Here is a 55,079-nt window from a genome sequence, read left to right on the forward strand (position 1 = left end):
CGCGCCGGACCTGATCCTGGTCCAGGAGGCCGAGGACCAGGACATCTGCTCCGTCTCCGGGGGCGCGCTGGTCTGCGGGGACACCGACGACGCCGACGGCGCCCCGGACACCCTGCAGGACCTGGCGCTGGCCGTCGCCGCCGCCGGGGGCCCGGCTTACGCCGCCGCGTACGACCGGACCGGCGCGGACGCCCGGGGCATCACCGCCGGGTTCCTGTACCGCACCGACCGGCTGTCGCTGGCCGAGGCGACCGCCGCCGACCCGCTGCTCGGCTCCGCGCCGCAGGTGCCGTACCGGTCGGCGGGGCTGGCGTCCAACGCGGACGTGCAGAACCCGAAGGCGCTCAACGCGGTGCTGCCGGCCGACACCGACACCTCGACCGGCAAGGACGGCAACAACGTCTACACCCGGGCCCCGCAGCTCGCCAAGTTCCGGGTCAGGGTCGCGCCGGGGGCAGCCGAGTCGTACGTGCTCTGGGCGTTGAGCAACCACTTCTCGTCCGGGCCGGACAGCCGGATCGGGCAGCGCGCCGAGCAGGCCGGGTACGGTGCGGCGCTGGTCACCGCGATCCAGAACTCCGACCGCGACGCCCGGGTGGTCTACGGCGGGGACCTGAACGTCTTCCCCCGCCCCGACGACCCGATCGCCACCGGCGCGGACCCGACGCCGTCGGACCAGCTCGCCAAGCTCTACGAGGCGGGCCTGCACAACCTCTGGGACGACCTGGTCGCCGAGGTGCCGTCGTCGGCGTACTCGTACAGCTTCGAGGGGCAGGCGCAGACCCTGGACCACCTCTTCGTCAACGACGCGCTCCGCGACGACCTGTTGCAGGTGCGGGCGGCGCACATCAACGCCGACTGGCCGGCGGAGTTCACCGGGGACGGGTCGCGCGGCTCCAGCGACCACGACCCGCAGGTGGCCCGGTTCCGCTCCCAGGCGTCGCTGAGCGTGGCCGACGCGACGGTGGCCGAGGGCGACAGCGGCACCCGCCCGCTGACGTTCACCGCCACCGTGTCCCGGCCGCTCTCCCAGCCCGTGCTGATCTGCGCCGCCAGTTACGGCAGCACCGCGCAGGCCGGGTCGGACTACGACCCGTACGTCGGCTGCCGGGTCCTCGCGGCCGGGCGGACCTCGCTGACGTTCGCGGTGACCGTGCGCGGTGACCGCCGGCGGGAGGCCGACGAGAAGGTGAACCTGATAGTGGCCGGGGTGCCGGGGCTGCGCCTGGCCGACCCGCTCGCCGTGGGGACCATCTCGAACGACGACTGACCGGCTCCGGCCGACGACGGCCCGCCGCCCGGGTGCCCACCCGGACGGCGGGCCGTCTCACCTCAGGGTCAGTACCGCGTGCGGAGGAGTTGCGCCGCCTCGACCGCCCAGTAGGTCAGGATGACCTGGGCGCCGGCCCGGCGGATCGAGGTGAGCGTCTCCAGCATCACCCGCTCGCGGTCGATCCAGCCGTTCGCGGCGGCGGCCTCGACCATCGCGTACTCGCCGGAGACCTGGTAGGCGGCGACCGGGACGTCCACGGCCGCCCGGACCGCCGACACCACGTCGAGGTAGGGCAGGGCCGGCTTGACCATCACCAGATCCGCGCCCTCGGCGACGTCCAGCGCCACCTCGCGCAGGGACTCCCGCAGGTTCGCCGGGTCCTGCTGGTAGGCGCGCCGGTCGCCGTCGAGGCACGACTCCACGGCGTCGCGGAACGGGCCGAAGAAGGCGGAGGCGTACTTCGCCGCGTACGCCAGCACCGCGACGTCGGTGTGACCGGCGGCGTCCAGGGCCTTGCGGACCACGCCGACCTGGCCGTCCATCATCCCGGACGGCCCGACCATGTCGACCCCGGCGGCGGCCTGGGCCACCGCCATCTCGGCGTACGCCGCCAGCGTGGCGTCGTTGTCCACGTCGCCGTTCGGCGCCAGCAGCCCGCAGTGCCCGTGCGAGGTGAACTCGTCCAGGCAGAGGTCGCTCATCACCACGGTGGCGTCGCCGACCTCGGCGACCACGTCGGCGATGGCGACGTTGAGGATGCCGGCCGGGTCGATCCCGCCGGAGCCGCGCTCGTCGCGCGTCGTCGGGATCCCGAAGAGCATGATCCCGCCGACCCCGGCGGCGACCGCCTCGGCCGCCGCCTTGCGCAGCGAGTCCCGGGAGTGCTGGAGCACCCCCGGCAGCGAGGCGATCGCCCTCGGCTCGGTCAGCCCCTCCTTGACGAACATCGGCAGGACCAGCTCGGCCGGGTCGACGCGGGTCTCGGAGACCAGCCGCCGCACGGCTGCGGTGCGACGCAGCCGGCGGGGCCGGATCTCGGGGTACGGCATCAGGGTCTCCCTAACGACTCAGCGGAACCTCAGGGCGGTCGGCCCCTGCACCTTCGAGCCGCGGCGCTGCTTCGCCGGCATGGCGGCGAGCTTCTCGCGCAGCTCGACGGCGTAGGCGGCCAGCGCCTCCACCAGGTCGGGCACCGAGGCGTGCGCGGGCTGCACGTCGACCCGCAGGCCGAACTCCGTCGCGGTCTCCGCCGTCTTGGGCCCGATGACGGCGACGACGGTACGCGCGTGCGGCTTCCCGGCGATGCCCACCAGGTTGCGCACCGTGGACGACGAGGTGAAGAGCACCGCGTCGAACCCGCCCGACTTGATGGCGTCCCGGATCTCGGCGGGCGGCGGGGCGGCCCGGACCGTCCGGTACGCGGTCACGTCGTCGACCTCCCAGCCGCGCTCGGTGAGCCCGGCGGCGAGGGTCTCGGTGGCGATGTCGGCGCGCGGCAGCAGCACCCGGCCCACCGGGTCGAGGATCTCGTCGTGCGGGGAGAACTCGGCCAGCAGCCCCTCGGAGGACTGCTCCCCCGCCGGGACCAGCTCCGGCTGGATGCCGAACGCCCGGACCGCCTCCGCGGTGGCCTCGCCGATACAGGCGATCTTGACGCCGCCGAAGTGCCGGGCGTCCAGGCCGTGCTCGCCGAACTTCTCCCAGACCGCGCGGACGGCGTTGACCGAGGTGAAGATCACCCAGGCGTACCGGCCGTCGACCAGGCCCTTGACCGCCCGCTCCATCTGGGCGGGGGTACGCGGCGGCTCGACCGCGATGGTCGGCACCTCGCACGGGATCGCCCCGTACGCGCGCAGCCGGGCGCTCATCACGCCGGCCTGCTCCTTGGTCCGGGGGACGAGCACCTTCCAGCCGTACAGCGGCCGGTTCTCCCACCAGCTCAGCTTGTCCCGCTGGCCCACGCCCTCGCCGACGGTGAGCACCACCCGGCCGGTGAAGCCGAGCGCCGCCGCGACGAACGAGTCCACGGTCGACGTGGTCGTGTACTGGGTCTCCCCGGTGCCGTCGCCGGTCACCCCGACGCCGGTGGCGCCGTCCACCCCGGCGGCCAGCAGGCCGTCGCGGATCGCGGCCAGGTCCCCGGCGTCCACGGCGAGCGCGAGCGAGCCCCGGCCGACGGCGGCGGCCAGCGCCTCGAAGTCCAGCACGCTGACGTCCTCGACGTCGGCGGCGGTACGCACGCCGGGCAGCGGCACCCCGGCGTAGGTGGCCACGCCCTCGGCCTGGCCGACGCCCGGGACCACCTCGAAGTGCGCCGCGGTCCGGGCGACCGCCTGCACCTCCTTGATCACGGAGTCGTGGCCGAAGGGGTCGCCGGCGACCAGGTGCACCGCGTTCTGGCCGGCCCTGGCGGCGGAGATCAGCACCTTCGCCACGTCCCCCGGCACGCCCTCGGCCGGGGTGAACTGGGCGTCGGGCCTGGCCTGGGCGCGGACGGCGTCGAGGAGCGACTCGGGGACTCCCCGGTCGTACACCACCTGGTCGGCGTCGACCAGGGCGTCGTGCGCCCGGCGGGTCAGCAGGCCCGGGTCGCCGGGGCCGGCCCCGACGAACGCGATGCGGCCTACGGGCTTACGGGTGCGGGTCATTCGGTGCTCCCAAGTTCCTGGGTCCCCGGGCCGGTGTGTCCTTCTCGGCCGAGGATCGAGTCGGCGCCGAGTTCGAGGAGTTCGGCGGCGAGTGCCTTGCCGATCTCCGCCGCGTCGGCGGGCGTTCCGGTGCGGGACAGCCGGAGGTCTCGCGCGCCGTCCGGGCTGATCACCGCCCCGCGCAGGTAGATCTCGTCGCCATTCACGCCGGCGGCGTCCGAATCGGTCGGTTCGCCTTCGGCGATGACTGCGTAGGCGGCCACGGGTGCGCTGCACCCGGCCTCCAGCGTGGCCAGCAACGCCCGTTCCGCGGTGACCGCGGCCCGGGTCGGTGCGTGGTCGAGCAGCGCGAGCAGCTCGACCAGGTCCTGGTCGTCGACCCGGCACTCCACGGCCAGCGCGCCCTGGGCGGGCGCGGGCAGCATGAGCATCGGGTCGAGCGTCTCGGTGATCACGTCGGCGCGGCCGATCCGGGCCAGCCCGGCCCGCGCCAGCACGACCGCGTCGAGGTCGGCGGCCGGGCCGAGCACCCGCGCCAGGCGAGTGTCGATGTTGCCGCGGATCGGGGTGACCTCCAGTTGCAGGCCGAGCGCATGCAGCTGGGCGATGCGCCGCAGCGCCCCGGTGCCGATCCTGGCGCCGGGTGGCAGCTCGGCGAGGGTGCGCCCGCCCGTGGCGACCAGCGCGTCGCGCGGGTCCTGCCGGGCGGGCACCGCCGCGATGTGCAGCCCGGGGGCCGCCTCGGTGGGCAGGTCCTTGTAGGAGTGCACCGCGAAGTCGATCGCGTCGGCGGCGAGGGCGTCGCGCAGCGCGGAGACGAAGACGCCGACGCCGAGCCGGTGCACGGGCGCGGTCGAGCGGTCGCCGGCGGTGACCACCTCGACGAGTTCGACCTGGCGGCCGGTCGCGGCGGTGAGCGCCGCCGCGACCTGGCCGGACTGTGCCATCGCCAGCGCGCTGCCCCGGGTGCCGAGGCGCAGTGGGGCGGTCATCTCTGGCCTCCGGTGTACGGGGGTGTGTCGGTGTCGACCACGTCGGGGACGGTGCCGACCGGGGAGGTCTGCGGGACCTGGAGGTCGAACAGCTCGCGCAGCAGTGCGGCGTACTGGTCGCCGCCGGGCTCGGCGGCGAGCTGACGCACCCGCACGGTGGGCTGGTGCAGCAGCCGCTGCACCACGCGGTGCACCGTCCGGGCCACCTCGGCGCGCTGGTCGTCGCTGAGGTCGGGGCGGCGCTGGGCCAGCCGGCGCAGCTCGGCGGTGACCACGTCCTCGGCCCGGCCACGCAGCGCGGCCACGGTCGGTGCCACGTCGGCGCCGCGCAGCCAGGTGAGGAAGGACTCGACCTCGTCGGCCACGATCCGCCGGACGGCGGCCGCGTCGGCGGCGGCGGGGCCGTCGGAGAGGATGCTCGCCATCCGGTCGATGTCGATCACCTCGACGCCGGGCAGCCCCGCCACGCCGGCCTCGACGTCCCGGGGGACGGCGAGATCGAGCAGCACGAGCGGCCCCCGCTCGGGGACGCGGCCGGCCAGCGCCCGGGTGACCACCTCGCGGGTGAGGACCGGTTCGGTCGCCGCCGTGGCGGCCACTACGATGTCCACTGTGGAGAGCACGTCGGTCAGCTCGGCCATCGGCGCCGCGCCGGCCCCGTACGACTCGGCCAGCCGGACGGCCCGGTCGGCCCCCCGGTTGGTCACGGTCAGCGGCCCGGCGCCGAGCCGGGACAGCGTCGCCACGCTCAGCGCGCCCATCGCGCCGGCGCCGACCACCAGGGCCGGGCGGCCGGCGAGGTCGCCGTCGAACTGCGCGGCGGCCAGGCCGAGGGCGGCGGTGACCACGCTCTGCCCGGCCCGGTCGATCCCGGTCTCGGCGTGCGCCCGCTTGCCCACCCGCAGCGCCTGCTGCATCAGCTCGTGCAGCAGCCGGCCGGCGGAGTCGGCCCCGCTGGCCCAGTGGTACGCGTCACGGAGCTGGCCGAGAATCTGCGCCTCGCCGACCACCATCGAGTCCAGCCCGGCGGCGACCTTGAAGACGTGGTCGACGGCGGCGGCGTCGTAGTGGACGTAGAGGTGGTTGGCCAGGCTCCCGGGGGAGGCGCCGGCCTGCTCGGCGAGGACGGCGCAGATGTCGCCGAGCCCGCCGTGGAAGCCGGACACGGCGGCGTAGACCTCCACCCGGTTGCAGGTGGAGACCAGCACCGCCTCGTCCACGTACGGCTGGGCGACCAGGCGGTCCAGCATGCGGGTGAGGTCGGCTGGGGCAACTGCCAGCTGCTCCAGGATGGCGACGGGGGCGGTGCGGTAGGACGCGCCGACGACAAGCAGTTTCACGTGCCGATCGCCTCCTGGGGCTCGGGGGACGCGAGCCCGCCGGGCAGCGCGGTGAGCGCGGAGCCGCCGGTGGCGGGCAGCGCGGTCAGGGACGCCTTGCGGTGCTCGTGGAAGGACAGGATCTGAAGCTCGATGGCGAGGTCGACCTTGCGCACGTCGACCCCCTCCGGCACCGAGAGTACGCACGGTGCGAAGTTGAGGATGCTCGTCACGCCGACGGAGACCAGTTGGTCGACGACCGCCTGGGCGGCGCTGGCCGGGGTGGCGATGACGCCGATCGCGATGGGCTGCTCGGCGACGATCCGGGGCAACTCGTCGATGTGCCGCACGACCAGACCGTGGATCTCCTCGCCGACCCGCGACGGGTCCGCGTCGAGCAGCGCGGCGATCCAGAAGCCGCGGCTGGCGAAGCCGGCGTAGCCGGCCAGGGCGTGACCGAGGTTACCCACCCCGACCAGGGCGACGGCCCGCCGATGGGTGAGCCCGAGCACGATCTCGATCTGCTCGACCAGCAGGGCGACGTCGTAGCCGACCCCCCGGGTGCCGTACGAGCCGAGGTGGGACAGGTCCTTGCGGAGCTTGGCGGAGTTGACCCCGGCGGCGGCGGAGAGCGCCTCGCTGGAGACGGTCTCGTGGCCGGCCTCGGCGAGGGTGTGCAGGGCGCGCAGGTATTCCGGGAGCCGCGCGACGGTTGCCTCGGGCAGGTCGGGAAGCGCCGGTACGGCACCGGCACGGCCGGGCGTGCCAGGGTGACGGTGCTGCTGACTCATGAGACTCCGTGCCGTGCGATCCGGGGCCAGCACCAGGGGCCGGCCGCATCGGGACTCCCGCCGACGACCGAGAATGCCGGCTGCGCTAGCAGGACGCGTCGGAACTACAGAGTAGGCGCTTGTGAAGACACGCACAAATCGCGATCTTGACGATACGCGATCCGCCGCCACCTGTCCCTCCCCTCCCCCATGATCGTTGGGGCGACGCCGCGCCGCCCCATCGATTATTGCGCAATCCCGACTTCCCTCACCAATCGCGCGCTGGGCTCGCCGTCCCCGTACGCCCGCTCCGGGCTGGTCGGCGCCGCGCCCCACGGCCGAGCGCCGCGTCGCGGGGCCGGACCGCCCTCGACGCCGCCGCCGGACAGTGGCCACCGTCACCGTGACGGCCGCCACCGACGCGCCCGCTCGCACCTACGGACCGCCCGGTGAACCCGACGGTGCGGCGCGGCCGACCACCCCCGGCACCCGAGCCGCCCCGGACCCGAACCGCCCCGCACCCGACCGACCGACGGAACCGGCGGCACCGGACGGCCGGGGCGTCACAGGGTGGCCGCGAGGGTGACCGCCTCGGTGAGCGAGTCCGCCACCGGGTGACCGGACGCCCGCAACCGGGCCTCGTCGGTGAAGCCGCCGCTGTAGAGCACGGCCCGGCCGCCGACCGACTCGGCGGCCTCCGCGTCGTCGATCGAGTCCCCGATCAGCACCACCTCGTGGCCCGGCACCCCCAGCTCGGCCAGGTGGGCGGCGAGCGACTCGGCCTTGCGGCCCCCGCCGACCGTGGCGCGCAGCCCGTCCACCCGGGCGAACCGGTCGGCCAGCCCGTAGGTGTGCACGGCGGGCACCAGCTCGTCGTGGAACCACATCGACAGCAGCGACTGGCTGCCCGGCCAGGCCGCCATCGCCGCCGCCGCGTCGTCGGCCAGCGCGCAGGTGGTGAGGCCGCTGCGGTACGCGTCGTGGAAGATCCGGTCCAGCTCGCCGAACGCCTCGTCGTCGACGACCCGGCCGAGCACCTCGGCGTAGTAGTCGGCGATCGGGCGGCGGAACCGCACCCGGTGCTCGTCCACGCTGACCGTCGGCCCGCCCAGGCTGGTGAAGACGGCGTTGGTGGCCGTGATCACCAGGTCGAGGTCGTTGAGCAGGGTGCCGTTCCAGTCCCACACCAGATGGGCTCGCGTAGGGGTCATCCCCGCACGATAGGGCGCAGCGCCGGCCCGCGCGAAGCACGGACTCCCGCCCTCCCGCCGGCGCGCCTCAGAGCTGCGGGGTGGTCAGGTCCCGCACCAGCCGCTCCTCCTCCACCCGCCAGTAGCCGTGCTCCTTGCCGTCGAGCAGCACCACCGGCAGCCGGTCGCCGTACTCGCGTTCCAGCTCGACGTCGCCGGTCACGTCCCGCTCGATCCAACGGTCCCCGGTGACCGCCACCACCCGGTCGAGCGCCGCCTTGGCGTCCTCGCAGAGGTGGCAGCCGGGGCGGACGATCAGGGCGAGCCGGGCGTCACTGGACATCGGGGACCTCCGTGCGGGTGTCGGTCGACGCCGCCGGGACGGCACCGACCTGAGCTGGGTCTTGCGTACCTTGCCGATCGCCAGGTAAGTACAGCAGCGCGGCGACGAACTCGACGGCGGTGGCGCACTCGGACCGGGCCAGGTTACGGGCGCAGCGGGCGAGCAGCCCCGCCCTCGGTCACCGCGCGCCCCGGCCGCACGCCCGCCCAGTCTCCCCCGGAGCGGGGGTGCGACACGCCCGGTACCGCCGACTCCGCCACCCGCGGATGCGCGGCGGGCCCCGCCGCCCGGTGCGGGCGGAGGTGGGACCGGCCGCAGCGACCGGCCCCGCCCCGGACTCCCCTCGGTCACGCAGGGTGACAGCCGAGGGTGCGCGCGGGGCTCGGCACGGTGCCGCCGCGTCAGTCCGGACCGGGTCCGGGTCGTCCCCGCCGACGCCGCGCGGGGCCCTCGCCGCGCTCGGCCGCCACCCCGGCGGAGCCGGTCGGCGTGGTCCGCCGGGGAACTGTCGCAGGCGTCCCGCATGATGGCAGTGCCCGGCCCGGCCGCCCGCCGCCGGGCCACGCCCGAGCCGTCGCCCCGGCGACCGCTCGGGGCCGGCCGAGGCGGCCGGGGCGCGGGGTGCCGGCCCCCGCCGGGCGGCCCCCTCGAACGCCCGGCAGAAGGGGCGGTGACCTGCTCTTCCATCCGGAACAGCCCGCCGGTCGAAAGTCAACCGGCCGCGACGGACAACCGGTCCGGCGGGGGTGTGGGGAGCGGACAATACTTCCGCTCTGTGTAACTGACTTGCCACGCGCGGGTGACGTTGGCCCTATTATCACTCGGGTCGACTCACCCCATTTGCCGTGAGTTTGACACCCCTCGGCCCGAGGAGGCCCCCGTGCCTGTTAGCGCATTGGACCAGCACCTCAAGGGGATCTGCCGCCCGTCGGCATGTCCCGGAAGAGCCCTGCCCCCGCCGTGGGACCCCGTCCGTCCGGCGGCGTCCCGGCGGTCGGCGTGGGACCGGACCGGGGAGGCACGGTGACCACATTCGGCTACGCAGAGCAACCGGTTGGGCTGGCGGCGGCCCAGGCCGCCCTCAACGAACGGCTGGGTGCTGCCCGGGGCTCGGCGGCCGGCCTGTGGGGTCTTCCCCAACGCGTCGACTCGGCGTCCAGACGCCTGCGCAACCGCTCGCACCACAACGAGGCGCCGCCCCGCCCGGCCCCGCCCGGCGGCAACGGCGGCCGGCTGGCCTCGCCGGCCCGGCCGACCATGCCGGCCCAGGGCCGGCGCAGCGGCGACACGCCGCCGACGGGTGATCCGTCGACGTCCGAGACGGCGGTGCTGCCGGCGGTCTCCGGGGCAGCGCCGGACGGGCCGACCGGGGGCCCGCCGACCGGCTACCCGAGCCGGCCCGACCCCTCCGACCCAGCCACCGAGGTCTGGGCGCTGATCGAGCGCGCCCAGGCCGGCGAGGCGGAGGCCTTCGGCCTGATCTACGACCGGTACGTGGACACCGTCTTCCGCTTCGTCTACTTCCGGGTCGGCAACCGGCAACTCGCCGAGGACCTCACCTCCGACACGTTCCTGCGCGCCCTCAAGCGGATCGGCAGCTTCACCTGGCAGGGCCGTGACCTCGGGGCGTGGCTGGTCACGATCGCCCGGAACCTGGTCGCCGACCACTTCAAGTCCGGCCGCTACCGGCTGGAGGTCACCACCGGCGACGTGCTGGACGCCGACCGGGAGGACCGTGGGCCGGAGGGCAGCCCGGAGGCCGCCGTCGTCGAGCACATCACCAACGTCGCCCTGCTCACCGCCGTCAAGCAGCTCAACCCCGAGCAGCAGGAGTGCATCGTGCTGCGGTTCCTCCAGGGGTTCTCGGTCGCCGAGACGGCCCGCGCGATGGGCAAGAACGAGGGCGCGATCAAGGCGTTGCAGTACCGGGCGGTCCGGGCCCTGGCCCGGCTGCTGCCCGAAGGCTTCCAACCCTGAGCCCACCGCCCCGAGCGGGTACGGCCCGACACGACACCGGCGGGGCAGGGCCCCGCACGACGCCCCGGTGGGGACGAATCCCTCCCACCGGCGGCGGTGATCGACGCTCACCACAGTGACAGGTGTCATCCTTTGCGGTTTCGCTCCCGCCGGCCCCGTAACCCGTGCCCGGCGCGGAGCGTTTCACCGAGTGCGACCGGTGGTTGCCCCGGCGTCCTCGGGCCCCACGGCCCGGACAGCGCGGCCGGCGACGACCAACCCGTCACGTCGGCTCGTGCTGCCATCGGTCGCGGGTGACGACAGCGGCCGGCCGGCCGCGACCAGCGATAGGAGGTGCCTGCGGTGAACGGCGACCCCTTCTCCCGCCGGCGCGCCAAGCGCTTCGCGCAGCTCCTCGACGAGGCCAACGGCGGCCCCCGTCACCACGTCCGGTCCCGGGCCGACGACCAGCTCGCCGCGCTCGTCGCGGTCAGCCGGCAGCTCGGTGCCGATCCCCCGCCCGTTCACATCGACACCGGCTTCCGCACCGACCTGCGGGCGGTCCTCGTCGCCACGGCCGAGCGGGAGGGCATCGGCGACACCTCCAGCGCATCGACCGACTCCGCGCCGCTCGGCCACCGAGGCCCCGTCGCCACCGGCCCGCGCGGCCCGTTCCTGCCGGCGGCGACCGCCCGCCGGGCCCGCGCCCGGGGTGCCATCCTGGTCGGGATCGCCGCCGGCGCCATCGCCGTCTCCGGCATCTCCACCGCCAGCGAGAACGCGGTGCCGGGCGACGCCCTGTACGGCATGAAGCGCCACACGGAACGCGCCCAGCTCGCCCTGACCAACTCGGACATCAGCCGGGGTCAGCTCTTCCTCAACTTCGCCCGCATCCGGGTCGACGAGGCCGCCACCCTGCGTGGGGACCGGCTCGGCTTCGCCGCCGTCCTCGACGACATGGACTCCGACACCCGCCGCGGGGTGCGCCTGCTCACCACCGCCGCCACCCAGCACGCCGACCCGGCCGGCCTGGACGCCGTGAACACCTTCGTCGTCGAGCAGCGCCGGGCGGTCGACGCCCTGCTCGACGGGGCCACCCGGGCGGAGCGGGACCGGGTCCGCCGGTCGACCGCCCTGCTCGACGCGATCCGCAAGCGCTCCGACGCCCTGCGCGCGGCCGGTGCCTGCGGCCCACCCGCCTCCACCGGCACCGACACGCTCGGCCCGATCCCCAGGGCCTGTCCCGGCAACCGCTGATCCATCGGCGTTCCCGCGCCCCGCCGGCCACCCAGCGATTCAGCACCGTGCCCGCCGCACAGCGGGCGCGCCCTGGCCGGGGAGACGAGCAGCGCACCACACTTTTCCCTACCCCGGCCGGGTGGCCCTCCCGCCTGGCTACGCTCACTGACGTAAGGCACGCGTCGGGGTCGTCGAGCTAGGGAGGTCCCATGGCCCGCACCCGCAGGACGACGGTCAGCACCGACCGCCACGGGCACACCGCCGGCTGGGCGGAGAGCGGCGCCGCCGCCGGCACCCCGGTCCTCCCCGACCCGGCCGCCGCGGCCTTCTTCGACGTGGACAACACGATGATGCAGGGCGCATCGATCTACTGGTTCGCCCGCGGCCTCGCCGCCCGCAACTACCTCACCACCGGGGACCTGATCCGGTTCGGCTGGCAGCAGTTGCGCTTCCGGGTGCTCGCCACCGAGCACGCCGGCGACATGTCGCAGGCCAAGGAGGCCGCGCTGGCGTTCGTCGAGGGCTGGCGGGTCGAGGACGTGGAACGGCTGGCCGAGGAGATCTTCGACGAGCTGATGGCCCCCCGGATCTGGGGCGGCACCCGCCACCTCGCGCAGCGCCACCTCGACGCGGGCGAACGGGTCTGGCTGGTCAGCGCCGCGCCCGTGGAGATCGGCCGGGTCATCGCGGCCCGGCTGGGCCTGACCGGGGCGATCGGCACGGTGGCCGAGGTGCTCGACGGGGCGTACACGGGGCGGTTGGTCGGCGACCTGATGCACGGGGCCGCGAAGGCCGACGCGGTGGCCCAGCTCGCCGCCGTCGAGGGGCTCGAGCTGTCCCGCTGCTCCGCCTACAGCGACTCCGCGAACGACCTGCCGATGCTCTCCACGGTCGGGCGGGCGGTGGCGATCAACCCGGACGCCCTCCTGCTGCGGCAGGCGCGGCAGCAGGGCTGGGAGGTGCGGGACTTCCGCACCGGCCGCCGGGCGGCCAGGATCGCCGTGCCGTCGACGGCGGCGGCGGGGCTGCTGGCCGGCGCGGCCGGCGCCGGGCTGGCACTGCACCGGCGTCGCCGCTCCGCCTGACGGCCACCCGGCGGTCCCGCAGCCGGGCCCGGCCACGCGCCAGCGGCGACGACGGTCAGGGGCCGAACGGGTCGGGTCGGCGTTCCAACAGGCTGTGCAGGGTGTGCTGGATCGTCTCCCGCACCTGGTCGGCCAGGTTGAACACCACCAACGGGTCGTCGGCCGAGTCGGTGAGGTGGGCGGTCGGGATCGGCGGGCAGAACTCGATCAGCCACTTGCTCGGCAGCGGCACCATCCCCAGCGGGCCCAGCCAGGGGAACGTCGGGGTGACCGGGAAGTATGGCAGCTTGAGCAGCCGCGCCAGGGGCTTGATGTCGGCGAGCATCGGATAGATCTCCTCGCCGCCCACGATCGCCACCGGCACGATCGGGGTGCCGGTGCGCAGCGCCGCCGAGACGAAGCCGCCCCGGCCGAAACGTTGCAGCTTGTAGCGGTCGGAGTAGAGCTTTCCGACGCCCTTGAAGCCCTCGGGGAAGACGCCGACCAGCTCGCCGTTGCCGAGCAGCCGCTCGGCGTCCGGGTTGCAGGCGACGGTGCCGCCGGTCTTGCGGGCCAGCTCGGAGACCACCGGCATCCGGAACACCAGGTCCGCGCCGAGCAGCCGCAGGTAGCGGTGGGCCGGGTGCTCGTCGTGCAGGGCCGCGGCGAGGATCAGCGCGTCGAGGGCCACCGTGCCGGAGTGGTTGCCGACGACCAGCCCCGGCCCGTCCGCCGGCACGTGCTCCAGGCCGGTGACCTCGGTGCGGAACCAGTCGCGGTAGAGCAGCCGCAGCAGCGGATGGAAGACCGACTCGGTCAGCTCCGGGTCGAAGCCGAACTCGTCGACCCGGTAGTCGCCGGAGAGCCGCCGGCGCAGGAACGCCAGCCCGGAGGCGACCCGGCGGTCCCACACGTCGGCGGGCCCGTCCGGCACCGCCGACCCGGCCACCTCGGGCGGCACGTCGCGCCGGCCGTCGGCGCGCTCGCGCTCCGCCTCCGGCCCGGTCACGATCGCTCCCGCACGGCCGCGCGCACCTGCCGGATGCCGTCGAGGACGGCCTGCTCCGCCACGGCGAGCTGCTCCCGGGAGAGCACCACGCCGCCCTGGTGGGCGCGGATGAAGTCGTCGAACGCGGCGACGGTGGAGCGGGGCGTGAAGCCGTACTCCCGTTCCAGGGCGGCGGTGTCGACGACCCGGCCGTGCACGAAGAGGTCGACCTGGTCCAGGCCGTACCGGCCGAAGCCGAGGTTGCGGGCCAGCGCGGCGGCCCCGGAGAGGCCCGGCTCGAGCACCGGCACGCCCACCCGGCCGGCCCGGCGGATCGCCTGGGAGAGCGAGAGCACCCCCGGCCCCGCCACGTTGTACGTCCCCGGGTGCTCCTCGGCCACCGACCGGTGCAGCACCTCCAGCGCGTCGTCGAAGTGCACGAACTGCAACCGGGGGTCGCGCCCGAAGACGGTGGGCACGAAGGGCTGGGAGAAGTAGCGGGTGAGGGTGGTGTCGGCGGTGGAGCCGATGAACGGCGCGAAGCGCAGCACGGTGGCGGTGACGTCGGGGCGGCGGCGCCGGAAACCTCGGACGTACCCCTCGATGTCGAGGATGTCGCGGCCGAAACCGCCGCGCGGCACCTCGCGCGGCTCGGTCTCCTCGGTGAAGACGGCCGGGTCGCGGAACGACGCCCCGTAGGCGGCGGTCGACGAGCGCACCACGAGCTTGCGCAGCCGGGGGGCACGCTGGCAGGCGGCGAGGAGCTGCATGGTGCCGATGACGTTCTGTTCCTTCATCCCCGAGCGCCCACCCTGCTGCGGGTCGGGGGCGCTGGCGAGGGCCAGGTGCACCACGGCGTCGACGTCGAGGTCGGCGAGGAGGCCGCCGAGGGAGTCGAGGTCCAGCCGGACCCGCTCGACCCGGTCGAGCAGGCCGTCCAGCTCGGCGCTGGGGGCGGCGGGGTCGACGCCGATCACCCGTTCGATGCGGGTGTCGGCGGCGAGGCGGGCCGCGACGTGGGCGCCGAGGTAGCGGTTGACCCCGGTTACGACGACCACCCCCGGGGCACCTGGGGTGCCTCCGGGGGTCATGTCGCGCGCCTGGTGCGGCAGGGGAGATCGAGCCGGGTCGACCGCGGCCTGATCACCTTGAGCCTCCGAGAGTCGACTGTTGGCAAGCGAGGAGCGCCGGGCTGGGCCCGGCACCGGTCACTTGCCGAGACGGCGACGCTGGACGCGGGTCTTGCGCAGCAGCTTGCGGTGCTTCTTCTTAGCCATGCGCTTGCGGCGCTTCTTGACCACCGAGCCCATACGACGACAGCCTTTCGATGCAACGTGCGGGGCGGACCGGGTGACGCCACACGGTGGCGTCGTGGACCGCTTGCGGACAACGAACCGGACCAGCTGGCGGGCGGCGGGCGCACCGATGTGCGGTCACGGACCGGTCCAGGGTAGCCGCAGAGGCTCAGCAGGGCCAACGCGCCCCCGCCGGTGCCCGTTACGTCGCATCCGGCCGGGGGCCGGGCGCGGTCGCCCGGCGGTCAGGCGGTCTCCTGGAAGGCGCCCCGGAGGTATTCGTGCACCGCGTGCTCGGGCACCCGGAACGACCGGCCGACCCGCACGGCGGTCAACTCGCCGCTGTGCACGAGCCGGTAGACCGTCATCTTGGACACCCGCATCACCGCCGCCACCTCGGCGACGGTGAGGAACCTGACCTCCGACAGCCGTCCGTCGGACTGTGACCCGGCCATGGCTCACCGCCCATCCCATGCCCCGGCGCGTGCCGCCGGAGGCGGATGGTCCCGCCCCGGCGGGCTACGCGCGTGTTACCAGTACGGTAGCGGGACGGCTGTGACCGGCGCGATCCCTTCCTGCAACTGATCATGACCGGAGGGGCGTTTTCCCGGCCCGGCGCGCGGCTGCGGCCAGCCGGGCGGCGAGAGCGCGGACGGCGGGTGCCACGGCCCACCCGCGCGGGCCGCGCGGCCTGCGCGGGGCCTGCGCGCGGCGCGGCCTGGGCGCGGCCTGGGCGCGGGGCGGAAGGCGTCCGGTGGCTCCGACGGCGCCACCGGAGCCACCGGACGGGTGCCCTGGCCCGCTTCCGGACGCCGACCAGGGCTCCGCGCTGGGAGCGCGCCTAGTGTCGCAGGCCCGCCCGGCAGCCCCGACAGCGGTCGATCATGAACGCCGGCGGCGCGGTCAGCCGGCCGCCGAGCGGGCGTACGCGACGCACTCGTCGTGCAGCGCCGGCCACGGCTCGCCGAACACCTGCCCGGACGCCTCGTCCGGGGGCCGCCGGTCGTGCACCACCGCCTTGACGAAGGCGCGCAGCCGCTCCTCGCCGAAGCGGTCCACGAGGTGCCGCACCGCCAGGTAGCCGACGCCGTAGCTCCCGCCGACCCGCGCGGCGGAGGCGTCCTCGGCCGGCGCCAGCGCCTCCAGCCGGCCGTCCCAGCCGCCGGAGGCGAGCATCTTGCGCACCTCGGCCAGCCCCTCGTAGCGGCCGGGCGAGACCGCGCCGGTGCCCGCGTACTCGGCGATCCCCTCGACCAGCCACCACGTCGACGTGCCCGGGTAGCCGGCCTCGGGCAGCGACGCGGCGTGGGTCAGCTCGTGGCGCAGCAGGTCGTCGACGCCGGTCGCGGCGAGTCCCGCCGCGTTGAGCACCACCTCGTGGTGGCCGCCGCCGACGGTGACGGCGTACCCGCCGGTCCAGGCGGGCCGGCCGCCGCCGTACCAGCTCAGCCACTCGGCGCGGCCGGCGTAGAAGACCCGGTACCGGTCGGGCGGGCCCCCGGCGAGGGCGTAGGCGTCGGCGACCCGGGCCGCCGCCTCGGCCTTGCGCAGCAGGCCGGGCAGCTTCCCGCGCAGCGCCGGGGTGGTGGCCACGACGGTACGCGGGCCGACGGCGGCCACCAGCTCGCTGGCCTCCCACGGCCGGGTGCCGGTCTCGGCGGACTGGGACTCCTCGACGGCGACCAGGCGGGGCGTGCCGGCGACGTCCCGCCACCGGGTGCCGATCAGCACGGGGCTCGGCCGGCAGTCGGGCACCACGAAGCAGTGCTGGAAGCGGACCACCAGCCGCGACTCGTCGGGCCGGCCGGGCAGCCCCGTCGGCTGGCCGACCTGCTCGGGCCGCCAGACGGTGACCCGCAGCGCCCGCAGGGCCGCGTACCGGCGGGCCAGTGCGGGGTGGGCGGCCGGCTCGGCGACGGCGAGGAAGCCGGCCCGGTCGCCGCCGAGCAGGGCGGCGGCCTGGCGGTCGAGCTGGGCGCCGATCCGCTCGCCGAGCTGCCGCGCCGCCAGGGTCGCCGGGTCGGCCGAGGGCGTGCCAGGCCGGTCGATCGCCGCCGGGCGGCCGTCGGCCAGCAGCGCGACCGGCAGGCCGCAGGCGAGCAGGAGCACGCCGAGGGCGGCCCACAGTGGCCGGGGCCGGCGACGCCACGGCTCGCCCCAGCCGGCCAGGCCGTCCTGCTCGTCGGTCACCCGGCGAAGGTTACGACCTGCGGGGCGTTCCGGCGAGCGTCGCCACGGCCGCCCGGGGTGACGACCCGGATCGACGACCGTGGCCCGCACTTCGGCCTTGACCTGAAGCCCGGTCGAGGTCGCAGGATCTCCCGCATGGAACTCGCGCAACGAGCACACGTCCGCATCGCCCGTCCCAGCCTGGACCTCGCCGCGGCGGAACGCTTCTGGACCGACGGGCTCGGCCTGCGCGTGCTGTACCGCGCGACGGCCGGCGGGCCGGGCGAGCACGACCTGGTGATGCTGGGCTGGCCGGACGCGAGCTGGCACCTGGAGCTGGTCGGCGGGGCCGGGCTGACCGTGACACCCACCCCGACGGCGGAGGACCTGCTCGTGCTCTACCTCGACGGGCCGCTGCCCGACGAGACGGTGACGAGACTGGTACGGGCCGGCGGGACCAGGGTCGCCGCCGGCCCGTACTGGGACCGCTGGGGGATGACGTTCGCCGACCCGGACGGCTACCGACTGGTGCTGAGCACCCGGGCCTGGTCGAACGGCTGAGTCACTTCTTGGTGACCAGGGCCCGGCCGAAGAACGCCAGGTTGGTGGGGCGCTCGGCGAGCCGGCGCATCAGGTAGGCGTACCAGTCGGTGCCGTACGGCAGGTACACCCGCACGGTGTGGCCCTCGCCGACCAGCCGGGTCTGCTCCTCCGGGCGGATGCCGTAGAGCATCTGGAACTCGAAGCGGTCCGGGTCGCGGTCGAACCAGCGGGCCCGGTCCGCGCCGATGGCGATCAGGCGCGGGTCGTGGGTGGCCAGCATCGGGTAACCGGCGCCGGCCATCAGGATGTTCAGGCAGCGCACGTAGGACTTGTCCACCTCGAGGGCCGACTGGTACGCCACCGACTCCGGCTCCTTGTAGGCCCCCTTGCACAGCCGCACCCGCGACCCGGCGTACGCCAGCTCGCGGCAGTCCGACTCGGTGCGCCGCAGGTACGCCTGGAGCACCGCCCCGGTGGCCGGGAAGTCCTTGCGCAGCCGGGCCAGGGTGTCCAGCGTCGAGTCGGTGGTCTCGTGGTCCTCCATGTCCAGGGTGACCGTGGTGCCGGCCTCCTCGGCCGCCGCACAGATCGCCCGCGCGCTGTCGTACGCCAGTTGCTCGTCGAAGCGCTGACCCAGGGCGGAGAGCTTCACGCTGACCTCGGCGGCGGGGGTGAGCCCGGCGTCGCGTAGCAGGCCGAGCAGCCGCACGTACTCGTCGCGGGTGGCGGTGGCCTGCGCCGCGGTGACGGTGTCCTCGCCGAGGTTGTCGAGGGTGACCGCCAGGCCGTCGGCGACGAGTGCGCGGGTCGCGCGCAACGCGTCGTCGGTGCCGGAGCCGGCGACGAACCGGCGGACGACGTCCCGGGTGTACGGGGCCGTCTCTACGAGCCGCTCGATGCGGGGTGACCGGGAGGCGGCGAGGATGACGGAACGGAGCATGAGGCGAGCGTAACGCCACGCCCCACGACGCGACGCCGGCAGCGAGCACCCCCGCCCACCGCGACGGGCGACGGTGCCGCGTGGGACCCCCGCAGCACCGTCGTCGGCGACGTCGACGCCCCTACCCGGGGGTGTCGACGTGGCGCGGATCGGCTACAACGATGCTCGTGGAAAAACGCCCCCGCCGCCGGCTCCGGTCGGCCACCGTGCAGCTCGGCGCGCTGACCGCCCTCGCGCTCGCCCTCACCGGCTGCAACACGTCCTCCTCCGACGACGACGATGACGACGACTGCGCGATGGGCCCGGCCGACGGGGTGACCACCGTGGCGCTGGCGGCGCGCACGCCGGCGACGGCCGTCCCTCTGCGCACCGAGCCCCGGCCGGCCGCCAGCATCGTGCCGGCGCGCGGCGGCTTCGGCACCCACCTCGCCTCCTGCGGGGGCTGACGTGCGGCGCGAGGCGGCCACCCCGCGACCGGACTGGGACGCCACCGTCCGCTCGCAGGGCCTGGTGTACGTCGACACCGAGCTGCCCGACGGCGGGACGGTGTCGTACTGGGACGAGACCGCCGCGTACGTCTTCGGGCTGGAGGAGGTGCTCCGGCTGGAGGGGGCGACCGCCGAGCTGCACGCGATGTGCGTCGCCGCCGCCGAGCACGTCGTGACCACCGGCCGGTACGCCGACTTCGGCATCCCGGCGTGGGCGGCCGAGGCGGTGGCCCGGTCGCTGCGGGAGGGCCCGCCGAGCCTCTACGGCCGCTTCGACCTCTGCTACGACGGCACCTGGCCGCCGAAGCTGCTGGAGTACAACGCCGACACCCCCACCTCGCTGGTCGAGGCGAGCATCGTGCAGTGGTTCTGGTTGGAGGAGACCCGCCCCGAGGCGGACCAGTGGAACAGCCTGCACGAGCGCCTCGTCGCCGCCTGGGCCAGGATCGGTGCGGGGCTGCACGACCGGCAGGTGCACGTAGCCTGGTCGGCCGAGGAGGAGTCGGGCGAGGACCAGATCACCGCCGGGTACCTGGCCGAGACCGCCCGGCAGGCGGGGCTCGCCGCCGAGCTGATGCCGATCCAGGACATCGGCTGGGACGGCCGGCGCTTCGTCGACGCCGCCGACCGGCCGGTCACCACCTGCTTCAAGCTCTACCCGTGGGAGTGGATGCTGGCCGAGCCGTACGGGCCGCTGGCGCTGGAGCCGGGCACCCCGACCACCTGGATCGAGCCGGCCTGGAAGCTGCTGCTGTCCAACAAGGCGCTGCTGGCCGTGCTCTGGGAGCTCTACCCGGGTCACGAGTACCTGCTGCCGGCGTACCTGGACTCGCCGCGCGGCATGACCGAGTACGTGGCTAAGCCGCTGCTGGGCCGCGAGGGCGGCTCGGTGCGGATCGTCACCGCGGCCGGGGAGATCACCAACCCGAGTGACTACGGGGAGGAGGGCTTCTGCTACCAGGAGTTCCGGGCCCTGCCCTGCTTCGACGGCAACCACATGGTGCTGGGCAGCTGGATCGTCGACGGGCAGCCGGCGGGCGCCGGCATCCGGGAGAGCGCCAGCCTGATCACCGACAACTACGCCAGGTTCCTGCCGCACTACATCGACACGCCGCGCCTGTCCTGAGTCGTCTACGGTTGGGGGCGTGAACTTCGAAGCGTACGCCCGGACCGGGGTTGACCTCGTCAACGCCCGCCTGGACGACCTCGACGACCTGCGGGCCCTCTTCCCCGACGACAACGCCTGGATGCGCGACGAGGTCGCGGAGCGGGACCTGGCGATCTTCCGGCGGGCGCGCAAGCGCCTGCGCGACATCTTCGAGTACGGCACCTCGGGGCGCGACGCCCAGGCGGTGGCCGAGCTGAACGCGCTGCTGGAGGCGTACCCGGTCCAGCCGCGCATCTCCGGGCACGACTTCGGCGACTGGCACATGCACGTCACCAGCCGGGGCGCGTCGGTGAGCGCGGAGTTCCTGGCCGGCGCGGTGTGGGGGCTGTCGGTCTGGCTCTGCGAGTACGGCAGCGCCCGGTTCGGCGTCTGCGCCGACGAGCGCTGCGGCAACGTCTACCTGGACACCTCGTCGAACTGCTGCCGGCGGTTCTGCTCGGAGCGCTGCGCGACCCGCTCGCACGTGGCCGCGCACCGGGCCCGCAAGCGCGCGGCGCTCGGCGAGCAGGTCACCGCCGGGGCGCTCACCCCGGTGAGCTGACCGCCCGAGGAGTCGTCGGGCGGGGCCCGGGGACGGGACGCCTCAGGCGTCGACCGGGGACGGGGCGGTGAGGTGGGCGCGGGCGAACGCCAGGGCCTCGCGCAGGTCGGCCTCGCGCACGGCGCGGCTCTTCGCCCCCCGTGTGGTGACCTCCACGGCGACCGAGCCGGTGAAGCCCCGCCCGGCCAGCGAGCGGAGCAGCTCCGCGCAGGGCTGGGTGCCGCGCCCCGGCACCAGGTGCTCGTCGCGCCCCTCGCCGGTGCCGTCGCCGAGGTGCACGTGGGCCAGGCCCGCGCCCATCCGGTCGGCCATCTCCAGCGAGTCGGTGTGCGACGCGGCGCAGTGCGACAGGTCCAGCGTGTAGGACGGGTAGCCGGTCTCGGTCGGGTCCCAACCCGGCAGGTACGGGACGAACTGCCGGCCGGCCATCCGCACCGGGTACATGTTCTCCACGGCGATGCGCAGGCCGGTGAAGCGGTCGGAGATGGTGGCGACCCCGTCGGCGAAGTTGCGGGCGTAGTCGCGCTGCCAGGTGAACGGCGGGTGCAGCACGACGGTCGGCGCCCCCAGGGTCTCGGCCAGCTCGGCGGCGCGGCGCAGCCGCTCCCACGGGTCGGGCGACCAGACCCGCTGGGTGACCAGCAGGCAGGGCGCGTGGACGGAGAGCACCGGCACGCCGTAGTGCTTCGCCAGGCCCTGCAGCGCGCCGGCGTCCTGGCTGACGGCGTCGGTCCAGACCATCACCTCGATGCCGTCGTAGCCGAGCTCCGCCGCCAGTTGGAAAGCCGCCGCGGTCCGCTCGGGGAAGACCGAGGAAGTCGACAGGAGCACCGGGACGCGGGAAGTCACATCAGCCAGCGTAGCCCGGTCGACGTTGCGGCAGCGTGACGCGCGCTCGCCGACTTCGTGACCGGCCGGGGAAGTCACATCGGCGAGAGCTGATCCAGCCGGCGCAGGATGACGCCCTCGCGCAGCGCCCACGGGCAGATGTCCAACGCCGGCACGTCGAGGCGGCGCAGCACCGCCTCGGCCACCACCGCCCCGGCCAGCAACTGGTGCGACCGCCCGGCGCCGACGCCCTCCAGCGCGGAGAGCTCCCGGGGCGGGATGTGCCGGACGAAGCCGAGGACCTGCCGCAGGCCGTCGCGGGTCAGGCTGCGGCGGGCCCACAGGCCCGCGCCGGAGGGGGCCGCCCCGGCCAGCCGGGCCAGGGTGCGGAACGTCTTCGAGGTGGCCACCGGGCGCTCCCAGCCCACCTCGGCCATCCGCCGCACCACCGGGTCGAGCAGCCCGTCGACGTACTCCCGCAGCTCCTCCACGGCCTCGGCGGACGGCGGGGCGGCGCTGTCCGGGTCGACGCGCAGCCGGTCGCGGGTCAGCCGGCCCGCGCCGAGCGGGAGGGAGATCGCGACGTCCGGGTACTCGTCGATGCCGGCGGCGATCTCCAGCGAACCGCCGCCGATGTCCAGCGCCAGCAGCCGGCCGGCGGACCAGCCGAACCACCGCCGCACCGCGAGGAACGTCAGCCGCGCCTCGTCGTCGCCGGAGAGCACCTCCAGCCGTACGCCGGTGGCGTCGCGGACCCGGGCCAGCACCTCGGCCGCGTTGGTGGCGTCGCGGACGGCGCTGGTGGCGAACGCGATCAGGTCGGCGGCGTCGAGCCCGGTGGCGGCGGCGCGGGCCCTCCCGACGGCCTCGACCAGCCCGTCCGCCCCGGCCTCGGTGAGCGCGCCGTCGGGGCCGATCTGCTCGACGAGGCGCAGCACCACCTTCTCCGAGTGCGCGGGCCAGGGGTGCGCCCCCCGGTGGGCGTCGACCACCAGCAGGTGCACGGTGTTGGACCCCACGTCGAGGACTCCCATTCGCATGCTGACGACACTAGGGCCTGACCGGTTCGTCGGCTCGGCGGTGGGACGGGGCGACCGCGCGTACGCTGGTCCGGGTGACGACCCAGATCGAGATCCAGGGCCTGGTCGACGACCCCGACGACCCGCGCAGCCGCGAGGTGGGGCTGGACTTCCCCCGGGAGTGGATCGAGTTCGTCGACCCGGCCGACGCCACCCACGTGGTCCGCGCCGACCTGACCTGGTTGCTCTCCCGCTGGACGTGCGTGTTCGGCCGGGGTTGCCACGGCATCGTCGCCGGTCGGGCCGCCGACGGCTGCTGCTCGCACGGGGCGTTCTTCACCGACGCCGACGACGAGAAGCGGGTCCGCGCGGCGGTGAAGCGGCTCACCCCGCAGACCTGGCAGCACTTCCGGCGCGGGTTTCGCAACTGGACCGCCGAGGACACCCTGGACGGGGAGAAACCGGCCCGGCGCACCGCCACCCGTGACGTCGACGCCCCGTGCGTCTTCCTCAACGACGCCGACTTCCCGGCCGGCGGCGGCTGCGCGCTGCACGCCCAGGCGCTGCGCGACGGGGTGCACCCGCTGGAATACAAGCCGGACGTCTGCTGGCAGCTGCCGGTGCGCCGGGACCAGGAGTGGCACAAGCGCCCCGACGACACCAAGGTGCTGATCTCCACCCTCGCCGAGTTCGACCGGCGGGGCTGGGGCGCGGGCGGGCACGACCTCGACTGGTGGTGCACCTCGTCGACGGACGCGCACGTCGGCGCCGAGCCGATGTACCTCTCGTACGGCCCGGAGCTGACCGCGCTGATCGGTGCCCCCGCGTACGCGAAGCTCGCCGAGCTCTGCGCGGCCCGGCTGCGCCAGGGTCAGGTGGCCCCGCACCCGGCCAGCGCCGGGGCTCACGGCTCGAACTTGTAGCCCAGCCCCCGGACGGTGACGAGGAAGCGCGGCGCGGAGGGCTCCGGCTCGATCTTCGAGCGCAGCCGCTTGACGTGCACGTCCAGGGTCTTGGTGTCGCCGACGTAGTCGGCCCCCCAGACCCGGTCGATGAGCTGGCCCCGGGTCAGCACCCGGCCGGCGTTGCGCAGCAGCAGCTCCAGCAGCTCGAACTCCTTGAGCGGCAGCGGGACGGCCGCCCCGGCGACCGTGACGACGTGCCGCTCGACGTCCATCCGCACCGGGCCGGCGGACAGGGTCGCCGTGCCCGACTCGGCCACCTCCGGGACCTGCCGGCGCAGCACCGCCCGGATCCGGGCGACCAGTTCCCGGGGCGAGTACGGCTTGGTCACGTAGTCGTCGGCGCCGATCTCCAGGCCGACCACCTTGTCGATCTCGCTGTCCCGGGCGGTGACCATGATGATCGGCACGGACGAGCGTTGGCGCAGCTGCCGGCACACCTCGGTGCCGGACATCTCCGGCAGCATCAGGTCGAGCAGCACGATGTCCGCGCCGGCCCGGTCGAACTCGGTGAGGGCCGCCGGGCCGGTGGCCGCGACCGAGACCTCGAAGCCCTCCCGGCGGAGCATGTACGACAGGGCGTCGGAGAACGACTCCTCGTCCTCGACCACCAGAACACGGCTCACGGGGTTCCTCTCATCGCTTCGGGGCCTGCCGCAGCGGCATCGGGGCCGGCCCCGATCCCACCCGGGGCCGGTGTCGCCGCGGCGTCCTGCGGTGGGCTGGCGGGTAGCCGGAGGGTGAACGTCGACCCACCACCAAGGGTGCTCGACACCTCGACCCGGCCGCCATGGTTGCTGGCGATGTGTTTGACGATGGCCAGGCCGAGGCCGGTGCCGCCGGTGGAGCGGGAGCGGGCCTGGTCGGCGCGGTAGAACCGTTCGAAGATCCGCTCGACGTCGGTCGGCGCGATGCCGATGCCCTGGTCGGCCACGGAGATGGCGACGTGTTCGCCCTCGGCGCGGGCGCTCAGCCGCACCGTGGTCTCCTCGGCCGAGTAGTTGATCGCGTTCTCGACGAGGTTGGCCACGGCGGTGGCGATCTGGGCGTCGCTGCCATGCACGGTCAGCCCGCGCTCGCCCGCGAAGGTCACCGCGACCCGGCGGGCGGCGGCGCTGATGCGCGTGCGGTCGAGGACCTCGGCGACCACCCAGTCCACCGCCACCGGCGCCGGCTCGGGCTGCGGCTCCGCGCCCTGGAGCCGGGTCAGCTCCAGCAGCTCCTGCACCAGCCGGCCCAGCCGGGTCGACTCGTGCTGGATGCGTTCGGCGAAGCGGCGCGCGGCCAGCAGGTCCTCGGGCAGGTCGGGGGCCGCCGCCCCGGCCGGCGCGGTGGCGTCCAGCAGCGCCTCGGCGAGCAGTTGCAGCGCGCCGATGGGGGTCTTCAGCTCGTGGCTCACGTTGGCCACGAAGTCGCGGCGGACCCGGGCCAGCCGGTGCGACTCGGTGACGTCGGCGGCCTCGACGGCCACGTGCCCACCGCCGACCGCCATCGCCCGCAGGTGCACGCCGAGCGGGCCGGGACCGACGATCTCGCGGCTGCGCGGCAGGTCGAGCTCGATCTCGCGGCGCACGCCCGTGCGCCGCACCTGCCCGGCCAGCGTACGGATCAGGGGGTGGGCCGCGACGGCACCGGGGGTTGCCCCGGCGCGGAGCAGCCCCATCGCCCGCGCGGCGGGGTTGACCAGGACCGGTGTGTCGTCGGGGCCGAGCACCACCACGCCGGCGCGCAGCGAGTCCACGGTCCGGCGGCCGAGGTCGGGAAGCGCGGTCGGCCTCCCCTGCGCCCCCGCCGGCCCGCCCCCGCTCGGGGCCGCAGTGCCGTCGCCCCGGTGCCGGGGGCGGGCGAGCCGGGGCAGCAGCGCACCGATGGCCGCCCCGGCCATCAGTGCCACGACCACCGCCGTCGGCACCGCCCACTCCACCTGGCGATCCTAGGGTCGTTGTCCGGCGGAGGTTCCCGCGACCTGGGAGAAGGCCGAGGCCCCGGCCCCATCCGGGGGTGCCGGGGCCTCGATCGGTGGGGTCAGCGGCCCTGGTTGGCGACCGCGGCGGCGGCGGCCTTGGCGGCGGTCGGGTCGAGGTACGTCCCGCCGACGGTCAGCGGGCGCAGCTGCGGGTCCAGGTCGTAGCGCAGCGGGATGCCGGTGGGGATGTTCAGCTTGGCGATCTCGGCGTCGCTGATCTGGTCGAGGTGCTTGACCAGGGCGCGCAGCGAGTTGCCGTGCGCCGCCACCAGCACCGTCCGGCCGGCCAGGACGTCCGGCACGATCGAGTCGTACCAGTACGGCAGCATCCGCTCGACGACGTCCTTGAGACACTCGGTGCGCGGCATCAGCTCGGTCGGCAGCAGCGCGTAGCGCGGGTCGCCGGCCTGCGAGAACTCGTCGTCGTCGGCGATCGGCGGCGGCGGGGTGTCGTACGACCGACGCCAGAGCATGAACTGCTCCTCGCCGTACTCCTCCAGGGTCTGCTTCTTGTTCTTGCCCTGCAGCGCGCCGTAGTGGCGCTCGTTGAGCCGCCACGACCGGCGCACCGCGATCCAGTGCCGGTCGGCGGCGTTCAGCGCCAGCTCGGCGGTGCGGATCGCCCGGCGCATGACGCTGGTGTGCACCACGTCCGGCAGCAGGTCGTGCTCGCGCAGCAGCTCGCCGCCGCGCCGCGCCTCGCCCTCGCCCTTGGCGGTCAGGTCGACGTCGACCCAGCCGGTGAAGAGGTTCTTCGCGTTCCAGTCGCTCTCGCCGTGCCGCAGCAGGACCAGCGTCCCCACGGTGGGCCCTTCGCTCGCAGTCATGCCGATCATCCTGCCGCACGCCCCCGGCGGACACGCGGCGACCCGGGGTGACGACCACCACGGGGTATTCGGGATGACCGGCGCACCGGGCCGCCCCTAGGTTGTAAGGCGCGTTACGGATGGCGAGCATTACCGGGGGGCGGGGGCGGGGCGTGCGGGCGATACGGGGATGGTTCCGGGAGACCACGGGCGGGCTGCCGAGCACCTTCTGGTACCTCTGGGCGGGCACCCTGATCAACCGGCTCGGCGCGTTCGTGCTCATCTTCCTGGCCATCTACCTCACCCAGGAGCGGGGCTTCGACGAGTTCGCGGCCGGCCTCGTGATCAGCCTCTACGCGGCCGGCGGGGCGGTCGGCACCACGCTGGGCGGGACGCTGGCCGACCGGTGGGGCCGGCGGCCGACGCTGCTCACCGCCCACCTCGGGGCGGCCGGCATGATGCTGGCCCTCGGCTTCGCCCGGGAGTTCTGGGTGATCGCCGCCGGGGCGCTGCTGCTCGGCCTCTTCGCCGAGGCGGCCCGGCCGGCGTTCAGCGCCATGATGGTCGACGTGGTGCCGGAACGCGACCGGCTGCGCGCGTTCTCCCTGAACTACTGGGCCATCAACCTCGGCTTCGCCGGCGCGGCGCTCCTCGCCGGCTTGGCCGCCGAGGTCAGCTACCTGCTGCTCTTCCTGGTCGACGCGGCCACCATCCTGGCCACCGCCGTGCTCATCTTCCTGAAGGTGTCGGAGAGCCGCGTGCCGACCCGCGCCGCCCCGGTCGCCGCCGGCTCCCCCCGGCCCCGGGGCGCGCTGCGCACCCTCGCCGCCGACCGGATCTACCTGGGCTTCGTCGCCCTCAACCTGCTCAGCGCGGTGGTCTTCCTCCAGCACGTCTCGATGCTGCCGATCGCGATGAGCGACGACGGGCTGGGCCCCTCCACGTACGGGTCGGTGCTCGCGCTCAACGGGGTGCTCATCGTGGCCGGGCAGCTCTTCGTTCCCCGGCTGATCCGGGGGCGCAGCCGCTCGCACGTGCTCGCCCTGGCCGCCGTGGTGATGGGGGTCGGCTTCGGGCTGACCGCGTTCGCCGGCACCGTCTGGCTCTACGGCCTGACCGTGCTGATCTGGACCCTCGGCGAGATGCTCCAGTCGCCTTCCACCTCCACCCTGATCGCCGAGCTCTCCCCCGCCGAGCTGCGCGGCCGTTACCAGGGCGCCTTCTCGCTCTCCTGGCAGATCGCCGGGGTCGCCGCCCCGCTGCTCGGCGGCCTGGTCCGGCAGCAGGCCGGCAACGGCGCGCTCTGGCTGGGCTGCGCGGGCATCGGCGCGGTGGTGGCCGTGGCCCACCTGGCCTCCGGCCCCGCCCGGGAGCGGCGGGCCGTCGCGCTGCGTCCGCCGGCCGAGCCGGTCGCGCCGGTCACCGCCGTGCCGCAGGCGGCCGAGGCCGCGGCGAGCGCCCCCGCCGAGCCGGTCGGACCCACCACCGACGGGTACGCCCCGACGCGGTGACCGGGGAGAACCTGGCGCAACGCAAAGCGCCCACCGGGACCTGTGATCCCGGTGGGCGCTCGCCCGTGCCCGGCGGCGGCGGGCGACACTCACCCCCGTAAGCGTCGCCCGCTCGCGCCGCCGGTTCCCACGGATGGCGCCGTCCCCCAACGGCGTGATCCACCCGTTTCCTACGCCTCGCCCGTGCACGGATCTGATCGATCCACCGCTCCCCCGAACGGTTGCGAGCGCGACGCGGTGCAATAAAGCTAGTTCGGCCCGAATGCTGATTCAACCCGGATCCGCGGTATGTCTCGCCGGTCACAGATCGTCGCCGGAACTCGGGCCTACGCTTCTCCGATCTGGCCCGCAGCGCGGTCTCGACTGCAGCCAACAGGGTCTACCCCGCCGGCATTCCCGCAAACCTCAGCCGTCCTCACGATCGGGTGACTCGGTGCGGAAGAAATTGCTCGGCCGGCCGTCCCGCAACCGCTCCTGGTAGATCAGATTCAGCCGGCGGGCATCGAACGTCGCAAACCACTCGTCCCAGGTGATTTCGCGGATCCGGCTGCTCTCCCGATAACCCGGCATGTTGAACGTCAACACCCCCGGCCGGCCGTCCCGCTCGGTCCCGGCGATCGTGGCCGGCCGCGCGTCGCGCTCGCCCGCCCAGCGCCGGATCACCTCGTGGTTCGTGGTGACCAGGCTGCGCCCGGGGCGCTCCGGCCGGTCCTGGAGCGAGGTGATCGGCTGCGACGAGCGCACCGACCGGGACGACGATCTCCCGGTCCGCACGGCCGACGCCTGCCGACCCGGGGCGGCCTTCGCCCGCGCCGGAGCCGCCTTCGCCCGCGAAGAGGTCGCCCTCGCCCGCGCGGGAGCGGCCTTGGCCCGCGAAGAGGTCGCCCTCGCCCGAGCCGGGGCCGCCTTCGCCCGAGTGGGCGCGGCCTTCGCCCGCGCCGGAGCCGCCTTCGCCCGCGCCGGAGCCGCCTTCGCCCGCGCCGGGGTCGCCTTCGCCCGCGCGGGGGTCGCCTTCCCCCGAGTGGGCGCGGACTTGGCCCGCGCCGGGGCCGCCTTCGCCCGAGTGGGCGCGGACTTGGCCCGCGCGGGGGTCGCCTTGGCCCGTGCCGGGGCCGCCTTCTTCGCCCGCGCCGGGGCGGCCTTGGCCCGTGCCGGGGCCGCCTTGCGCGTGCCCCCGGTGGCCCGCGAGCCGGTGGTCGTGGTCTTCGTGGCGCGGGCCCGGCCCGCCGGGCCCGCGCTGCCCCGCGCCGCGCCGCCGGAGCGGCCCTCGGCGCGCAGCGTGCGGGCCAGGGTCTTCACCAGTTCCGGCTTGCGCAGCGCGGAGAGACCCGAGACACCACGGCGGCGCAGTTGGCCACGGATGTCGTCGACCTTCATCCGGGAGAGCTGCGACTCGGAGGTCTCCGGGGTGTTCGGCGTCTGGTTGCCCGCCTGCCGCTTGGTCCTGGTCGCGGTCCCGCCGCGACCCGAGCTGTTCCGCTGAGCCATGGACGCTCACGCTCCTCGACAGTCCGTCCTCGGCGCGCGGTCGATCCCGTCTGCCGCACCGCGCGGTGCGGCATACCCGTCAGGACGGCTCCGAACCACCCGCCGCCGGGGAGGGCTCGAAGAGGTGCGCGAACGCGGCCAGGTTGGCCGTGGACTCGCCACGCTTGACCCGCCACTCCCACTCGCGGCGGATGGCGCCGCCGAAGCCGATCTCCAACATGGTGTCGAAGGACTCGTCGGCGTACGTCAGGACGGCGCCGAGCAGCCGGTCCAGCTCGTCGGCGTCCATCCCGCGCAGGTTGACCCGGCCGGTCAGGTAGACGTCACCGGCGGCGTCGATGGAGAACGAGACGCCGTACATCCGGGCGTTGCGTTGCAGCAGCCACGCCCAGAGCTCCTCGCGCCGCTCGTCGGGCTGGCGCATCACGAACGCCTCGACCCGCAGCGCGTGCTCGCCGACGATGAGGTTGCAGATCGTCTTGAGCTTGTGGGTGCCGGGCAGGGTGACCGCGTAGGACGCCTCGCCGGTGGGCTCGACGGCCAACTCCCGCTCCGCGCAGACCGACTCGATCAGGGCGGCGACTTCGCTCTTCGCGCTCATCCGCCCCACTCTACGGCCGCGCCCGCCGGCCGCATCCCCACCGCTGCGGCGTCACCAGGAACAGGAGAGGGCGGTGTCGGCGGCGAGCCGGGCGGCCAGCCGGGCCCGGTGCTCGACCATCGCCTCCCCGTAGACGGTGAGCAGGTGCGCCACGGTGCGGTCCCAGGAGAACTGCCGGGCGTGCTGCTCGGCGCCCAGGCCGAGGGCGGCCCGGCGGGCCGGGTCGGGCAGCAGGCGGGCCAGCACCCGCGCCCACTCGGTCGGGTCGTGGCCGTCGACGAGCACCCCGCTGGTCTGGTCCCGCACGGCGGTGACCAGGCCGCCCACGGCGGCGGCCAGCACCGGGGTGCCGCAGGCCTGGGCCTCCAGGGCGACCAGCCCGAACGACTCGTTGTGCGACGGCACCGCGACCAGGTCGGCGGCCCGGTACACGGCCGGCAGGTCGCCGCCGGTGCGCGGCGGCAGGAAGCGCACCCGGTCGGCGACGCCGAGCGAGGCGGCCAGCTCGATCAGGGCCGTCGGCCGGTCCAACCCGCTGCCGCTGGGCCCGCCGACGATCACCACGGTCAGCTCGTCGGCCAACAGCGGGTCACGCTCCCGCAGCGCGGCGGCGGCGCGGATCAACACGTCGGGGGCCTTCAGCGGCTGGATCCGGCCGACGAAGGCCACCACGTACCCGTCGGTGGGCAGCCCCAGGCGGCGGCGGGCCGCCAGCGTCGCGGCCCGCCGGTCCCCGGTGGGGGGCCGGAACCGGGCCAGGTCGACGCCGGGCTCGACCACGGCGACCCGGGCCGGGTCGGCGTCGTAGCGGTGCAGCAGGTCACGGGCCTCGACCTCGGTGTTGGCGATCAGCCGGTCGGCCTCGGCGACGACCTGTTCCTCGCCGATCACCCGGGCCTTGGGCTCCGGGCGGTCACCGGCCGCCAGTCGGGCGTTCTTCACCTTGGCCAGGGTGTGCGCGGTGTGCACCAGGGGCACCCCCCAGCGCTCCTTGGCCAGCCAGCCGACCTGACCGGAGAGCCAGTAGTGGGAGTGGATCAGGTCGTAGTGGCCCGGCGGACGGGCCGCCTCGGCCCGCAGCACCCCGGCCGTGAACGCGCAGAGCTGACCGGGCAGCTCCTCCTTGGTCAGCCCTTCGAGCGGGCCGGCGGTGACGTGCCGGACGTGCACGCCGGGGGCCATCTCGACCACCGGCGGCAGGTCGCCGGAGGTGGCCCGGGTGAAGATCTCCACCTCGACGTCGGCCTCGGCCAGCCGGCGGGCGACCTCCAGGATGTAGACGTTCATCCCGCCCGCGTCGCCCGTGCCGGGCTGGTGCAGGGGTGAGGTGTGCACCGACAGGGTGGCGATGCGCCGGGGCCGGGGCCACGGCCGGGCACCGCGCTGACGACCGACACCGGTGTGCAATTCCGCCACGTCCGCTCCCTCTGTCACGGTTGATGCCGTCCCGCACGACCGGCGCTCCTCGGTCAACCCACGCGCCGGGTGCCATCTTCCCCATCGGGCAACGGAAATGCCCCAGGTCGGCCGCCAGGCGTGACGGACCTCATCGGCGCCGCCGACCGGCCCGCCGACGTGGGGCCGTCCGGCGGGGGTGAGAATGGCCCGATGACCTCTGTCGCGATCGTCACCGGGGCGTCCAGCGGGATCGGCGCGGCCACCGCCCGCCGCCTGGCCGCCGAGGGCTTCCACGTGCTCGCCGCCGCCCGGCGGGCCGACCGGCTGGCCGAGCTGGTCGCCGGCATCGAGGCGGCCGGCGGCGCGGCCACCGCCGTACCGTGCGACGTCACCTCCGACGAGTCGGTCGCCGGCCTGGCCGAGGCCGCCGCCGCGGCCCCCGGGCCGGTCACCCTGCTGGTCAACAACGCCGGTGGCGCCCGGGGGCTCGACCCGGTCGAGTCCGGCTCGGTGGGCGACTGGCAGTGGATGTACGACGTCAACGTGCTCGGCACCCTGCGGGTCACCCAGGCGCTGCTGCCCGCCCTGGAGCGCTCCGGGGCCGGCACCATCGTGATCGTCTCCTCCACCGCCGGCCACGTCGTCTACGAGGGCGGCGGCGGTTACGCCGCCGCGAAGCACGCGCAGACCGCCGTCGCCGGCACGCTGCGCCTCGAGCTCTGCGGTCGCCCCCTCCGGGTGGTCGAGATCGACCCGGGGATGGTGCGTACCGACGAGTTCTCGCTGGTCCGCTTCGACGGCGACGCCGACCGGGCGGCGTCGGTCTACGCGGGGGTGGCCGAGCCGCTGGTCGCCGACGACGTGGCCGACTGCATCGCCTGGTGCGCGACCCGCCCTCCGCACGTCAACGTCGACCGGCTGGTGGTCCGCCCGCTGGCCCAGGCCGCCCAGCACAAGGTGCACCGGGTCGGCTCGTGAGGCGCGGGCGGTGAACCGGGCCGCCCGCGCGCCCGGCCGGGGGCGGCGCGGATGAGGCCGCAGGGCGTGGTCACCCGGGGCACCACGAACCCGAACCGGCTGCGCCGGGTCGACAACTGGCTCGTCGAGACCTGCGGCGACCGGCTGCGGGCGGCGGCCGACCCGCTGGTGGTGGACCTGGGCTACGGCGCCAGCCCGGTCACGGCCGTGGAGCTGCGCGCCCGGCTGGCCGCCGGGGTGCGCGCGGACGTCCGGGTGGTCGGGTTGGAGATCGACCCGGTCCGGGTGGCCGCCGCCCAGCCGTCCGCCGACCCGCCGGGCCTGACCTTCGCCCGGGGCGGCTTCGAGCTGGCCGGGCTGCGGCCGGCCCTGGTCCGAGCGTTCAACGTCCTACGCCAGTACGACGAGGGCGAGGTCGCCGACGCCTGGCGGACGGTCACCGACCGGCTGGCCCCGGGCGGGGTGCTGGTCGAGGGCACCTGCGACGAGCTGGGGCGGCTCGGCGGCTGGCTGCTGGTCGACGCCGACGGCCCGCGCACCCTCACCCTGGCCGCGCGGCTCGGCTCGCTGGGCAGCCCGGCCGAGCTGGCCGAGCGGCTGCCGAAGGCGCTGATCCACCGCAACGTGCCGGGCGAGCGGATCCACGACCTGATCCGCGCCCTGGACGACGCCTGGCGGGCCGCCGCCGCGTACGCCCCGTTCGGCCCCCGGCAGCGCTGGCTGCACACGGTCGAGGCGGTCCGCGCGGCCGGCTGGCCGGTCCTGCCCGGCCCGCGCCGCTGGCGTCACGGCGAGCTGACGATCCCCTGGCCGGCGGTGCGGCCCGGCTGAACCCGCCGGGGCCGGCGGTCCCGCCGGCCCCGACCGGGCGGGCTGACCCCACCCGGCCGACCCCGACCGAGTGGACTGAACCCGCCCGGCCGATCCCGGCGGGCGGGGGTCAGAGGGCGCAGTTGACCAGGACGGGTTCCGGGTGCAGGGGGACGCCGAAGCGGGCGTGCACGCCGTCGCGGATGTCCCGGGCCAGGGAGAGCAGGGCGGCGGTGCTGGCGGTGCCCGTGCGGTTGGTCAGGGCCAGGGTGTGCTTGCCGGAGATGGCCACCCCCTCGGGGCCGGGGTGGCCCTTGGCGAAGCCGGCCTTGTCGATCAGCCAGGCCGCGCTGACCTTGACCGTGTCGCCGGCCCCCGGCCAGTGCGGCGGCTCGCCCAGCTCGGCGGCGCGCTCGCGGAGCAGCTCGTAGGCCGCGCCGCTGAGCACCGGGTTGGTGAAGAAGGAGCCCACCGACCAGGTGTCCGGGTCGGCGTCGTCGAGGACCATGCCCTTGCCGGCGCGCAGCCGCAGCACGGTGGCCCGCGCGTCGGCCAGCGGCACCCGGTCGCCGACGGCGACGCCGAGGGTGCGGGCCAGCTCCGCGTAGCGGACCGGGGCGCTGAGCGGTGAGCGGGTCAGCCGGAAGTCGACGGAGAGCACCACCCAGCGCTCGCTGTACTTGAAGATGCTCGACCGGTACGCGAAGCCGCAGTCGGCGGCGGCGATGCGGCGCACGTCGTCGACGTCGCGGTCGTACACCTGCACGCCGGTGATCGTCTCGGCGACCTCCTGGCCGTACGCGCCGACGTTCTGGATCGGGGTGGCGCCGGCCGAGCCGGGGACGCCGGAGAGGCACTCCAGCCCGGACCAGCCGTTGGCGACGGTCGCGGCGACCAGGTCGTCCCACGGCTCGCCGGCCTCGACGCGTACGGTCACGGTCTCGGCGTCCTCGGCGACCACCCGCAGCCCACGGGAGCGCACCAGCACGACGGTGCCGGGGAAGCCGACGTCGCCGATCACGACGTTGCTGCCCCCGGCGAGGAGCAGCGCCGGTTCGTCCCGCAGCCGCGCCTGGCGCACCTTTTGTACGATCTCCTCGGCGCTGACCGCGGTCTCCACCCGCCTCGCCGCGCCGCCGAGCCGCAGGGTGGTGTATCTCGCCAACCGAGTCGGGTCGGTGGCGCGGGTTCCGGTGCCCGGGTGGGCACTAACATCTGACACGCCTTTCACCCTAGGCTGAGGGGGAGCCGCGACACCCACTGGTGGCGCGGTCGCCCGGGAGGATCCCTGATGAGCAGACTGCACGGCACGAAGGACTTCTGGATCGGCGCGCTCCGGGCGGAGGGGCCCGCGTTCGCCGCCGCCGTCGCGGAAGCTCCTCCGGAGACACCCGTGCTCTCCTGCCCCGGCTGGACCATCAACGACCTGACCATGCACCTGGGCGAGGCGTACCGCCGGGCGCAGATCCTGGCGACCTGCGGCAGCACCACCCGGCCGGTGGGGCTGGAAGACTACGAGCCGCCCGCCGGGCTGAGCCCGCTGGAGTTCTGGCAGCAGGGGTACGACCGGCTGATGACCACGTTCGACGGGCTGGACCCGGAGGCGCCGGCGTGGAACTTCGCGCCGCAGCCGAAGAAGGCGGGCTTCTGGCCGCGTCGGATGGCGCACGAGACGGCGGTGCACCGCTGGGACGCCCAGCTCGCCATCGCCGCCGGTGAGCCGATCGAGGCCAAGCTCGCGGCCGACGGGGTGAGCGAGGTGCTGGACACCTGGCTGCCCGCCGGCCGGCGGCAGGCGACCGGCTCGTGGCACGGGGTGGTGCACCTGACCGCGACCGACGCCGGCCAGGAGTGGTATCTGCGGCTGCGCGGCGAGGGGGTGGCGCTGCTGGACACCGCCACGATCCTCGACCACGACCAGCACCACGCCCGCGCCGAGGTCAGCGGGACGGCCAGCGACCTGCTGCTGGCCCTGATGGGCCGGATCGGTTTCGACACCCTCGGCGTGGTCGGGGACCGGGGCCTGCTCACCGGGCTGCGCGCCGGCTGACGCCCGCGCCGTAAGCACCACGCCAGAGGGGTCCTCCGCGACTGGGGGACCCCTCTGGCGTGTGTCGGAAATCGACTGAGAGCGCTCTCTTGACAATCGGTGAGCGAGAGACCACCCTCTTGTGAGAGCGCTCTCTCGGCTCTTGTCGAGTCCGTCCCGTCCCTGGTCACGACTCATCCTCGGCAATCCAGCTTCATACGCAGTCAACCACCCCGCACGACCTGAGAGGGGTCCGAGAACCAATGGGTGTCTTTTCGCGCCGCCGCCTCGCCGCCGTGGCCCTCGTCGCGGCCACCGCGCTGCTCACCACCGTCGGCTGCGGCTCGGACGAGCCCGCCGAGGGCGGGCCGGTCACGCTGACCGTCGACGTCTTCGGCCAGATGGGCTACGCCGAGCTCTACAAGGAGTACATGGCCGCCCACCCCGACGTGAAGATCGTCGAGCGGGGCACCGGGGGCAACCTCGACGAATACTCGCCGAAGCTCACCCAGTGGCTCGCCGCCGGCAAGGGCGCGGGCGACGTGGTGGCCATCGAGGAGGGCCTGCTGGTCGAGTACAAGGCCAACCCGCAGAACTTCGTCAACCTCCTCGACCACGGCGCGGCCGAGCTCAAGGGCAACTTCCTGGACTGGAAGTGGAACCAGGGGCTGACCGCCGACGGCAAGCAGCTCATCGGCCTCGGCACCGACGTCGGCGGCATGGCGATGTGCTACCGCACCGACCTCTTCGCCAAGGCCGGGCTGCCGACCGACCGGGAGGCGGTGTCGAAGCTCTGGCCGACCTGGCAGGACTACGTCGCCACCGGCGAGAAGTTCAAGGCCGCCAACACCGGGGCGTCCTTCCTCGACGCGGCGACGAACATCTTCAACACCATCGTGCTGCAGACCGCCGGCAACGCGCAGGGCTACCACTACTACGACACCAGCAACAACCTGGTGGTCGACACCAACCCGGCCGTGAAGCAGGCCTGGGACACCACGATGGACATCGTCGACTCGGGCCTGAGCGGCAAGTACGGCTCCTGGTCGGAGGAGTGGGTCTCGGCCTTCAAGCAGGCCAAGTTCGCCACCGTCGCCTGCCCGGCCTGGATGACCGGCGTCATCGAGGGCCACGCCGGCCCGGCCGCCAAGGGCAAGTGGGACATCGCCCAGGTGCCCGGCAACGGCGGCAACTGGGGCGGCTCCTTCCTGGCCGTGCCGAAGCAGAGCAAGCACCAGGCCGAGGCGATCGAGCTGGCGAAGTTCCTGACCAGCGCCAAGGGCCAGATCGGGGCGTTCAAGGCCAAGGGCCCGCTGCCGTCGAGCCCGCAGGCGCTGGACGACCCGGCCGTGGCCGACTCGAAGAACGCGTACTTCTCCGACGCCCCGGTCGGCAAGATCTTCGCGGCCGGCGCGAAGAGCCTCAAACCGGTCTACATGGGCCCGAAGAACCAGGCCGTCCGCACCGAGGTCGAGAACGCGGTCCGCACGGTCGAGCTCGGTCAGCGCGACCCCGCCCAGGGCTGGACCGACGCGGTCAACAACGCCAAGAAGGCCGCCGCCAAGTAGGCCCAACCCGGCGTGCGGGCGGGGCTCCGGCGTCCTGCGGAGCCCCGCCCGCGCCGCGAAAGGAGTGACCGGGCAATGAGCGTGCAGGTCGACGCCCGGCCGCCGGCCAAGCCGGCGGCACGGCGCACCGCCCGACCGTCGCGGGCGTTCCGGCTCAGCCGGCTCGACGAGAAGTACTCCCCCTACCTCTACATCGCCCCGTTCTTCCTGCTGTTCGGCGTCTTCGGGGCGTACCCGCTGGCCTACACGTTCTGGGTCTCGCTGCACGACTGGGACCTGCTCGCCGCCGACCACCCCTTCGTCGGGGCGGAGAACTACACCGCCCTGCTGGGCGACCCCGACTTCTGGCACTCGGTGGTCAACACCCTCGGCATCTTCGTCATCTCCACGGTGCCGCAGCTGCTCGCCGCGCTCTGGCTGGCCAGCCTGCTCAACCGGCAGCTGCGGGCCCGCACGACCTGGCGGATGGCGGTGCTGGTCCCGAACGTCACCTCGACCGCCGCCGTGGCGATCGTCTTCGGCGTGCTCTTCGGCCGGCAGTTCGGCATGATCAACTGGCTGCTCGACGTGGTGGGCCTCGACGCGATCGACTGGAAGTCCAACCGGGTCGCCTCCTGGGTGGCGATCTCGACCATGGTCGACTGGCGGTGGACCGGCTACAACGCGCTGATCTTCCTGGCCGCCATGCAGGCCATCCCCCGCGACCTCTACGAACAGGCGGCGATCGACGGCGCCGGGCGCACCCGCCAGTTCTGGTCCATCACCGTGCCGCTGCTCAAGCCCACGATCATCTTCGCGGTGATCATCTCGACCATCGGCGGCCTCCAGCTCTTCACCGAGCCCCGGATGTTCCACTCCGGGACCAACCCGATCCGGGGCGGGCCGCTGCGCGAGTCGCAGACCATGACCATGTACATGTTCGAGAACGCCTTCGCGCCGCACTACAACTTCGGGTACGGCTCGGCGGTCGCCTGGCTGCTCTTCGCCCTGATCGCGATCGTCGCGGCGATCAACGTGGTGATCCTGCGCCGGCTCGGCGGCACCGACCGGCCGGCGAGGACCCGACGGCCCCGGAAGGAGCGCTCCCGATGAACCGACTCTGGTCGGCGAGCCGGCTCACCTACGCCGCGCTGGCCGCCTCCGCCCTCCTGTCGATCTTCCCGATCTACTGGATGTTCGTGGTGGCCAGCCGCTCCAGCGACGCGATGGGCCAGATCCCGCCGCCGGTGACCCCCGGCGGGAACCTGGGCGCGAACATCGCCCGGCTCTTCGCCAACACCGACGCGTACTTCCTCACCGGTCTGATCAACTCCGCGATCGTGGCGGTCACGGTCACCGTGTCGGTGGTCTTCTTCTCCACCCTGGCCGGGTTCGCCTTCGCCAAGCTGCGGTTCCGGGGGCGCAACGGGCTGCTGCTGGCGATCGTCGCCACCATGATGGTCCCCACCCAGCTCGGCGTCATCCCGCTGTACCTGCTGATGACGAAGCTGAACTGGAACGACCGGCTGCCGGCGGTGATCGTCCCCGCCCTGGTCACCGGGTTCGGGGTGTTCATGATGCGCCAGTACGCCGGCCAGGCCATCAGCACCGAGCTGATCGAGGCGGCCCGGATGGACGGCTGCGGCACCGCGCGGATCTACTGGAACGTGGTCCTGCCGGCGCTGCGCCCGGCCGCCGCCGTGCTCGGCCTGTTGACGTTCATGACGACCTGGAACGACTTCCTCTGGCCGTACGCTGTGCTCAACGATCCGGAGAACCCGACCGTGCAACTCTCCCTGCGGGCGTTGTCGGACGGCTACTACCAGGACATGTCGCAGGTCTTCACCGGCACCGCCATTGCGACGTTGCCCCTGTTGCTGGTCTTCGTCCTGTTCGGCCGCCAGATCATCGGCGGGATCATGGAAGGCGCGGTGAAAGCGTGAGCGAGCTTCGATTCCCCGACGGTTTCGTCTGGGGTGCGGCGACGGCGGCGTACCAGATCGAGGGCGCGGCCCGCGACGACGGCCGCGGCCCGTCCATCTGGGACACCTTCAGCCGCACGCCGGGCAAGGTCCACGCCGGCCACACCGGCGACGTCGCCTGCGACCACTACCACCGGTACGCCGACGACGTCGCCCTGATGGCGGAGCTGGGGCTGCGGGCGTACCGGTACTCGATCGCCTGGCCCCGGATCCAGCCCGACGGCACCGGCCCGGTCGAGCCGCGCGGCCTGGACTTCTACGACCGGCTCACCGACGCGCTGCTGGAGCGGGGCATCGACCCGATCGTCACGCTCTACCACTGGGACCTGCCGCAGGCCCTGGAGGACCGGGGCGGCTGGACCAACCGGGAGACCGCCGAGCACTTCGCCGCGTACGCCACGGCGGTGCACGGCCGACTCGGCGACCGGGTGCGCACCTGGACCACCCTCAACGAGCCGTGGTGCTCGGCCTACCTGGGGTACGGCAACGGGCTGCACGCCCCCGGCCGGCGCGACGCGGGCGCGGCCTTCACCGCCGTACACCATCTGTTGCTCGGGCACGGCCTGGCGGCCAGCGCGCTGCGCGCGGCCGGCGCGCAGACCGTCGGGATCACCCTGAACCCGGCGGACGTGCAGCCGGCCGACCCGAACAGCGCGGCGGACGCGGCGGCGGTCCGGCTGGTCGAGGGGCTGCAGAACCGGATCTTCCTGGACCCGCTGACCGGGGCCGGGTACCCGGCCGACGTGCTGGAGCACGTCTCCCGGATGGTGGAGCCGACCTTCATCCGCGACGGCGACGAGAAGCTGATCGCCGCCCCGATCGACCTGCTGGGGGTCAACTACTACTCCCCGACGTACGTGGCGGGGCGCCCGGACGGCGGGGGCAACAGCGCGCACCCGGGCACCGAGGGCGCGGTGGAGTTCCTGCCGAACGCCGAGCCGCGCACCGAGATGGGCTGGACGATCGAGCCGGCCGGGCTCTCCCGGCTGCTGCAACGCCTCGCCGCCGACTACCCGGGGCTGCCGCTGATGATCACCGAGAACGGCGGGGCGTTCCCCGACCGGGTCGGCGCGGCGGGGCCAAACGAGGTCGGCCGGGTCGCCGACGACGACCGGATCGCCTACCTCGACGGGCACCTGCGGGCGGTGCACGAGGCCATCGGCCGGGGCGTGAACCTGCGCGGCTATCTCGTATGGTCACTGTTGGACAACTTCGAGTGGGCCGAGGGTTACGCCAAGCGGTTCGGGATCGTGCACGTCGACTACCCGACCCAGCGGCGCACCCCGAAGGCCAGCGCCCGGTGGTACCAGGAGGTGATCTCTCGGAACGGGCTGTGACGAGCGGTGGGGAGAGTGGCTCGATGACGACGGCGCAACGGCCGACGCTGGAGGCGGTGGCGGCGCGGGCCGGGGTGTCGCGGGCCACCGTGTCCCGGGTCGTGAACGGCTCCACCACCGTCGCCGGCCCCATCCGCGAGGCGGTCAACCGGGCGGTCACCGAGCTGGGGTACGTGCCGAACCTGGCCGCCCGCAGCCTGGTCACCCAGCGCACCGACTCCATCGCCCTGGTCATGCCGGAGGCGGCCACCCGCGTCTTCTCCGACGACCAGGTCTTCCCCGGCATCATCCGGGGGGTCAGCCAGGAGCTGGAGGCCGCCGACAAGCAACTGGTGCTGATGCTGGCCGGCTCGCCGGCCGGGCACCAGCGGGTCGAGCGGTTCACCAGCGGGCGACACGTCGACGGGGTGCTCTTCGCCTCCCTGCACGGTGCCGACCCGCTGCCGGGGCGGCTGGCCCGGCTGGGCATCCCGGTGGTGTGCAGCGGCCGGCCGCTCGCCGGTGCCGTCCCGTACGTCGACGTCGACCACGTCGGCGGGGTGGTCCGGGCGGTCCGGCACCTGATCGACGGCGGTCGCCGCCGCATCGCCACCATCGCCGGCCCGCAGGACATGGTGGCCGGGATCGAGCGGCTCGCCGGCTACCGGGACACGGTGGCCGAGGCGGGGCTGCCCGAAATGGTGGCGTTCGGCGACTTCACCCGGGAGTCCGGCGCCGGGGCGATGCGTACGCTGCTCGACGCCCACCCCGACGTGGACGCGGTCTTCGCCGCCTCCGACCTGATGGCGCACGCCGCCATGCGGACGCTGCGGGAGCACGGGCGGCGGGTGCCCGACGACGTGGCGGTGATCGGCTTCGACGACATCGAGACCGCCGCCTACACCGAGCCGCCGCTGACCACCGTCCGGCAGCCGATCGTGGAGATCGGCCGGCGGATGACCCGGCAGCTGCTCCGGCTGGCCGCCGGGGAGGACGTGGAGCCGGCCCTCGTCCTGCCCACCGAGCTGATCCTGCGCGCCTCCGCCTGACACCCGCCCCCGCCCCGCCGCCCGGTAATGCCGTGGCGGCGGGGTCGGCGCGCAGCTAGCGTCGCCCGGATGACACTGCTGCGCGTGCCCGCGCTCTGCCCCGCCGAGTACGCGTACGCCGCCACCGTCGATCCGCCCGCCCGGCTGGTCCACACCGCGGGCGCGTGCCCGCTGGACGCGCAGGGCCGCACGGTCGCGCCGGGCGACCCGGCGGCGCAGGCCCGGCAGGTGATGGCCAACCTGGAGGTCGCACTCGCCGCCGCCGGGGCGCGGCTCGCCGACGTCGTCAAGACCACCGTGTACGTCGCGTCGCCCCACCGGGCCGACCTGGTGGCCGCGTGGCAGGTGGTCCGGGACGCGTTCGGCGACCCCGGTCCGCCGAGCACCCTGCTCGGGGTGACGGTGCTCGGGTACCCCGACCAGCTCGTCGAGGTGGAGGCCGTCGCCGCCGTGCGGGAGGCGACCCGATGACGATCCGCCGTCCGGGCGGCGCCTCGATGACGATCCGGGTGGCCCGGCCCGACGACGCCGCCGAGGTAGTGGCCCTGCGGGCGCTCGTCTTCCCGTACCTCGTCCGGGGGGTGGCCTCGACCCGGAAGATGATCGCGGAGCCGCCGCCCGGCGAGGAGTGGACGGCCTTCGTGGTCGAGGTCGACGGGGCGGTGGTCGGCTGGGTGTCGGCGTACCGGGACGTGCAGACCTCCGAGGTGGGGGCCGGGGAGGTGGCGCTGCTGCACGTGCACCCCGGGCACCGGGGGCGGGGCGTCGGCTCCGCGCTGCTGGCCGCCGCGCTGGGGCACCTGACCCCGCTCGGCATCCGCCGGCTGCTTGGCTCGGCGCGGCCCGAGGGGCTGCCGTTCGCCCGCCGGCACGGCTTCACGGCGGGTCGCGAGATGCGCTACTCGGCGCTGGAGCTGCACTCGCCTCCCCCGCCGCCGGCCGCTGCGCCGGGTCTGCGGCTGACCCCGCTGAGCGGGCTCGACCCGTACGAGGTCTACCTGGCCAACCGGGCGGCCGCCGTCGACGAACCGGGCGACGTGCCGAGGGACGTGCTGACCTACGAGACCTTCCGACACGACGTGTGGGAGAACCTCGGCCTGGACCGGGAGGCGAGCACCGCCGTCGAGTCCGGCGGGAAGGTGCTCGCGTTCAGCCTGGTCAAGCGGGACGGCGACCGGATGTGGTCGGACTACACGGGCACCGTGCCGCAGCACCGGGGGCAGGGGCTGGCCCGGTTGGCGAAGGTGGCCGCCCTGCACCGGGCCGCCGGCCGAGGGGTGCGCGTCGCGTACACCTCGAACGATGCGGCGAACGCCCCGATGCTGGCGATCAACGCGGCGCTGGGGTACCGGCCGGTGGTCAGCCACTGGTCCTGCCTGCGCGAGCTGGGCTGAGGCCGGCGAGGTTCCCGGAACGGCCGAGGCGGACACGACGAGGGCCAGCGGTGTCGTTCCTGATCCACGAGGAACATGGGTGACGCGAACACGGCCGCAGTGACATGCCGCGCTGCGCCGCCGCCTCCGGCCGAGAGTCGCACCTTCGCGCGTCGCCGCACGCGCTGACTCACTGCGCCGACCGGGGATGGAGAGCAGGGATGACATCGTCTGTCGACGGAACAGCCCCTACCCGCCGGCCGCGCAGATCTCGGCGAGCAGGTAGCGGTCGGCGTCCCCGGCGATGGCCGCCGTCCCGCCCACCAGCGTCCATCCGGCCGGCAGCCGGAGCCACGCCGTGCGGGCATCGTCGACGATCGCGCCGCCCTCGGCGGGCACGACGAGGGCCACCCGGCCCTGGTCCGGGGTGGCGAAGGCCAGCGTCACCGCGACGAACCGGGCCACGATCGCCTCAGCCGGCAGGCGGAACACCCAGACGTCCTCGTCCGGGTGGGGACCGCCGCCCAGCTCGGGCGAGCAGGCCGGCTCGCGGGCGGGCGCCCCCCCGGTGGGCGCCTCGCCCGGGTCCAGCCCGATGGTGATTCGGGGACCGGACGGCAGCGGCGCGGGCCGCTCGCCGCCCACCCGGACCGACGTCCACGAGGCGGACTGCGGCCCGCCGCCGGCCAGGCCTGCGGCGCCGAAGACCATCATGCTGGCCGTGGTCACCGACACCGCGAACCGGACCCGGGCACCTTCCACGCGTACTCCCAATTTGCACCTTTTGCGGTTTTTCAGCCTAGGTGCTCGCGCCCCGCCGTGCCGGCGTTCTCCCGAAGCGACGCTCAGGAGGCGGCGATCCGCCCGGCCACCGCGTACGTCTCGGGCCCGAAGAGGACCAGACGGGCCTCCGTGACATGCGCCGGGGACGCGGCACGGAGCACCGTCAGGGCCTGACGCACGGCGTCGGCCACCGGCCACCCGTAGACGCCCGCCGAGATCAGCGGGAAGGCCACCGTGGCCGCGCCCAGCTCGTCGGCGATCGCCAAACTGTTCGTGTAGCAGTCCCGCAGTAGGGCCGACCGGTCCTCGTCCGGCGAGAAGACCGGGCCGACCGTGTGCACCACCCAGCGGGCCGGCAGCTTACCGGCGGTGGTGGCGACCGCCTGGCCGGTCTTCAGGCCCCGGCCGTACTTCGACGCCCGCAGCGCCCGGCACTCGGCCAGGATCGCCGGGCCGCCCCGCCGGTGGACCGCCCCGTCCACGCCCCCGCCGCCGAGCAGCGAGGAGTTGGCCGCGTTCACGATCACGTCGACCCGCTGCGCAGTGATGTCCCCCTCGACCAGCACGATCTCCACGTCAGCGCTCCCCGCTGGGCCGGTGCGGCTGCTCGGCCGGGCGCTGCGACTGCTCGGCCGGCTGGCTCGGCTGGTCGATGGGCTGGTCGATGGGCTGGCCGAGGGAGCGGCGGGCGAGCAGGGCCGCGCCGGCCACCGCCGCCGGCATGATCAGCACCGCCCCGAGCGGGATCAGGAAGCAGACGAAGACGGCCGTGCCGAAGCCCAGGGTGGTGACCCGGTCCACCTTCAGCCGGGCCCGGCGGTCCGGCAGCCGCATCCCGCGCCGGTAGAACGGCGCCCCGGTCAGCTCCAGGGCGAGGAACCAGCCGCCGACCGCCGCCCCGATCACCGGCACGACGGTCTGGCCGACCACCGGGATGAACCCGGCCGCGAAGAGCGGGATGCCGACCAGCACGGTGATCGCCACCAGCCGCAGCGAGTCCACGACGCTGCGGCGCAGCGACGACCAGAAGGGCACCTCCACCGCGCCCGGCGTGCCGCCGTACCGCTCCTCCACCCGCTCGGAGATCTTCTCGTAGAACGGGTCGCCCACGACCAGCGTGACGGCGGTGAAGGTGAGCACCGCGAGCAGCCCGCCGACCCCGAGGAAGGCCAGCCCGGCGATCACCCGGGCCAGGCTGCGGGTGGTGGACGACCAGTCGTCGGCGAACGGCGTGACCAGCGCCGCCAGGTCGTCCACGAAGTACGCCAGAGTGGCGAACGCCGCCACGAAGAGCGCCCCGGTGAGCAGTGCGGGCACGACGCCGAGCAGCATCAGGCCGGGGCTGCGGACATAGAGGCCGAGGCCGCGCAGGAGCAGCCCGACCCCGGAGAAGAACCGACCGACGACACCGGTCACCGGCGCGGTGATGTTGTTGGCTACGTTCACGACCGCTGAGCCTAACGGCGACCGCCCACGCGCCGGCCCCGCCGTACACAATGGGCGGGTGCGGGCCGCCCGGTTGATCTCGTTGGTGCTGCTCTTGCAGGCCCGGGAGACGATGACGGCCGGCGAGCTGGCCCGCGAGCTGGAGGTCTCCGAACGGACCGTGTACCGGGACGTGCTGGCGCTCTCCGCCGCCGGGGTGCCGGTCTACGCCGACCGGGGCCGGGCCGGCGGTTACCGGCTGCTCGGCGGGTACCGCACCCGGTTGACCGGGCTGACCCGCGACGAGGCGGAGGCGCTCTTCCTGGCCGGGCTGCCCGGCCCGGCCGGGGACATGGGGCTGGCCGACGCGGTCGCCTCGGCCGAGCTGAAGGTGCTGGCCGCGCTGCCGCCCGCCCTGCGTGACGCGCCGGCCCGCACCGGGCAACGCTTCCACCTGGACGTGCCGGGCTGGTTCCGCGACGACACCCCGCCGCCGTGGCTGGCCGAGCTGGCCCGCGCGGTCTGGCGGGAGCGGGTGGTGCAACTGCGCTACCGGCGCGGCGAGCGCGAGGTCGTCCGGCGGGCCCAGCCGTACGGGCTGGTGCTCAAGAGCGGGGTCTGGTACCTGATCGGCCGCGTCGGCGACACCACGCGCACCTACCGCGTCGACCGGGTCGTCGAGGTGACCGCCGGCGACGAGACGTTCGCCCGGGACGAGGGCTTCGACCTGGCCGGCTACTGGCGGGAGCAGGCCGAGGCGTTCCTGCGCAGCATGCAGCGGACCGAGGTCGGCGTCCGGATCAGCCCCGCCGGCCTGCGCGCGCTGCGCCGGGCACCGGAGGCCCCCTTCGGGTACGCCGAGGCGACCCGCACCGCCGGCCCGCCCGACGGGCAGGGCTGGGTGGTCACCCGGGTGCCCGTCGAGTCGGTCGACGTGGCGTACGAGCTGCTGTTGCGGCTCGGCGCGGAGGTGGAGGTGCTCGACCCGCCCGAGCTGCGCGCCCGGATCGCCGACACCGCCACCCGCCTCGCCGCGCTCTACGGATGAGGTCCGACCGGGGACGGTCAGCGGTACTCGGCGGCGTCGGCCTGCTTTCCGCCGTGCACCACGTCCGTGATGTAGCCGAAGCCGTCCGGCTGGCTGCCGTCGAGGTCGGTGAAGCCGTACACCCGGGCCAGCTCGCCGCTGGAGACGGACTTGCCGTTCCAGCGGGCCCGGGCCGGGTCGGCGGCGAGCGCGGCGACCGCGCGCCCCACGTACGCCGGGGTCTCCGAGATCAGGAAGTGCGGGTCCTTGGCGGCCCCCTCACGCCAGTTGGCCTCGGTGACGCCGAAGTGCTCCAGCATGTACTCCGAGCGGATCCAGCCGGGGGTGAGCGCGACCGCCGTGCCGCCGTGCGGCTCCAGCTCGTGCGCCTGGGTGAAGGCGAGCCGGTTCACGCAGGTCTTCGCCAGGTCGTAGAAGACCGAGAGCCGGTAGTGGGCGTCGTTGTACTCCCGCGTCCCGTCGCCGATCTCGACCACCAGCCCGCCGGGGCGGCGGATCAGCAGCGGCAGGGCGAAGTGGCTGGTGACGATGTGGGTGTCGACGGCCAGCCGCAGGGTGCGGAAGCCGGCGTCGAGGGGCTGCTCCCAGACCGGCTTCTCCCAGGTGATCAGGTGGTCGGCCCCCCAGATGTCGTTGACCAGCACGTCGAGCCGGCCCTGCTCGGCGTCGATGCGGGCCACCAGGTCGCGGACCTGCTCTCCGACCAGGTGGTCGACCCGGGCCGCGATGCCGGTGCCGCCGGCCGCGGTGACCATCTCGGCGGTCTCCTCGATGGTCTCCGCCCGGTCGATCTCGGAGCGGCCGGCGCGGCTGCTGCGCCCGGTCGCGTACACGGTGGCCCCGGCCGCGCCGAGCTGGACCGCGATCTGCCGACCGGCGCCCCGGGTCGCCCCGGCCACGAGCGCGACCCTGCCGGTCAGGGGTTGTTTCGTCGTCATGCGGTCGACCCTGGCAGCTTTACCTGACAACCGAAGTCCGGTTTCCCGAACCGGTTCGCTGCGGCATGCTCGGCGGCATGCACCTGCTGCTCTCCGGCATCGTCGGCTCGGTCGCGTACGGGCTGGCCGGGCCCGGCTCGGACGTCGACCGGATCGGGGTCTTCGCCGCCGAGACGGTCGCCTTCCACGGCCTGCGCCCGCCCCGCGAGTCGGTGGTCACCACCGACCCGGACGTCACCCTGCACGAGGCCGGGAAGTACGCCCGCCTGGCGCTCAGCGGCAACCCCACCGCCACCGAGCTGATGTGGCTGCCCGACGACTGCTACGAGACTCGTACGGCGCTCGGCGACCGGCTGGTCGCCATCCGCTCGGCGTTCCTGAGCGCCCCCCGGGTCCGCGCCGCCTACCTCGGGTACGCCGAGCAGCAGTTCCGCCGGCTCGCCTCGCGCGGCGACGGCACGTTCTCGGCCGACACCCGGCGTCGGACGGCGAAGCACGCCCGGCACCTGGCCCGGCTGGTGCACCAGGGTCGGCTGCTCCACGCCACCGGCGTCCTGGAGATCCGACTGGCCGACCCGGAGTGGTTCCGGGCGTTCGGCGAGCGGGTGGCCGGCGGCGCGCTGGACGAGGCGCGGGCCCTGCTGGCGGCGGCGGAGCGGGACTTCGACACGGTGCGCACCCCGCTGCCGGAGCGGCCCGACTCCGCGACGGTCGAGCGGTGGCTGCTCGACGTGCGGGCGGCCCACCTGCCGCCGGAGCTCACCGGCCGCTGAGCGCCGCTCAGACAACGATCGGTTCACGGATGCGGGACCGGAACGGACTCGCAGCTCGATACCAGGCAGGATGGGCACCGGCGACGGGCAGCCGGTGCTCTCGTCCCTCAAGTCGTAGGAGTAGAGATCGTGTCCGACAAGGACCAGCCGAAGCCGAATGAGCCGCACTCGGGGACGCTGCCCGCAGTGGACCCGTGGGAGGCATCAGATCCGCTGGTCGTCGGCCCCGGCGGGCTGCCGGCGACGGCGGACCCGCTGGTCACCGGCGGGGTGCCGGTGGCGTCGGACGAGCAGTCGGGGTCGCTCGCGTCCGGCACACCGGCGGTCGACGCCGCCACGCCCGCCCCGGCTCGCCGGTCCCGGCTGGTCCGGCTGTCGGTGCTCGCGCTCGCCGGCGGCCTGCTGATCGGGCTGCTCGTCGCGGGCCTGCCGCTGCTGACGGGCGGCGCGGAGGATGGCGGGGGGAAGCAACTGGACAACGCCGGCGACCAAGCGGGGTGGACCCCACCCTCGGTGCCGGCCGCCGTGCCGGGGAGCCCGTCCGGCAGCGCCAAGCCGTCGCCGACGCCGACGCCGACGAAGAAGAGCAGGCCCACACCGCAGGCGGATCCGACGACCTCGCCAGCCGTGACCAAGTCGGTGTCGCCGAAGGCCGACGCCCCACCCGCCCACAGCGGCGCGCTGGTCAACGGCGATTCGGGGACGTGCCTGACCGGCGGCGGGGCCGGCGTGCAACTGACCCTGCAGACCTGCAACAAGTCGCTGTACCAGCGGTGGACGTTCCGGTCGGACAGCACGATCCGCGCCGGCAACCTGTGCATGAGCCTGGCCGGCGGCGCCACGGCGAACCTCACGAAGGTCACGATGGCGGCCTGTGACGGCTCCCCGGGTCAGCGGTTCCGCCTCAACACCGCCGACGACCTGGTCAACCGGCACGCCGACAAGTGCGTCGACGCCTACGACGGGCAGACCGCGGACGGCACCCCGCTGGTGCTGTGGACCTGCCTGGGACAGTCGAACCAGTCCTGGTACCTCAGGTGAGCGGGCCGGCCGGGTCGATCACGAGTTGAGGAAGCCCGAGATCCGTTCCCGCAGGTCGGCGCGTTCCGACCAGAGCACTCCCGGGCGGTCGTAGACGTGCAGGGTGGCCTGGGGCAGCGCGGCGGCGAGCTGCTCGGCGACCTCGACCGGGTGCAGCTCGTCGCCCGCGCAGGCGATCACCAGGGCGGGGGCGGTCACCGCCGTCAGCTCGGCCCGGTCGCCCAGCGGGGTCTGCCCCGGCAGGTCGGCCAGGCCCGGGGCGAGGCCGTCGCGCAGGAGCTGGTCCAGCCGTTGTCGCAGGTACGCCCAGCCGGGCGGGGTGTTGCGCACGGCGGGCGGGAGCTCGATCGAGACCACGTCCGCGACGGCCGACGCCTCGCCGCTGGCCACCGCGTCGAGCAGGTCGGTGAGGCGGTCCCGGGCGGCCTGGCTCCGGGGCCGGTCGAGTGCCGCCGGGAGGAAGAAGACCAGCCGTTCGAAGCGCTCGGGACTCTCGGCCAGCAGGCGGCAGAGCGCGCCCGCGCCGAGGCTGGCGCCGAACGCCCGGGAGGCCCCGCCCAGGTCGGCGACGGCCCGCAGGTCCCGGGCCAGGTCCAGGTAGCTCCACGGGCCGGGGGGCGCGTCGGAGCGGCCGTGCCCCCGGAACTGGAAGAAGATCTTGCGGCCGGTGACGCCGCTGCCGAACGGGCGGGTGGTGGCGATGCCGTTGCCCAGCCCGTGCGCGAAGACCGTGATCGGGTCGCCGACGCCGGTGACCAACTGCTCGAGCCGTACCCCGTGGGGGGTGGTGACCAGGTCGGTCGCCGGCTCGGGCAGGGCCGGCCGGCCGGTGCGTGGCGCCCCCGGGCCCGGGCCCCAGGTCCGTGGGCCGCCGTCCGGCGGCGGGGGCCACCGGAACCCTCTCACCAGGACGACCCCCGACCGTCGCGCAGCTCACGCAGCCCCACCCGGACGTCGAGCAGGTAGATCAGGGCGGCGGCGATCCCGATGAGGCCGAAGAGGCCGAGCACGGACTGGGTCAGCACGGTGAGCAGCAGGCAGACCGCGAGAATGGCGACCCAGGCGCCCTTGGGCAGGGTGCCGATCGCGGCGAATGCCTCGCCGCGCTGGGTGATCGCGTGCACCAGTGCCACCCCCTCGAGCACGAGGGCGAACACCAGCAGCAGCATGGTGATCCAGAAGCGGACCTCGAAGGCGAAGATCGGCGCGGCGTAGGCCATGCCGGCAAGCTTATGCCGACGACCCCGGATCCGTCCGGCAGGACGCATCCGGGGTCGTCGGGCGTCGATCAACGACCGCGTGGCGCGGCGGGCTACTCGGCGGCCGGCCGGGGGCGGCGGGCGGCCTTCGGCTGCTTGGCCGACGTGGTGTCGGTGGCCGCCTTCGTGGTCCTGGTCGCCTTCGTGGCCTTCGGCAGCGGGGCCGACGGGCGGTCGGTGGCCGCCTTGGTGGCCTGCGCCGCGGTCGCCTTGGTGGCCCGGGTGCGCGGGGTCTTGGCGACGGCCGGCTTGGCCTCGATGATCTCGGCCACATCGGCCGGGGTGGGGATCTCGTCGCCGGTCTTCGCCCCGGCCGGGGCGGTGGCCGACGCCGCTGCGGTGACGGCCGGCGTCCCGGTGGCGGTGGCGGCCGGGACGGCGGTGGCCGTCGGGGCGGCGGTGGCGGTCGGGGCGGTGGTCAGCTCGGCCTCGGTCGCCTCGATGTCGGCGTTGACCGTGTCGGCGGCCTCCAGCACCCCGGCGCCCACCACCCGCTCACCACGGGCGATCAGCTCGGTGTACGCGGCGAGGGCCCGCTCCTGGGCGGCCTGCGCCCCGGCGACGACGACGGCCGCGTTCTGGGCGATCAGGTCCCGCAGCCGGGCGAGGTCGGTGGCCTCGCGCAGCCGGTCGACGTCGGCCACCTCGCGCAGGCGGTTGACCTCCGCCGCCTCGCGGAGGCGGTTCAGCTCGGCCTGCACGCCGTTGGCGCGCAGCTCGGCGGCGCTGCGGTTGGCCGTGCGCAGCGTGTCGGTGGCCTTCTGGCGCAGCTCGAAGCCGGTCACGACGGCCTTGCCGCCGAGGTCGGCGACGACCCGACCGCCGAGGTGGCCGACCACCGTGGGCAGCTTGCGCAGCTGCTCCAGGGCCAGGTCGCCGGCACCGGCGGCGGCGTAGAGCGGGGCCGGGATGCGGTTGGTCTTCGGCTGGGTCATGACTTCTCCTCTTCGACCGCGTCGGCGGTCTCTTCCTCGTCGACCGCCGGGGCGGTCTTCGGGGCCGCCGTCGAGGCGGCCTTCGGCGTGGGGGTGCTGCTGGCCGGGGCGGGCGCCTGGCCGGCCTCCGTGACGGCGACCGATTCCAGGACCGCCTCGGTCGGGGTGCCCGCCGGCGTGGTCGGCCCGGTCGCGGCCGGGGTCACCGTGGCGGCGGCCTGCGGCGCGGCGGCCGGCGTGTCCGAGGCGGCCGGCGTGTCCGAGGCGGCCGGCGTGTCCGAGGCGGCCGGCGTGTCCGAGGCGGCCGAGGCGGCCGTGGCGGTGGCCTCGGCCACGCGGGCGTTCTCCCGGCGGAAGGTCTCGTAGATCTGGGTGAGCGACTGCTTCTGCGCCATCGTCAGGTCGGGGTCGATCGCGATGGCCGCGAGCACGCCGTGCCCCTCCTTGTCGTCGAGCAGGCCGGCCCGCAGGTACATCGCCGGGGTGGAGACCCGCAGGGCGCTGGCGAGCTGCTGGAGCACCTCCGCGCTGGGCTTGCGCAGGCCGCGCTCGATCTGGCTGAGGTACGGGTTGCTGACGCCCGCCTGTTCGGCGAGTTGCCGCAACGAGATCTTCGCGTTGCGGCGCAGGTCGCGGATGAACCCGCCGACGTCGGGGAGGTCTGAGCTGGCCATGCCCCCACGCTAGCCACCCCTGCTAGCTCGTGCAAGCAAAGCGCTAGCCACAGTTAGCAAGGTCTCAGCGGGGCGGTTGCGCGTCGCCTGTCCAATCCGTACCTTTTCCGGTCGTGACGAAGATCGAGATCAACGGCGCGAGCCTCGCCTACGACGACCTGGGCAGCGGGACGCCGGTCGTGCTGCTGCACGCCGGCATCGCCGACCGGCGGATGTGGCGCGAGCAGCTCCCCGCCCTGGCCGCCCGGCACCGGGTGATCGCCCTGGACCTGCGCGGCTACGGCGACTCCGAGCTCCCCGCCGCCCCGTTCGCCCACCACGACGACGTGGTCGGGCTGCTGGACGCACTGGGGCTGCCGCAGGCCGCGTTGGTCGGCTGCTCCTTCGGCGGGGCGGTGGCGATCGACACCGCGCTGGCGTACCCGCAGCGGGTCGGCGCGCTGGCGCTCTTCGGCACGGCGGTCGGCGGCAACGAGTGGTCCGAGGAGACCAACGACCTCTGGGAGGAACTGGTCGGCGACACCGATCCCGACGACTTCGCGGCCAGCGCGGCCGGCGAGGTGCGGTTCTGGGTGGTCGGCCCCGGCCGCCGCCCGGAGGACGTCGACCCGGCGCTGATCCGGTTCGCCGAGGAGATGGACCGGCGGGCGCTCGCCGCCGAGCGGGCCCTGAGCGCCGTGGACGTGATCGAGCTCGACCCGCCCGCGATCGAGCGGCTCGGCGAGCTGCGCCTGCCGGTGCTGGTCACCGCCGGGGCGGCCGACGTGCCCGACATCGGCCGGCTCGCCGACCGGATCGCCGCCGAGGTGCCCGGCGCGGTGCGGCTGCCGGACCTGCCGGACGCCGGCCACCTGCTGCCCCTGGAGCGCCCGGACGCCGCCAACGCCGCCCTGCTGCACTTCCTGGGCTGAAATCGGTCGGGGCGGACGCCCCCGCTCACCAGCGGGAGCGGATCGCCCCCACCGGGAGGCCGCCGCCGAGCAGCGGCAGCGCGGCGTACTCGTCGAGGACGGGGGCGCGGACGCCGAGCCGGCGCAGCGCGGAGACCAGGACCGGCATCCGGGCCCGCGCGGCCCCGTCGTCGATCTTCACCGCGACCGCGCCCACCCCCGGCAGCGCGGCGGCGATCACCCCCTCCGCGCCGATCTTGGCCAGGACGCCGGGGACGCCGCGCATCAGCCGACTGTCCTCGGCCCAGGTGCCGCCCACGACCTCCGGGTACGCCCGCATGCCGTCGGCGACCGCCCGCGCCGCCGAGCCGGGCTCGGCGCGGACCAGCCGCAGGTACGCCCGCGCCAGCCCGGTCAGCGACACGGCGAGCACGGGAGCGCCGCAGCCGTCCACCCCGACGGCGGCCACCGGCTCCCCGGTGAACTCCTCGACGACCCGGCGCACCGCCTGCTGCAACGGGTGCTCCGGTTCCCAGTACCCGTCGCGGGGCCACCCGGCGGCCAGGCAGGTGAGCACCATGCCGGTGTGCTTGCCGGAGCAGTTCATCGCCGTCCGGGTGGCCGCCCCGCCGGCCCGCACCACGGCCTCCCGGGCCAGCTCCCCCATCGGCAGGTCGGGCGGGCAGCCGAGGGCGGACTCGTCCAGCCCGGCGTCGGCCAGCAGCGCCCGCACCCGGGCCAGGTGGAAGTCCTCCCCCGCGTGGCTGGCCGCCACCAGGGCCACGTCGGCCGGGTCGGTCAGCGCCAGCCCGGCGCGGAGCATGGCGACGGCCTGCATCGGCTTGCTGGCCGAGCGGGGAAAGACCGGGGAGGTGACGTCGCCGACGGCGGCCACCTGCGCGCCGGTGCCGTCGAGCACCACCACCGACCCGTGGTGCAGCCCCTCCACGAAGTCGGAGCGGACCACCTCGGCCAGCGGCACCCCACCCCCGTAGGTCTGCGTCACGAAGGGGACGTTACCGACTGCCGGGCGTCGACTCCCAGCAGTTCGCGGGCCTCGGCCGTGGTCAGCGGGGGGCGCTGGGCGAGCTGGGCGAAGCCCACCGCCCGCGCGACGAGCTGCATGTTCGACTCGACCGGCTGGCCCTTGGCGTACGTGACGGTGTCCTCCATGCCGACCCGCAGGTGCCCGCCGGCCGCCAGCGACGCCAGCATCACCGGGATGGTGCTGCGGCCGATCCCGGTGGCGGAGAAGGTGGTCCCCGCCGGCAGGTCCCGCAGCGCCTGGTGGGCGGCGACCAGCGCGTGCGGGGTGCCCGGCATGCCCCCCGGCACCCCCATCACGAAGTCGACGTGCACGTGCCCGCCGTGCGGCAGGCCGTACTTGCCGAGCAGCCGCTGCAACGCGGTCAGGTGGCCGAGGTCGAAGATCTCGTACTCGGGGACGATGCCGCGCTCCTGCATCCGGGTGTGCAGGTCGACGATGAACTCCCAGCGGTTGAGGAAGACGTCGTCGCCGAAGTTGAGCGTGCCCATGGTGCAGGAGGCCATCTCCGGCCCGGCGTCCAGCACGGCCAGCCGGTCGGCCTCCGGGTCGGTCACCGCCCCGCCGGAGGAGAGCTGCACGATCAGGTCCGTGCCCTCCCGCAGCGCCGCCACGGTCTCCCGCAGCCGCCCCTGGTCCAGGGTCGGCCGCGCCTCGCCGTCGCGGATGTGGACGTGGATCACGGCGGCACCGAGCGCCTCGCACTCCCGGGCGGTCAGCAGCAGCTCGTCGAGGGTCACCGGCAGGGCCGGGACCTGCGTCTTCGCCGACTCCGCGCCGGTGGGGGCAACCGTGATCAACGTTCCAGTGCTCATGCCGGCGATCCTAGACCCCGCCCCCGACGGCGGCGACCGGCGGCCTGAACGCTGGTTCAGGCCGCGTCGATGGCGGCGGCGGACTCCCCGACCAGCAGGCGGGCGTCGTCGGGCACGTTGCGCTTGACCACGGCGAGGGCGACCTGGCCCAGCTCGTGATGGTGCACGGCGGTGCCGACGAAGCCCACCGCCCGGCCGTCCAGGATCACCGGCGTGCCGGCGACCGGCGGCTGGTCGGTGGTCACCCCGTCCAGATGCAGCAGTACGAGCCGACGCGGCGGCCGGCCCAGGTTGTGCACCCGCGCCACCGTCTCCTGGCCCCGGTAGCAGCCCTTGTCCAGGTGCACGGCCGGGGCGATCAGGTCCACCTCCGCCGGGATCGTCCGGTGGTCGGTGTCCACCCCCACCCGGGGACGCCGGGCGGCCACCCGGATCGCCTCGTACGCCCAGAGCCCCACCGGCGGCACCCCGGCTGCGCGCAGGTCGGCGACCACCTGATCCATGGCCGGCCGGGGCACCAGCAGGTCCACGCCGAGCGGGCCCCGACGGGCCCAGCCGCCGCCCGGCAGCGGCGCGACGGCGTACCGGACGGTGGGCCGAGGTGGCAGCTCGCCGGAGCGGAACTTCGGGCCCGGCACCGCGACCGCGTCGGGCTCGGCCAGCCCGGTCACGCCCAGCGTGCCCAGCGCGCCGGTCGCCTCCGGCCCCACCAGGGAGAGCAGGGCGTGCCCGGCGGTGGCGTCGCGCGGCTCGACCTTGGTGAAGAAGCGCATCCGCTCCAGGTAGCCCAGCAGGGCGGCGGTGGCGCCCGGCTCGGTGTCCAGCCAGGTGGTCTCGCCGTCCTCCGCGACCATGGCGTGCTGC

The 55,079-nt window shown here is 74.6% G+C and carries 57 protein-coding genes (2 of these 57 cut by a window edge); 24 read left to right on the forward strand and 33 right to left on the reverse strand.

From position 1 onward, the window contains the following. Positions 1–1,270, forward strand: the 3' end of a protein-coding gene (locus ACLQ2V_RS02415) for a lamin tail domain-containing protein (protein WP_425716655.1). The gene continues 2,006 nt to the left of window position 1, outside the view; the window shows 1,270 of its 3,276 coding nt (coding positions 2,007–3,276); its start codon lies beyond the left edge, outside the window; its stop codon occupies positions 1,268–1,270. A gap of 68 nt (positions 1,271–1,338) precedes the next feature. On the opposite strand, the gene hemB is transcribed toward ACLQ2V_RS02415, so the two are convergent. The 7 genes from hemB to ACLQ2V_RS02450 form a co-directional block, all read right to left on the reverse strand. Next, a complete protein-coding gene (gene hemB, locus ACLQ2V_RS02420) occupies positions 1,339–2,322 on the reverse strand; it encodes a porphobilinogen synthase (RefSeq protein WP_425716656.1) in 984 nt (327 codons plus the stop codon). Between the two features lie 18 nt (positions 2,323–2,340). Next, on the reverse strand, positions 2,341–3,921 hold the full coding sequence (locus ACLQ2V_RS02425; RefSeq protein WP_425716657.1) for a uroporphyrinogen-III synthase: 1,581 nt from the start codon (positions 3,919–3,921) through the stop codon (positions 2,341–2,343). Further along, on the reverse strand, positions 3,918–4,913 hold the full coding sequence (gene hemC / locus ACLQ2V_RS02430) for a hydroxymethylbilane synthase (RefSeq protein WP_425716658.1): 996 nt from the start codon (positions 4,911–4,913) through the stop codon (positions 3,918–3,920). The genes ACLQ2V_RS02425 and hemC overlap by 4 nt, the downstream gene beginning before the upstream one ends. Beyond that, positions 4,910–6,253: a glutamyl-tRNA reductase gene (locus ACLQ2V_RS02435; RefSeq protein ID WP_425716659.1), complete on the reverse strand. Its 1,344-nt coding sequence runs from the start codon at positions 6,251–6,253 to the stop codon at positions 4,910–4,912. The genes hemC and ACLQ2V_RS02435 overlap by 4 nt, the downstream gene beginning before the upstream one ends. After that, positions 6,250–7,023: a redox-sensing transcriptional repressor Rex gene (locus ACLQ2V_RS02440; RefSeq protein ID WP_425716660.1), complete on the reverse strand. Its 774-nt coding sequence runs from the start codon at positions 7,021–7,023 to the stop codon at positions 6,250–6,252. The genes ACLQ2V_RS02435 and ACLQ2V_RS02440 overlap by 4 nt, the downstream gene beginning before the upstream one ends. Before the next feature lie 542 nt (positions 7,024–7,565). After that, a complete protein-coding gene (locus tag ACLQ2V_RS02445; protein WP_425716661.1) occupies positions 7,566–8,213 on the reverse strand; it encodes an HAD family hydrolase in 648 nt (215 codons plus the stop codon). Positions 8,214–8,280: 67 nt separating this feature from the next. Then, positions 8,281–8,535 (reverse strand): glutaredoxin family protein, encoded by a 255-nt coding sequence (locus ACLQ2V_RS02450; RefSeq protein ID WP_425716662.1) that lies wholly within the window; start codon positions 8,533–8,535, stop codon positions 8,281–8,283. A gap of 1,122 nt (positions 8,536–9,657) precedes the next feature. On the opposite strand from ACLQ2V_RS02450, the gene ACLQ2V_RS02455 reads away from it, so the two are divergent. The 3 genes from ACLQ2V_RS02455 to ACLQ2V_RS02465 all read left to right on the forward strand — a co-directional run bounded on the left by ACLQ2V_RS02455 (position 9,658) and on the right by ACLQ2V_RS02465 (position 12,815). Next, positions 9,658–10,512: an ECF subfamily RNA polymerase sigma factor, BldN family gene (locus tag ACLQ2V_RS02455; RefSeq protein WP_425716987.1), complete on the forward strand. Its 855-nt coding sequence runs from the start codon at positions 9,658–9,660 to the stop codon at positions 10,510–10,512. 342 nt (positions 10,513–10,854) lie between these two features. Then, positions 10,855–11,748 (forward strand): DUF5667 domain-containing protein, encoded by an 894-nt coding sequence (locus ACLQ2V_RS02460; RefSeq protein ID WP_425716663.1) that lies wholly within the window; start codon positions 10,855–10,857, stop codon positions 11,746–11,748. A 191-nt stretch (positions 11,749–11,939) separates the two neighbouring features. Next, on the forward strand, positions 11,940–12,815 hold the full coding sequence (locus ACLQ2V_RS02465; RefSeq protein ID WP_425716664.1) for an HAD family hydrolase: 876 nt from the start codon (positions 11,940–11,942) through the stop codon (positions 12,813–12,815). Between the two features lie 55 nt (positions 12,816–12,870). On the opposite strand, the gene ACLQ2V_RS02470 is transcribed toward ACLQ2V_RS02465, so the two are convergent. The 5 genes from ACLQ2V_RS02470 to ACLQ2V_RS02490 all read right to left on the reverse strand — a co-directional run bounded on the left by ACLQ2V_RS02470 (position 12,871) and on the right by ACLQ2V_RS02490 (position 17,267). Further along, a complete protein-coding gene (locus tag ACLQ2V_RS02470) occupies positions 12,871–13,743 on the reverse strand; it encodes a lysophospholipid acyltransferase family protein (protein ID WP_425716988.1) in 873 nt (290 codons plus the stop codon). A 56-nt stretch (positions 13,744–13,799) separates the two neighbouring features. Next, complete coding sequence (locus ACLQ2V_RS02475; protein ID WP_425716665.1) at positions 13,800–14,873, reverse strand: NAD-dependent epimerase/dehydratase family protein; 1,074 nt, start codon at positions 14,871–14,873, stop codon at positions 13,800–13,802. Between the two features lie 117 nt (positions 14,874–14,990). Beyond that, positions 14,991–15,092, reverse strand: coding sequence for a 30S ribosomal protein bS22 (locus ACLQ2V_RS02480; RefSeq protein ID WP_007465623.1), 102 nt, complete (start codon positions 15,090–15,092; stop codon positions 14,991–14,993). Positions 15,093–15,322: 230 nt separating this feature from the next. After that, positions 15,323–15,532, reverse strand: coding sequence for a helix-turn-helix domain-containing protein (locus ACLQ2V_RS02485; protein WP_425716666.1), 210 nt, complete (start codon positions 15,530–15,532; stop codon positions 15,323–15,325). Positions 15,533–15,980: 448 nt separating this feature from the next. Continuing rightward, complete coding sequence (locus tag ACLQ2V_RS02490; RefSeq protein WP_425716667.1) at positions 15,981–17,267, reverse strand: hypothetical protein; 1,287 nt, start codon at positions 17,265–17,267, stop codon at positions 15,981–15,983. A gap of 135 nt (positions 17,268–17,402) precedes the next feature. Between ACLQ2V_RS02490 and ACLQ2V_RS02495 the strand changes: the two genes are divergently transcribed. After that, complete coding sequence (locus ACLQ2V_RS02495; RefSeq protein WP_425716668.1) at positions 17,403–17,807, forward strand: VOC family protein; 405 nt, start codon at positions 17,403–17,405, stop codon at positions 17,805–17,807. A gap of 1 nt (position 17,808) precedes the next feature. Here the strand turns inward: ACLQ2V_RS02495 and ACLQ2V_RS02500 are convergent, their stop codons facing one another. Further along, a complete protein-coding gene (locus ACLQ2V_RS02500; RefSeq protein ID WP_425716669.1) occupies positions 17,809–18,729 on the reverse strand; it encodes a proline dehydrogenase family protein in 921 nt (306 codons plus the stop codon). 167 nt (positions 18,730–18,896) lie between these two features. On the opposite strand from ACLQ2V_RS02500, the gene ACLQ2V_RS02505 reads away from it, so the two are divergent. The 3 genes from ACLQ2V_RS02505 to ACLQ2V_RS02515 are packed head-to-tail and all read left to right on the forward strand — an operon-like array spanning position 18,897 to position 20,926. Beyond that, on the forward strand, positions 18,897–19,175 hold the full coding sequence (locus ACLQ2V_RS02505; RefSeq protein ID WP_425716670.1) for a hypothetical protein: 279 nt from the start codon (positions 18,897–18,899) through the stop codon (positions 19,173–19,175). 1 nt (position 19,176) lies between these two features. Beyond that, entirely contained in the window at positions 19,177–20,343 is a 1,167-nt protein-coding gene (locus tag ACLQ2V_RS02510) for a glutathionylspermidine synthase family protein (RefSeq protein WP_425716671.1), read from the forward strand. 19 nt (positions 20,344–20,362) lie between these two features. After that, the gene (locus tag ACLQ2V_RS02515; protein ID WP_425716672.1) at positions 20,363–20,926 is read left to right on the forward strand and encodes a CGNR zinc finger domain-containing protein; all 564 of its coding nucleotides are present in this window, start codon (positions 20,363–20,365) and stop codon (positions 20,924–20,926) included. Between the two features lie 42 nt (positions 20,927–20,968). On the opposite strand, the gene ACLQ2V_RS02520 is transcribed toward ACLQ2V_RS02515, so the two are convergent. Together ACLQ2V_RS02520 and ACLQ2V_RS02525 are read right to left on the reverse strand one after the other, a co-directional pair. Then, positions 20,969–21,775: a sugar phosphate isomerase/epimerase family protein gene (locus ACLQ2V_RS02520; RefSeq protein WP_425716673.1), complete on the reverse strand. Its 807-nt coding sequence runs from the start codon at positions 21,773–21,775 to the stop codon at positions 20,969–20,971. Between the two features lie 74 nt (positions 21,776–21,849). Beyond that, the gene (locus ACLQ2V_RS02525; protein WP_425716674.1) at positions 21,850–22,794 is read right to left on the reverse strand and encodes a Ppx/GppA phosphatase family protein; all 945 of its coding nucleotides are present in this window, start codon (positions 22,792–22,794) and stop codon (positions 21,850–21,852) included. A 74-nt stretch (positions 22,795–22,868) separates the two neighbouring features. Between ACLQ2V_RS02525 and ACLQ2V_RS02530 the strand changes: the two genes are divergently transcribed. Continuing rightward, positions 22,869–23,696, forward strand: a complete 828-nt coding sequence (locus ACLQ2V_RS02530; RefSeq protein ID WP_425716675.1) for a hypothetical protein — start codon at positions 22,869–22,871, stop codon at positions 23,694–23,696. Here ACLQ2V_RS02530 and ACLQ2V_RS02535 read toward each other — a convergent pair. From ACLQ2V_RS02535 to ACLQ2V_RS02545, 3 genes are all read right to left on the reverse strand, one after another. After that, complete coding sequence (locus ACLQ2V_RS02535; RefSeq protein WP_425716676.1) at positions 23,678–24,361, reverse strand: response regulator; 684 nt, start codon at positions 24,359–24,361, stop codon at positions 23,678–23,680. The two genes, ACLQ2V_RS02530 and ACLQ2V_RS02535, sit on opposite strands and share 19 nt — an antisense overlap. Next, on the reverse strand, positions 24,358–25,659 hold the full coding sequence (locus tag ACLQ2V_RS02540) for a sensor histidine kinase (protein WP_425716677.1): 1,302 nt from the start codon (positions 25,657–25,659) through the stop codon (positions 24,358–24,360). The genes ACLQ2V_RS02535 and ACLQ2V_RS02540 overlap by 4 nt, the downstream gene beginning before the upstream one ends. A gap of 101 nt (positions 25,660–25,760) precedes the next feature. Then, positions 25,761–26,528 (reverse strand): phosphoglyceromutase, encoded by a 768-nt coding sequence (locus ACLQ2V_RS02545; RefSeq protein WP_425716678.1) that lies wholly within the window; start codon positions 26,526–26,528, stop codon positions 25,761–25,763. 152 nt (positions 26,529–26,680) lie between these two features. On the opposite strand from ACLQ2V_RS02545, the gene ACLQ2V_RS02550 reads away from it, so the two are divergent. Then, positions 26,681–28,018 carry an MDR family MFS transporter gene (locus ACLQ2V_RS02550; protein WP_425716989.1) on the forward strand — a complete coding sequence of 446 codons (1,338 nt, stop codon included), beginning with the start codon at positions 26,681–26,683 and terminating at the stop codon, positions 28,016–28,018. A 405-nt stretch (positions 28,019–28,423) separates the two neighbouring features. Here ACLQ2V_RS02550 and ACLQ2V_RS02555 read toward each other — a convergent pair whose 3' ends face one another. The 3 genes from ACLQ2V_RS02555 to mshA all read right to left on the reverse strand — a co-directional run bounded on the left by ACLQ2V_RS02555 (position 28,424) and on the right by mshA (position 31,523). Continuing rightward, a complete protein-coding gene (locus tag ACLQ2V_RS02555; protein WP_425716990.1) occupies positions 28,424–29,296 on the reverse strand; it encodes a hypothetical protein in 873 nt (290 codons plus the stop codon). A 289-nt stretch (positions 29,297–29,585) separates the two neighbouring features. After that, complete coding sequence (locus ACLQ2V_RS02560) at positions 29,586–30,107, reverse strand: YbjN domain-containing protein (protein ID WP_425716679.1); 522 nt, start codon at positions 30,105–30,107, stop codon at positions 29,586–29,588. A gap of 51 nt (positions 30,108–30,158) precedes the next feature. Next, a complete protein-coding gene (gene mshA / locus ACLQ2V_RS02565) occupies positions 30,159–31,523 on the reverse strand; it encodes a D-inositol-3-phosphate glycosyltransferase (RefSeq protein ID WP_425716680.1) in 1,365 nt (454 codons plus the stop codon). Between the two features lie 192 nt (positions 31,524–31,715). On the opposite strand from mshA, the gene ACLQ2V_RS02570 reads away from it, so the two are divergent. Next, positions 31,716–32,483, forward strand: a complete 768-nt coding sequence (locus ACLQ2V_RS02570) for an SDR family NAD(P)-dependent oxidoreductase (RefSeq protein WP_425716681.1) — start codon at positions 31,716–31,718, stop codon at positions 32,481–32,483. 51 nt (positions 32,484–32,534) lie between these two features. Continuing rightward, complete coding sequence (locus ACLQ2V_RS02575; RefSeq protein WP_425716682.1) at positions 32,535–33,314, forward strand: class I SAM-dependent methyltransferase; 780 nt, start codon at positions 32,535–32,537, stop codon at positions 33,312–33,314. 109 nt (positions 33,315–33,423) lie between these two features. Here ACLQ2V_RS02575 and ACLQ2V_RS02580 read toward each other — a convergent pair whose 3' ends face one another. Further along, positions 33,424–34,515 carry a UDP-N-acetylmuramate dehydrogenase gene (locus ACLQ2V_RS02580; RefSeq protein ID WP_425716683.1) on the reverse strand — a complete coding sequence of 364 codons (1,092 nt, stop codon included), beginning with the start codon at positions 34,513–34,515 and terminating at the stop codon, positions 33,424–33,426. Between the two features lie 69 nt (positions 34,516–34,584). On the opposite strand from ACLQ2V_RS02580, the gene ACLQ2V_RS02585 reads away from it, so the two are divergent. The 8 genes from ACLQ2V_RS02585 (at position 34,585) to ACLQ2V_RS02620 (ending at position 42,610) form a co-directional block, all read left to right on the forward strand. Then, positions 34,585–35,343: a maleylpyruvate isomerase family mycothiol-dependent enzyme gene (locus ACLQ2V_RS02585; protein WP_425716684.1), complete on the forward strand. Its 759-nt coding sequence runs from the start codon at positions 34,585–34,587 to the stop codon at positions 35,341–35,343. A 242-nt stretch (positions 35,344–35,585) separates the two neighbouring features. Beyond that, on the forward strand, positions 35,586–36,890 hold the full coding sequence (locus ACLQ2V_RS02590; protein ID WP_425716685.1) for an ABC transporter substrate-binding protein: 1,305 nt from the start codon (positions 35,586–35,588) through the stop codon (positions 36,888–36,890). 75 nt (positions 36,891–36,965) lie between these two features. Then, positions 36,966–37,982 (forward strand): carbohydrate ABC transporter permease, encoded by a 1,017-nt coding sequence (locus ACLQ2V_RS02595; RefSeq protein WP_425716686.1) that lies wholly within the window; start codon positions 36,966–36,968, stop codon positions 37,980–37,982. Then, positions 37,979–38,812 (forward strand): carbohydrate ABC transporter permease, encoded by an 834-nt coding sequence (locus ACLQ2V_RS02600; protein WP_425716687.1) that lies wholly within the window; start codon positions 37,979–37,981, stop codon positions 38,810–38,812. The genes ACLQ2V_RS02595 and ACLQ2V_RS02600 overlap by 4 nt, the downstream gene beginning before the upstream one ends. Then, the gene (locus ACLQ2V_RS02605) at positions 38,809–40,188 is read left to right on the forward strand and encodes a GH1 family beta-glucosidase (protein ID WP_425716688.1); all 1,380 of its coding nucleotides are present in this window, start codon (positions 38,809–38,811) and stop codon (positions 40,186–40,188) included. The genes ACLQ2V_RS02600 and ACLQ2V_RS02605 overlap by 4 nt, the downstream gene beginning before the upstream one ends. A 23-nt stretch (positions 40,189–40,211) precedes the next feature. Next, a complete protein-coding gene (locus ACLQ2V_RS02610) occupies positions 40,212–41,216 on the forward strand; it encodes a LacI family DNA-binding transcriptional regulator (RefSeq protein WP_425716689.1) in 1,005 nt (334 codons plus the stop codon). A 69-nt stretch (positions 41,217–41,285) separates the two neighbouring features. After that, positions 41,286–41,687: a RidA family protein gene (locus ACLQ2V_RS02615; RefSeq protein WP_425716690.1), complete on the forward strand. Its 402-nt coding sequence runs from the start codon at positions 41,286–41,288 to the stop codon at positions 41,685–41,687. A gap of 26 nt (positions 41,688–41,713) precedes the next feature. Then, complete coding sequence (locus ACLQ2V_RS02620) at positions 41,714–42,610, forward strand: GNAT family N-acetyltransferase (RefSeq protein ID WP_425716991.1); 897 nt, start codon at positions 41,714–41,716, stop codon at positions 42,608–42,610. 228 nt (positions 42,611–42,838) lie between these two features. Here ACLQ2V_RS02620 and ACLQ2V_RS02625 read toward each other — a convergent pair whose 3' ends face one another. The 3 genes from ACLQ2V_RS02625 to ACLQ2V_RS02635 form a co-directional block, all read right to left on the reverse strand. After that, on the reverse strand, positions 42,839–43,351 hold the full coding sequence (locus ACLQ2V_RS02625) for a hypothetical protein (RefSeq protein WP_425716691.1): 513 nt from the start codon (positions 43,349–43,351) through the stop codon (positions 42,839–42,841). Between the two features lie 83 nt (positions 43,352–43,434). Then, entirely contained in the window at positions 43,435–43,947 is a 513-nt protein-coding gene (locus ACLQ2V_RS02630; RefSeq protein ID WP_425716692.1) for an O-acetyl-ADP-ribose deacetylase, read from the reverse strand. A gap of 1 nt (position 43,948) precedes the next feature. Next, positions 43,949–44,818: an EI24 domain-containing protein gene (locus tag ACLQ2V_RS02635; protein WP_425716693.1), complete on the reverse strand. Its 870-nt coding sequence runs from the start codon at positions 44,816–44,818 to the stop codon at positions 43,949–43,951. 58 nt (positions 44,819–44,876) lie between these two features. Between ACLQ2V_RS02635 and ACLQ2V_RS02640 the strand changes: the two genes are divergently transcribed. Beyond that, the gene (locus ACLQ2V_RS02640; protein WP_425716694.1) at positions 44,877–45,845 is read left to right on the forward strand and encodes a helix-turn-helix transcriptional regulator; all 969 of its coding nucleotides are present in this window, start codon (positions 44,877–44,879) and stop codon (positions 45,843–45,845) included. 17 nt (positions 45,846–45,862) lie between these two features. On the opposite strand, the gene ACLQ2V_RS02645 is transcribed toward ACLQ2V_RS02640, so the two are convergent. Then, positions 45,863–46,783: an SDR family oxidoreductase gene (locus tag ACLQ2V_RS02645; protein WP_425716695.1), complete on the reverse strand. Its 921-nt coding sequence runs from the start codon at positions 46,781–46,783 to the stop codon at positions 45,863–45,865. A gap of 77 nt (positions 46,784–46,860) precedes the next feature. Between ACLQ2V_RS02645 and ACLQ2V_RS02650 the strand changes: the two genes are divergently transcribed. Both ACLQ2V_RS02650 and ACLQ2V_RS02655 read left to right on the forward strand, forming a co-directional pair. Continuing rightward, entirely contained in the window at positions 46,861–47,556 is a 696-nt protein-coding gene (locus tag ACLQ2V_RS02650; RefSeq protein ID WP_425716696.1) for a nucleotidyltransferase domain-containing protein, read from the forward strand. Positions 47,557–47,685: 129 nt separating this feature from the next. After that, entirely contained in the window at positions 47,686–48,597 is a 912-nt protein-coding gene (locus tag ACLQ2V_RS02655; protein WP_425716697.1) for a ricin-type beta-trefoil lectin domain protein, read from the forward strand. 18 nt (positions 48,598–48,615) lie between these two features. Here the strand turns inward: ACLQ2V_RS02655 and ACLQ2V_RS02660 are convergent, their stop codons facing one another. From ACLQ2V_RS02660 to ACLQ2V_RS02675, 4 genes are all read right to left on the reverse strand, one after another. After that, entirely contained in the window at positions 48,616–49,503 is an 888-nt protein-coding gene (locus ACLQ2V_RS02660; protein WP_425716698.1) for an alpha/beta fold hydrolase, read from the reverse strand. Beyond that, a complete protein-coding gene (locus ACLQ2V_RS02665; RefSeq protein ID WP_425716699.1) occupies positions 49,500–49,817 on the reverse strand; it encodes a DUF2516 family protein in 318 nt (105 codons plus the stop codon). The genes ACLQ2V_RS02660 and ACLQ2V_RS02665 overlap by 4 nt, the downstream gene beginning before the upstream one ends. A 92-nt stretch (positions 49,818–49,909) precedes the next feature. Next, positions 49,910–50,791 carry a hypothetical protein gene (locus ACLQ2V_RS02670; protein ID WP_425716700.1) on the reverse strand — a complete coding sequence of 294 codons (882 nt, stop codon included), beginning with the start codon at positions 50,789–50,791 and terminating at the stop codon, positions 49,910–49,912. Then, positions 50,788–51,465, reverse strand: a complete 678-nt coding sequence (locus tag ACLQ2V_RS02675; RefSeq protein WP_425716701.1) for a helix-turn-helix domain-containing protein — start codon at positions 51,463–51,465, stop codon at positions 50,788–50,790. The genes ACLQ2V_RS02670 and ACLQ2V_RS02675 overlap by 4 nt, the downstream gene beginning before the upstream one ends. A gap of 113 nt (positions 51,466–51,578) precedes the next feature. On the opposite strand from ACLQ2V_RS02675, the gene ACLQ2V_RS02680 reads away from it, so the two are divergent. Continuing rightward, on the forward strand, positions 51,579–52,376 hold the full coding sequence (locus tag ACLQ2V_RS02680) for an alpha/beta fold hydrolase (protein WP_425716702.1): 798 nt from the start codon (positions 51,579–51,581) through the stop codon (positions 52,374–52,376). A gap of 25 nt (positions 52,377–52,401) precedes the next feature. On the opposite strand, the gene ACLQ2V_RS02685 is transcribed toward ACLQ2V_RS02680, so the two are convergent. The 3 genes in view from ACLQ2V_RS02685 to ACLQ2V_RS02695 are tightly spaced (at most 56 nt apart) and all read right to left on the reverse strand, a layout consistent with a single transcriptional unit that may run on beyond the window. Then, the gene (locus tag ACLQ2V_RS02685) at positions 52,402–53,361 is read right to left on the reverse strand and encodes an asparaginase (protein WP_425716703.1); all 960 of its coding nucleotides are present in this window, start codon (positions 53,359–53,361) and stop codon (positions 52,402–52,404) included. Beyond that, entirely contained in the window at positions 53,358–54,215 is an 858-nt protein-coding gene (locus ACLQ2V_RS02690; RefSeq protein ID WP_425716704.1) for a 3-keto-5-aminohexanoate cleavage protein, read from the reverse strand. The genes ACLQ2V_RS02685 and ACLQ2V_RS02690 overlap by 4 nt, the downstream gene beginning before the upstream one ends. 56 nt (positions 54,216–54,271) lie before the next feature. Further along, on the reverse strand, positions 54,272–55,079 hold the 3' portion of the coding sequence (locus ACLQ2V_RS02695; RefSeq protein WP_425716705.1) for a YgfZ/GcvT domain-containing protein. The gene runs 305 nt beyond the window's last position; 808 of the gene's 1,113 nt are visible here — the last part of the coding sequence; its start codon lies off the right edge, out of view — the gene reads right to left on this strand; its stop codon occupies positions 54,272–54,274.

It is taken from the genome of Micromonospora sp. DT233 (assembly GCF_049841815.1).
Taxonomy (GTDB): domain Bacteria; phylum Actinomycetota; class Actinomycetes; order Mycobacteriales; family Micromonosporaceae; genus Micromonospora.

Coding starts and splice junctions, on each gene's coding strand:
- ACLQ2V_RS02615 (WP_425716690.1), top strand. CDS start 41,286: ATGACACTGCTGCGCGTGCCCGCGCTCTGCCCCGCCGAGTACGCGTAC.
- ACLQ2V_RS02560 (WP_425716679.1), bottom strand. CDS start 30,107: ATGAGCGCGAAGAGCGAAGTCGCCGCCCTGATCGAGTCGGTCTGCGCG.
- ACLQ2V_RS02440 (WP_425716660.1), bottom strand. CDS start 7,023: ATGAGTCAGCAGCACCGTCACCCTGGCACGCCCGGCCGTGCCGGTGCC.
- ACLQ2V_RS02425 (WP_425716657.1), bottom strand. CDS start 3,921: ATGACCCGCACCCGTAAGCCCGTAGGCCGCATCGCGTTCGTCGGGGCC.
- ACLQ2V_RS02480 (WP_007465623.1), bottom strand. CDS start 15,092: ATGGGCTCGGTGGTCAAGAAGCGCCGCAAGCGCATGGCTAAGAAGAAG.
- hemB (WP_425716656.1), bottom strand. CDS start 2,322: ATGCCGTACCCCGAGATCCGGCCCCGCCGGCTGCGTCGCACCGCAGCC.
- ACLQ2V_RS02645 (WP_425716695.1), bottom strand. CDS start 46,783: ATGACGACGAAACAACCCCTGACCGGCAGGGTCGCGCTCGTGGCCGGG.
- ACLQ2V_RS02475 (WP_425716665.1), bottom strand. CDS start 14,873: ATGACCCCCGGAGGCACCCCAGGTGCCCCGGGGGTGGTCGTCGTAACC.
- ACLQ2V_RS02525 (WP_425716674.1), bottom strand. CDS start 22,794: ATGCGAATGGGAGTCCTCGACGTGGGGTCCAACACCGTGCACCTGCTG.
- ACLQ2V_RS02610 (WP_425716689.1), top strand. CDS start 40,212: ATGACGACGGCGCAACGGCCGACGCTGGAGGCGGTGGCGGCGCGGGCC.
- ACLQ2V_RS02590 (WP_425716685.1), top strand. CDS start 35,586: ATGGGTGTCTTTTCGCGCCGCCGCCTCGCCGCCGTGGCCCTCGTCGCG.
- ACLQ2V_RS02600 (WP_425716687.1), top strand. CDS start 37,979: ATGAACCGACTCTGGTCGGCGAGCCGGCTCACCTACGCCGCGCTGGCC.
- ACLQ2V_RS02620 (WP_425716991.1), top strand. CDS start 41,714: ATGACGATCCGGGTGGCCCGGCCCGACGACGCCGCCGAGGTAGTGGCC.
- ACLQ2V_RS02665 (WP_425716699.1), bottom strand. CDS start 49,817: ATGGCCTACGCCGCGCCGATCTTCGCCTTCGAGGTCCGCTTCTGGATC.
- ACLQ2V_RS02465 (WP_425716664.1), top strand. CDS start 11,940: ATGGCCCGCACCCGCAGGACGACGGTCAGCACCGACCGCCACGGGCAC.
- ACLQ2V_RS02445 (WP_425716661.1), bottom strand. CDS start 8,213: ATGACCCCTACGCGAGCCCATCTGGTGTGGGACTGGAACGGCACCCTG.
- ACLQ2V_RS02670 (WP_425716700.1), bottom strand. CDS start 50,791: ATGACCCAGCCGAAGACCAACCGCATCCCGGCCCCGCTCTACGCCGCC.
- ACLQ2V_RS02500 (WP_425716669.1), bottom strand. CDS start 18,729: ATGCTCCGTTCCGTCATCCTCGCCGCCTCCCGGTCACCCCGCATCGAG.
- ACLQ2V_RS02485 (WP_425716666.1), bottom strand. CDS start 15,532: ATGGCCGGGTCACAGTCCGACGGACGGCTGTCGGAGGTCAGGTTCCTC.
- ACLQ2V_RS02570 (WP_425716681.1), top strand. CDS start 31,716: ATGACCTCTGTCGCGATCGTCACCGGGGCGTCCAGCGGGATCGGCGCG.
- ACLQ2V_RS02650 (WP_425716696.1), top strand. CDS start 46,861: ATGCACCTGCTGCTCTCCGGCATCGTCGGCTCGGTCGCGTACGGGCTG.
- ACLQ2V_RS02545 (WP_425716678.1), bottom strand. CDS start 26,528: ATGACTGCGAGCGAAGGGCCCACCGTGGGGACGCTGGTCCTGCTGCGG.
- ACLQ2V_RS02675 (WP_425716701.1), bottom strand. CDS start 51,465: ATGGCCAGCTCAGACCTCCCCGACGTCGGCGGGTTCATCCGCGACCTG.
- hemC (WP_425716658.1), bottom strand. CDS start 4,913: ATGACCGCCCCACTGCGCCTCGGCACCCGGGGCAGCGCGCTGGCGATG.
- ACLQ2V_RS02595 (WP_425716686.1), top strand. CDS start 36,966: ATGAGCGTGCAGGTCGACGCCCGGCCGCCGGCCAAGCCGGCGGCACGG.
- ACLQ2V_RS02575 (WP_425716682.1), top strand. CDS start 32,535: ATGAGGCCGCAGGGCGTGGTCACCCGGGGCACCACGAACCCGAACCGG.
- ACLQ2V_RS02450 (WP_425716662.1), bottom strand. CDS start 8,535: ATGTCCAGTGACGCCCGGCTCGCCCTGATCGTCCGCCCCGGCTGCCAC.
- ACLQ2V_RS02585 (WP_425716684.1), top strand. CDS start 34,585: ATGAGCAGACTGCACGGCACGAAGGACTTCTGGATCGGCGCGCTCCGG.
- ACLQ2V_RS02495 (WP_425716668.1), top strand. CDS start 17,403: ATGGAACTCGCGCAACGAGCACACGTCCGCATCGCCCGTCCCAGCCTG.
- ACLQ2V_RS02690 (WP_425716704.1), bottom strand. CDS start 54,215: ATGAGCACTGGAACGTTGATCACGGTTGCCCCCACCGGCGCGGAGTCG.